Origin of the sequence: Pseudomonas sp. PSB11 (genome assembly GCF_014596605.1) — a bacterium.
Classification (GTDB): Bacteria; Pseudomonadota; Gammaproteobacteria; order Pseudomonadales; family Pseudomonadaceae; genus Aquipseudomonas; species Aquipseudomonas umsongensis.
This window is the reverse complement of sequence record NZ_NOIO01000026.1, coordinates 56,746-97,657: the sequence shown is the minus strand read 5'-3', so window position 1 is coordinate 97,657 and position 40,912 is coordinate 56,746. Positions and strand designations below refer to the sequence as shown.

Below are 40,912 nucleotides of genomic sequence, written 5' to 3'. Positions count from 1 at the left end.
AGCGTTGGAACCACCTGATCCCATCCCGAACTCAGAAGTGAAACGATGCATCGCCGATGGTAGTGTGGGGTTTCCCCATGTGAGAGTAGGTCATCGTCAAGATTAAATTCCAAAACCCCTATCTGCGCATGCAGGTAGGGGTTTTGTTTTTGTCCGCTGGAAAATCTGTCTGTTCGGGTTTCTATGCAACGGCTCGGGGCGTGGCTATCATGCGGGCCTCATTGTGAGGCGAGACTTGCATGCTGACGTTGTTAAAGCTTCTTAAGGATGGCCGATTCCATTCGGGTCAGGCATTGGGCGCTGCCTTGGGCATCAGTCGCAGTGCTGTGTGGAAGCAGCTTCAGCATCTTGAGGCTGAGCTGGGGTTGTCCATACACAAGGTTCGGGGGCGCGGCTATCAATTGGCCGCACCGTTGACGTTGCTTGACCCTGCGGAGATAGGGCGATTGTCTCCCACGTCTAATTGGCCGGTCCTGGTCTTCGACTCTATTGACTCCACCAATGCTGAAGCCCTGCGCGCCATCGAGCGACACCAGGCTGCACCTTTTCTGGTGCTTGCCGAGCGGCAAACTGCCGGGCGCGGGCGGCGAGGGCGCAAGTGGGTCAGTCCATTCGCGGAGAATGTCTATTACAGCCTGGTGTTGCGGGTTGAGGGCGGTATGCGCCAGCTGGAGGGCTTGAGCCTTGTAGTGGGGCTCGCCGTCATGCAGGCCTTGCGTGAGCTTGGGGTTCCCGGGGTGGGGTTGAAATGGCCCAATGATGTCCTGGTAGGGCAGAAGAAAATTGCCGGAATACTGCTTGAGCTGGTCGGGGATCCTGCCGACGTCTGTCACGTGGTGCTGGGTGTCGGAATTAATGTAAACATGCAGATGACCGACGAAGTCGACCAGCAATGGACGTCCATGCGCCTGGAGTCGGGCAAGGCGTTTGATCGCAATCGCCTGGTCGCGGCGCTGGGTGAAATGCTTCACAAATACCTGGCTCGCCACCAGGCCGATGGATTTTCGGCGATCCAGGCTGAGTGGGAGCAGCATCACCTGTGGCAGGGGCGTGCGGTGTCGTTGATCGCGGGTGCAAACCAAATAGATGGCGAAGTGCTGGGCATCGATAGTCAGGGTGCGCTGCGCTTGAAGGTGGGTGGTGTGGAGAAAGTCTTCAGTGGCGGTGAGCTGAGCCTGAGGTTGCGTCATGATTCTTGAGCTCGACTGCGGAAATAGTTTCATCAAGTGGCGTGTGCTCAAGGCGGACGCCCGTCAGGTGGTGGGGGAGGGAGTAGTCGATTCCGACCTGGCATTGCTCGAGGGTGTGAAGGGGGTTGAGGGCCTTGCGTTGAAGTTCTGTCGGCTGGTGAGTGTCAGGACTGCCGAAGAGACCGGGGAATTGATCGCCCGGCTGAAGGCTGCCTTCCATATTTCGGTGGTCTGTGCCGCTCCAGTCGAGGAAATGGCCGGTGTTCGTAATGGCTATGAAGAATTTGAGCGGCTCGGTCTTGATCGCTGGTTGGCGCTGCTCGGAGGGTTTCATCTGGCTTCTGGCGCGTGCCTGGTGCTTGATTTCGGTACTGCGGTGACCGCGGACTTCGTTGCCGGGGATGGTGAGCATCTGGGTGGGTTCATATGCCCTGGGATGCCGTTGATGCGAAACCAACTGCGCACCCATACCCGCAAGATTCGTTACGGAGATCTTGCGGCTGAGCGCGCTTTGGAACGTCTTGTTCCGGGGCGCACAACGGTCGAAGCGGTTGAGCGTGGGTGCCTGTTGATGCTTCGCGGATTTGTGCTGACGCAGCTGGAGATGGCGCGGGGTTATTGGGGGGAGAACTTTACGGTGTTCCTCACCGGTGGTGATGCGTCGTTGGTGTCCGAGATAGTGCCTGAGGCCCGGGTGGTCCCCGATCTGGTGTTCGTTGGCTTGGCGATGGCATGCCCTTTGTCTTGAGGTCTTTATGCGTTGGTTGTTTCTGCTGCTGCTCGTTCTCAATGTGTTTTATTACATCTGGCATCAACAGGAGGCGCCTCTGCGTGCCAAGGACGTAACGCCTTTGAGTCTGTATCGCGGCTCTCAGCAGGACATTCGTCTCTTGAGCGAGGCGACGGATACGGCCAAGGATAAAGGGAAGGTGGCGCAGGCAGAGGCTGAATGCCTTTATCTGGGTGGATTTGTAAGTCAGGACGTCGAGAAGGGGCTCGAGCGCAGGTTGACGGGCATGGGCGTGAAATATCAATCGCTGCCTGCTAGTCCGGCTGAACCCCCGGCGTACTGGGTTCGAGTGGCTCCTGAAAGCAAGCGTTGGCTGGATGACTTGCAGCTGATAAACCTTTCTAGAGAATTCAATGAGTTAAAACATAAAATAATGCCTTGTGGGGGGGTTGCACCCACCGAATAGTTTGCATAGAATGGCGCCCGCTCCACAGCGAAGACCTAAAGCGGTCAACGAAGTGAAGCGAGGTCAACGCAGATAAGCTCAGGATTTTAATGAGAAAAATGCTTGACAGAAGGCTGGCATGATGTAGAATGCCGGCTCGCTTAGGAGGGGTTCCCGAGCGGCCAAAGGGATCAGACTGTAAATCTGACGTCTACGACTTCGAAGGTTCGAATCCTTCCCCCTCCACCATTTTTAGCGAGAGCTGCAAGCCTCGCGGGTATAGTTTAGTGGTAGAACCTCAGCCTTCCAAGCTGATGATGCGGGTTCGATTCCCGCTACCCGCTCCAAGTTTGCAGGTTTTGCACAGTGTTACGCTCTTGTAGCTCAGTTGGTAGAGCACACCCTTGGTAAGGGTGAGGTCAGCGGTTCAAATCCGCTCAAGAGCTCCATACAAAAGGCAGATATGCAAATATCTGCCTTTGTTTTAGGCGGCTAAGGCTGCGCCCTGTTGTGGCTCTGAGGGTTCTTTCTCTTGTGGGTAGGGGTGTTTCGGTCGGGTCGCCTAGCAAGTGGTTGTAAAGTCTTTTTCAGGTCTGCATAATGGTCGGCCTGATTTTGTTTTAGGTCAGTAGCTCAATTGGCAGAGCGACGGTCTCCAAAACCGTAGGTTGGGGGTTCGATTCCCTCCTGACCTGCCAGATTCACTCGGTGTGTCTGGCTTTCTTTTCACAGGATCTTCATAGATGACTCCTAAAGCTGAAGCTCAAGGCTCTCGTTTCGACCTCCTCAAGTGGCTTGTAGTAGTCGCTTTGGTGGTTGTTGGCGTTGTTGGCAATCAGTATTACTCTGCTTCGCCGATCCTGTACCGCGTACTCGCTTTGCTTGTTATTGCTGCCGTAGCTGCCTTTGTAGGCCTGCAGACAGTCAAGGGCAAGTCTTTCTTTGTACTGGTTAAGGAAGCACGCACCGAAATTCGTAAAGTCGTATGGCCAACTCGCCAAGAAACCACGCAGACCACGTTGATCGTTGTGGCTGTTGTCCTGGTTATGGCGTTGCTGTTGTGGGGGCTCGATTCCCTGCTCGGCTGGCTTGTTTCCTTGATTGTCGGCTAAGGGTGTCCCGTGGCTAAGCGTTGGTACGTTGTGCATGCTTACTCCGGTTACGAGAAGCATGTAATGCGCTCGCTGATCGAGCGCGTAAAGCTGGCTGGCATGGAAGATGGCTTCGGCGAAATTCTGGTTCCCACTGAAGAAGTGGTTGAAATGCGTAATGGCCAGAAGCGCAAGAGTGAGCGCAAGTTCTTCCCTGGTTATGTGCTGGTCCAGATGGATATGAACGAGGGTACTTGGCACTTGGTCAAGGATACTCCTCGTGTGATGGGCTTTATCGGCGGTACTGCTGATAAGCCGGCACCGATTACCGATAAAGAGGCAGAAGCGATTCTGCGTCGCGTCGCCGACGGTAGCGACAAGCCTAAGCCGAAGACGTTGTTCGAGCCGGGCGAGTCGGTACGTGTCAACGACGGTCCGTTTGCCGATTTCACCGGCACGGTCGAAGAGGTCAACTACGAAAAGAGCCGGATCCAGGTCGCGGTGCTCATTTTCGGACGCTCTACCCCGGTAGAGTTGGAGTTCAGTCAGGTCGAAAAGGTCTAGCTGAGCAAGCATCCCAACCCCGCAGCCTTAGGCTGTGGGGTTTTGTCGTCACTGGGATAAACGCGCAAGTAACCGGGGAGCCTTTCGAGGCGTTTGAACCCGTAATTGGAGTGCCTCATGGCCAAGAAGATTACCGCTTACATCAAGCTGCAAGTGAAGGCCGCTCAGGCTAACCCAAGCCCACCTGTTGGTCCTGCTCTGGGTCAGCACGGCGTGAACATCATGGAATTCTGCAAGGCTTTCAACGCCCGTACTCAGGGTCTTGAGCCAGGTCTGCCGACTCCAGTGATCATCACTGTCTACAGCGACCGTAGCTTCACGTTCGAAACCAAATCCACCCCTGCTTCGGTTCTGCTGAAGAAGGCGGCCGGTCTGACCAGCGGTTCCGCTCGTCCGAACACCGTTAAGGTTGGCACTGTAACCCGTGCTCAGCTGGAAGAAATCGCGAAAACCAAAAACGCGGATCTGACTGCAGCTGATATGGAAGCAGCCGTGCGTACTATCGCCGGTTCTGCTCGTAGCATGGGCCTTAACGTGGAGGGTGTGTAATGGCTAAGCTGACCAAGCGTCAAAAGGCTATCGCCGGCAAAATCGAAGCAGGCAAGGCCTACAACTTTGTAGACGCCGCTGCTCTGCTGGCTGAGCTGTCGACTGTCAAGTTCAGCGAGTCGTTCGACGTTGCTGTAAACCTGGGCGTTGACCCACGTAAATCCGACCAGGTCGTTCGTAGCGCTACTGTGCTGCCGCACGGCACTGGCAAGACCGTTCGCGTTGCCGTGTTCACCCAGGGTCCTGCTGCTGAAGCCGCTCTGGCTGCCGGCGCTGACCGTGTAGGCATGGACGACCTGGCTGCCGAAATGAAAGGCGGCGACCTGAACTACGACGTAGTGATCGCATCCCCGGATGCCATGCGCGTTGTAGGTCAGCTGGGTCAGATCCTCGGTCCACGTGGCCTGATGCCTAACCCTAAAGTTGGCACCGTAACCCCAGACGTAGCTACCGCGGTTAAAAACGCCAAGGCTGGTCAGGTTCGTTATCGCACCGACAAAAACGGCATCATCCACACTTCCGTTGGCAAGATCGGCTTCGACGCCGTCAAGCTGAAGGAAAACGTTGAAGCCCTGATCGCTGACCTGAAGCGTATCAAGCCAGCTTCCTCGAAAGGCATCTACGTCAAGCGCGTTACCCTGAGCACCACTATGGGCCCAGGTCTGGTCATCGACCAAAGCTCGCTCGACGCGTAAGACACAGATTGGCGCAAGTGATTGCGCCAATTGAAAAATTGGGGTCCCTGCCTGGCGGGGGCTATCCAAGACCGTAGGCGACGCAAGTCTTAAACCACAAGCCTACGCAGATGGTGCTCCCGGTTCCTTACCGAATCAGACACCAAAACGACATTCGGTTTCGATCGAATGAAACGGTAACAAGCAGGAGTTAAACCCGTGGCAATTAAACTCGAAGACAAGAAGGCCATCGTCGCTGAAGTCAACGAGGCTGCCAAAGTCGCTCTGTCCGCTGTCGTGGCTGATGCCCGTGGCGTAACAGTAGGCGCGATGACCGGACTCCGTAAAGAGGCTCGTGAAGCTGGCGTTTACGTACGTGTCGTACGTAACACCCTGCTCAAGCGCGCCGTTGCTGACACTGAATTCAGTGTTCTCAACGACACGTTCACTGGCCCTACCCTGATTGCCTTCTCCAAGGAACATCCAGGCGCTGCTGCCCGGATCTTCAAAGAGTTCGCAAAGGGTCAGGACAAGTTCGAGATCAAGGCAGCTGCGTTCGAGGGCAAGTTCCTCGCAGCTAACCAAATCGACGTACTGGCAACTCTGCCGACCCGTGACGAAGCAATTTCTCAGCTGATGAGCGTGATTCAAGGCGCTACCAGCAAATTGGCTCGTACCCTGGCGGCAATTCGCGACCAGAAAGAAGCTGCTGCAGCCTAAGGCTCGTCAACTTCTCGCGTTTTTTGTTTTTTTCGATGGTCGCGTAGGCCGTCCCCAATATCAGGAATTAGATTCATGTCTATCTCTCAGAACGATATCCTTGAAGCAGTTGGCAACATGTCCGTAATGGAAGTTGTTGAGCTGATCAAAGCTTTCGAAGAAAAATTCGGCGTTACCGCTGCTGCTGCATCGGCAGGTCCTGCCGCTGCTGCCGCCGTTGTTGAAGAGCAAACTGAATTCAACGTCATGCTGACCGAAGCTGGCGAGAAGAAAGTTAACGTGATCAAGGCAGTACGTGAACTGACCGGTCTGGGCCTGAAAGAAGCCAAGGCTGTAGTTGACGGCGCTCCTGCCATGGTTCTGGAAGCTGTTGCCAAAGACGCAGCTGACAAAGCCAAAGCAACTCTGGAAGAAGCAGGCGCTAAAGTCGAGCTGAAGTAAGCTCCGACCTTGCGTCTCCAGCCCGAGCGTTAAGCGACAGGCTGATGGCTGGTGGCTCTTGCCACCGGCCTTTTTCCGTTATTGGCAGCCGACTGGGTCGGTGCCGGTAACGAGCTGTAACCACCCGATGCGGTGGCGCAAACCATGGGGTTTGCACGATTTTCTGGTCGTTCCCGTCGGGAGGGGCCAAACAAGCAGGTGACCAAGCTGGGGAACGCTGATGGCTTACTCATATACTGAGAAAAAACGTATCCGCAAGGACTTTAGCAAGTTGCCGGACGTCATGGATGTGCCTTACCTCCTGGCCATCCAGCTGGATTCGTATCGTGAATTCTTGCAAGCGGGAGCGACTAAAGATCAGTTCCGCGACGTGGGCCTGCATGCGGCCTTCAAATCCGTTTTCCCGATCATCAGCTACTCCGGCAATGCTGCGCTGGAGTACGTCGGTTATCGCTTGGGCGAACCGGCATTTGATGTCAAAGAATGCGTATTGCGCGGTGTAACTTACGCCGTACCTTTGCGGGTAAAAGTGCGCCTGATCATTTTCGACAAAGAATCGTCGAACAAAGCGATCAAGGACATCAAAGAGCAAGAAGTCTACATGGGTGAAATCCCCCTGATGACTGAGAACGGTACCTTCGTAATCAACGGTACCGAGCGTGTAATCGTTTCCCAGCTGCACCGTTCCCCTGGCGTGTTCTTCGACCACGACCGTGGCAAGACGCACAGCTCCGGTAAACTGCTGTACTCCGCGCGCATCATTCCTTACCGCGGTTCGTGGCTGGACTTCGAGTTCGACCCGAAAGACTGCGTATTCGTGCGTATCGACCGTCGTCGCAAGCTGCCTGCATCGGTACTGCTGCGCGCGCTGGGCTATACCACTGAAGAAGTGCTGGACGCGTTCTACACCACCAACGTATTCCACGTGAAGGGCGAGACCCTGAGCCTGGAACTGGTGCCTCAGCGCCTGCGCGGTGAAATCGCTGTCCTCGATATCCAGGACGACAAAGGCAAGGTTATTGTCGAGCAGGGTCGTCGTATTACCGCTCGCCACATCAACCAGCTGGAAAAAGCCGGGATCAAAGAGCTGGATGTGCCGCTGGACTACGTCCTGGGTCGCACAACCGCCAAGGTCATCGTGCACCCGGCCACCGGCGAAATCCTGGCAGAGTGCAACACCGAGCTGAACACCGAGATCCTGGCGAAAATCGCCAAGGCCGGCGTTGTTCGCATCGAAACTCTGTACACCAACGATATCGACTGCGGTCCGTTCGTCTCCGACACACTGAAGATCGACTCCACCAGCAACCAACTGGAAGCGCTGGTCGAGATCTATCGCATGATGCGTCCTGGCGAGCCGCCAACAAAAGACGCTGCAGAGACCCTGTTCAACAACCTGTTCTTCAGCCCTGAGCGCTATGACCTGTCTGCGGTCGGCCGGATGAAGTTCAACCGTCGTATCGGTCGTACCGAGATCGAAGGTTCGGGCGTGCTGTGCAAGGAAGACATCGTCGCGGTACTGAAGACCCTGGTCGACATCCGTAACGGTAAAGGCATCGTCGATGACATCGACCACCTGGGTAACCGTCGTGTTCGCTGCGTAGGCGAAATGGCCGAGAACCAGTTCCGCGTTGGCCTGGTACGTGTTGAGCGTGCGGTCAAAGAGCGCCTGTCGATGGCTGAAAGCGAAGGCCTGATGCCGCAAGACCTGATCAACGCCAAGCCAGTGGCTGCAGCGGTGAAAGAGTTCTTCGGTTCCAGCCAGCTGTCCCAGTTCATGGACCAGAACAACCCGCTGTCCGAGATCACCCACAAGCGTCGTGTCTCTGCACTCGGCCCTGGTGGTCTGACGCGTGAGCGTGCCGGCTTTGAAGTTCGTGACGTACACCCGACGCACTACGGTCGTGTTTGCCCAATCGAAACGCCGGAAGGTCCGAACATCGGTCTGATCAACTCCCTGGCGGCCTATGCGCGCACCAACCAGTACGGCTTCCTCGAGAGCCCGTACCGCGTGGTGAAAGACGCCCTGGTCACCGACGAGATCGTGTTCCTGTCCGCCATCGAAGAAGCTGATCACGTGATCGCCCAGGCTTCGGCCACGATGAACGACAAGAAAGTCCTGATCGACGAGCTGGTAGCTGTTCGTCACTTGAACGAATTCACCGTCAAGGCGCCGGAAGACGTCACCTTGATGGACGTATCGCCGAAACAGGTAGTTTCGGTTGCAGCGTCGCTGATTCCGTTCCTCGAGCACGACGACGCCAACCGTGCGTTGATGGGTTCGAACATGCAGCGTCAAGCTGTACCAACCCTGCGTGCTGACAAGCCGCTGGTAGGTACCGGCATGGAGCGTAACGTAGCCCGTGACTCCGGCGTTTGCGTCGTGGCTCGTCGTGGCGGCGTGATCGACTCCGTCGACGCCAGCCGTATCGTGGTTCGTGTTGCCGATGACGAAGTTGAAACCGGTGAAGCCGGTGTCGACATCTACAACCTGACCAAGTACACCCGCTCCAACCAGAACACCTGCATCAACCAGCGTCCGCTGGTGCGTAAGGGTGATCGGGTTCAGCGTAGCGACATCATGGCCGACGGTCCGTCCACCGACATGGGTGAACTGGCACTGGGTCAGAACATGCGCATCGCCTTCATGGCATGGAATGGCTTCAACTTCGAAGACTCCATCTGCCTGTCGGAACGCGTTGTTCAAGAAGACCGTTTCACCACGATCCACATTCAGGAACTGACCTGTGTGGCCCGTGACACCAAGCTTGGCCCAGAGGAAATCACTGCGGACATCCCGAACGTGGGTGAAGCCGCACTGAACAAGCTGGACGAAGCCGGTATCGTTTACGTAGGTGCTGAAGTTGGCGCAGGCGACATCCTGGTGGGTAAGGTCACTCCGAAAGGCGAGACCCAACTGACTCCGGAAGAAAAACTGCTGCGTGCGATCTTCGGTGAAAAAGCCAGCGACGTTAAAGACACCTCCCTGCGTGTACCTACCGGTACCAAAGGTACTGTCATCGACGTACAGGTCTTCACCCGCGACGGCGTTGAGCGTGATGCGCGTGCCCTGTCGATCGAGAAGTCCCAGCTGGACGAGATCCGCAAGGACCTCAACGAAGAGTTCCGTATCGTTGAAGGTGCTACTTTCGAACGTCTGCGCTCCGCTCTGGTCGGCCACAAAGCCGAAGGCGGCGCCGGTCTGAAGAAAGGCCAGGACATCACCGACGAAGTGCTCGACGGTCTTGAGCACGGCCAGTGGTTCAAACTGCGCATGGCTGAAGATGCTCTGAACGAGCAGCTCGAAAAGGCTCAGGCCTACATCGTTGATCGTCGCCGTCTGCTGGACGACAAGTTCGAAGACAAGAAGCGCAAACTGCAGCAGGGCGATGACCTGGCTCCAGGCGTGCTGAAAATCGTCAAGGTTTACCTGGCAATCCGTCGTCGCATCCAGCCGGGCGACAAGATGGCCGGTCGTCACGGTAACAAGGGTGTGGTCTCCGTGATCATGCCGGTTGAAGACATGCCGCACGATGCCAATGGCACCCCGGTCGACGTTGTCCTCAACCCGTTGGGCGTACCTTCGCGTATGAACGTTGGTCAGATCCTTGAAACCCACCTGGGCCTCGCGGCCAAAGGTCTGGGCGAGAAGATCAACCGCATGGTTGAAGAGCAGCGCAAAGTTGCCGAGCTGCGTAAGTTCCTGCACGAGATCTACAACGAGATCGGCGGTCGTCAGGAAAGCCTCGATGACTTCTCGGACCAGGAAATCCTGGACCTGGCTCAAAACCTGCGTGGCGGCGTTCCAATGGCCACTCCAGTGTTCGACGGCGCCAAGGAAAGCGAAATCAAGGCCATGCTGAAACTGGCAGACCTGCCAGAAAGCGGCCAGATGCAGCTGACCGACGGCCGTACCGGCAACAAGTTCGAGCGCCCGGTTACCGTTGGCTACATGTACATGCTGAAGCTGAACCACTTGGTAGACGACAAGATGCACGCGCGTTCTACCGGTTCGTACAGCCTGGTTACCCAGCAGCCGCTGGGTGGTAAGGCGCAGTTCGGTGGTCAGCGTTTCGGGGAGATGGAGGTCTGGGCACTGGAAGCATACGGTGCCGCTTACACTCTGCAAGAAATGCTCACAGTGAAGTCGGACGATGTGAACGGCCGTACCAAGATGTACAAGAACATCGTGGATGGCGATCACCGTATGGAGCCGGGCATGCCCGAGTCCTTCAACGTGTTGATCAAGGAAATTCGTTCCCTCGGCATCGATATCGATCTGGAAACCGAATAACACGTGACGCGAATCGAGAGCGGGGCAGCACTGCCCGCTCTCTGCTCCGCCAGGAGGAAAGGCCTTGAAAGACCTACTGAATTTGCTGAAAAACCAGGGTCAAGTCGAAGAGTTCGACGCCATCCGTATCGGATTGGCGTCGCCTGAGATGATCCGTTCGTGGTCGTTCGGCGAAGTTAAAAAGCCGGAAACCATTAACTACCGTACGTTCAAACCTGAGCGTGACGGCCTGTTCTGCGCCAAGATCTTTGGCCCGGTAAAGGATTACGAGTGCCTGTGCGGTAAGTACAAGCGCTTGAAGCACCGTGGTGTGATCTGCGAGAAGTGCGGCGTTGAAGTCGCGCTGGCTAAAGTTCGTCGTGAGCGCATGGCGCACATCGAACTGGCCTCGCCGGTTGCCCACATCTGGTTCCTGAAATCGCTGCCGTCCCGTATCGGTTTGCTGATGGACATGACCCTGCGTGATATCGAACGCGTTCTCTACTTCGAGAGCTATGTCGTTATCGATCCAGGCATGACCACCCTTGAAAAAGGCCAGCTGCTGAACGATGAGCAGTACTTCGAAGCGCTGGAAGAGTTCGGCGACGATTTCGATGCCCGCATGGGTGCCGAAGCTGTCCGCGAACTGCTGCACGCTATCGACCTGGAGCACGAGATTGGCCGTCTGCGTGAAGAAATTCCGCAAACCAACTCCGAAACCAAGATCAAGAAGCTGTCCAAGCGTCTGAAGTTGATGGAGGCCTTCCAGGGTTCCGGCAACCTTCCAGAATGGATGGTGCTGACCGTTCTGCCGGTTCTGCCGCCAGATCTGCGTCCACTGGTCCCGCTGGATGGCGGTCGCTTCGCGACTTCCGACCTCAACGATCTGTATCGTCGAGTGATCAACCGTAACAACCGCTTGAAGCGCCTGCTGGACCTGTCCGCTCCGGACATCATCGTGCGCAACGAAAAGCGTATGTTGCAGGAAGCCGTCGACGCACTGCTCGACAACGGTCGTCGTGGCCGCGCTATCACCGGTTCCAACAAGCGTCCTCTGAAATCCCTGGCTGACATGATCAAGGGTAAGCAAGGTCGTTTCCGTCAGAACTTGCTCGGTAAGCGTGTTGACTACTCCGGCCGTTCGGTAATTACCGTAGGTCCGACCCTGCGTCTGCACCAGTGCGGTCTGCCGAAGAAGATGGCTCTCGAGCTGTTCAAGCCGTTCATTTTCGGCAAGCTGGAAATGCGTGGTCTCGCTACCACCATCAAAGCCGCCAAGAAGATGGTCGAGCGCGAATTGCCAGAAGTTTGGGACGTTCTCGCTGAAGTGATTCGCGAACACCCGGTTCTTCTCAACCGTGCACCGACCCTTCACCGTCTGGGTATCCAGGCGTTTGAACCGGTACTGATCGAAGGTAAGGCTATCCAGCTGCACCCTCTGGTCTGCGCCGCGTACAACGCCGACTTCGACGGCGACCAAATGGCCGTGCACGTACCGCTGACACTGGAAGCCCAGTTGGAAGCGCGTGCGTTGATGATGTCGACCAACAACATTCTGTCGCCAGCCAACGGTGAGCCAATCATCGTTCCGTCGCAGGACGTTGTATTGGGTCTGTACTACATGACGCGTGAAGCGATCAACGCCAAGGGCGAAGGTCGCGTGTTCGCGGATCTGCAGGAAGTTGACCGTGTGTTCCGTGCCGGCGAAGCCGCACTGCACGCCAAGGTCAAAGTGCGGATCAATGAAACCGTCAACGACCGTGATGGCGGCAGCGTGACCAACACCCGTATCGTCGACACCACTGTCGGCCGTGCGCTGTTGTTCCAGGTTGTGCCAAAAGGGCTGTCGTACGACGTCGTCAACCTGCCGATGAAGAAAAAGGCGATCTCCAAGCTGATCAACCAGTGCTACCGCGTGGTTGGTCTGAAAGAGACCGTGATCTTCGCTGACCAGTTGATGTACACCGGTTTTGCCTATTCGACCATTTCCGGCGTTTCCATCGGTGTTAACGACTTCGTTATCCCGGATGAGAAAGCCCGCATCATCGGTGCAGCCACCGACGAAGTGAAAGAGATCGAAAGTCAGTACGCCTCCGGCCTGGTAACCCAGGGCGAGAAGTACAACAAAGTGATCGACCTTTGGTCCAAGGCGAACGACGAAGTTTCCAAGGCGATGATGGCCAACCTCTCGAAAGAGAAAGTCATCGACCGTCATGGCGTCGAAGTCGACCAGGAGTCTTTCAACTCGATGTACATGATGGCCGACTCGGGTGCGCGGGGTTCCGCAGCACAGATTCGTCAGCTGGCCGGTATGCGTGGTCTGATGGCCAAGCCGGACGGTTCCATCATTGAAACGCCGATTACCGCGAACTTCCGTGAAGGTTTGAGCGTACTCCAGTACTTCATCTCCACTCACGGTGCTCGTAAGGGTCTGGCGGATACCGCGTTGAAAACGGCGAACTCGGGTTACCTGACTCGTCGTCTGGTAGACGTGGCGCAAGACCTGGTTGTAACCGAGATCGATTGCGGCACCGAACACGGCCTGCTGATGACTCCGCACATTGAAGGCGGTGACGTTGTAGAGCCGTTGGGTGAGCGCGTATTGGGTCGTGTTATCGCCCGTGACGTATTCAAGCCGGGTACCGAGGACGTCATCGTTCCTGCGGGCACCCTGGTCGACGAGAAGTGGGTCGAGTTCATCGAGCTCAACAGCATCGACGAAGTGATCGTTCGTTCGCCGATCAGCTGCGAAACCCGTTTCGGTATCTGCGCCAAGTGCTACGGTCGCGACCTGGCTCGTGGTCACCAGGTGAACATCGGTGAAGCGGTCGGCGTTATCGCTGCCCAGTCCATCGGTGAGCCGGGTACCCAGCTGACGATGCGTACGTTCCACATCGGTGGTGCGGCAAGCCGGACCTCCGCAGCCGACAGCGTTCAGGTGAAGAACGGCGGTACCGTCCGTCTGCACAACCTGAAACACGTTGAGCGAGTGGACGGTCATCTGGTTGCCGTGTCCCGTTCCGGTGAGCTGGCTATCGCTGATGATTTCGGTCGTGAGCGCGAGCGTTACAAGCTGCCGTACGGTGCGGTAATTTCGGTTAAGGAAGGTGACAAGGTCGACGCTGGTGCCATCGTGGCCAAGTGGGATCCGCACACTCACCCGATCGTTACCGAAATGAAAGGTACCGTGACCTACGTGGGCATGGAAGAAGGCATCACGATCAAGCGTCAGACTGACGAATTGACCGGTATGACCAACATTGAAGTACTCGACGCCAAAGACCGTCCAGCTGCCGGTAAAGATATCCGTCCTGCTGTGAAGATGGTTGATGACAACGGCAAGGATCTGTTGCTGCCAGGCACTGACGTTATCGCTCAGTACTTCCTGCCAGCCAACGCCCTGGTCGGTGTGGCGGACGGCGCGAAGATCGCGATCGGTGATGTTATCGCTCGTATCCCGCAAGAAACTTCGAAGACCCGTGACATCACCGGTGGTCTGCCGCGTGTTGCCGACTTGTTCGAAGCTCGTCGTCCGAAAGAGGCCTCGATTCTGGCTGAAGTCAGCGGCACCATCGCGTTCGGTAAAGAAACCAAGGGCAAGCGCCGTCTGGTTATTACCCCGAACGACGGTAGCGATCCGTACGAAGAGCTGATTCCGAAGTGGCGTCACCTGAACGTGTTCGAAGGCGAACAGGTAAACCGCGGCGAAGTTATCTCCGACGGCCCAAGCGATCCACACGACATCCTGCGTCTGCTGGGTGTGAGTGCGCTGGCCAAGTACATCGTCAACGAGATCCAGGACGTTTACCGTCTACAAGGCGTGAAGATCAACGACAAGCACATCGAGACCATCCTGCGTCAGATGCTGCGTAAAGTTGAGATCGCTGAATCTGGCGATTCCAGTTTCATCAAGGGCGACCAGATGGAATTGACTCACGTTCTGGTAGAGAACGAGCGTTTGAGCGGCGAAGACAAATTTGTCTCCAAGTTCACTCGCGTTCTGCTGGGTATCACCAAGGCGTCGTTGTCCACCGAATCGTTCATCTCGGCGGCTTCCTTCCAGGAAACCACCCGTGTACTGACCGAGGCGGCGGTTACCGGCAAGCGCGACTACCTGCGCGGCCTGAAAGAAAACGTGGTTGTGGGTCGTCTGATCCCGGCGGGTACCGGCCTGGCCTATCACAGCGAGCGTAAGCGCCGCCGTGATGCAGACAAGCCGTTGCGCGTAAGCGCCAGTGAAGTGGAAGCTGCACTGACCGAAGCGCTGAACTCGAGCGGTAACTGAGTTCTGCGGTAAATGAGCTGAGGCCCTGGTCACTCCGTTCATCGAATCGAGACAATTTGTCGAGGTTTGATGGGCGGGGAGGTCGGGGCCTTGCCTTGACTGGGGACAAGATCCTCTTTAGACTCTTGTACCCCTAAATTTGGCGGGAATTCGTTCCTGCCATTTTGCTTTTCTTGCAAGACAATAGCGTCGCAAGACAACAGTGGAGCTAGTAGATGGCAACTATCAACCAGCTGGTACGTCAGCCGCGTAAGCGTATCGTCGAGAAATCCGACGTGCCTGCGCTGCAGAACTGCCCGCAACGCCGTGGCGTGTGCACCCGTGTGTACACCACCACGCCGAAAAAACCTAACTCGGCACTGCGTAAAGTATGCCGTGTGCGCCTGACCAACGGTTTCGAGGTTTCCTCGTACATCGGCGGTGAAGGCCACAACCTGCAAGAGCACAGCGTGGTACTGATCCGCGGCGGTCGTGTAAAAGACTTGCCAGGTGTTCGTTACCACACCGTTCGCGGTTCGTTGGATACTTCCGGCGTTAAAGGTCGTAACCAGGGTCGTTCGAAGTACGGTACCAAGCGTCCGAAGTAATGGTCGCTTGCTGCAAAAAACTGATTTCTATTTTTCTGAGTCGATAAGAGTAAGGTCGGAGGCGTCCCGTAGTAATGGGCACCGATTCCGAGCGAACCTGAAGACCGTTTGAGGGCTTATCCATGCCAAGAAGACGCGTAGCAGCCAAGCGCGAAGTGCTTGACGATCCAAAATACGGAAGCCAAATCCTGGCCAAGTTCATGAACCACGTGATGGAAAGCGGCAAGAAAGCCGTTGCCGAGCGTATCGTTTATGGCGCGCTGGAAAAGGTTAAAGAGCGCAAGAACAGCGACCCCCTGGAAATCTTCGAGAAAGCTCTCGACGCCATCGCTCCGCTGGTCGAAGTAAAGTCGCGCCGTGTAGGCGGTGCTACTTACCAGGTTCCGGTTGAAGTTCGCCCGTCCCGTCGTAACGCTCTGGCAATGCGCTGGTTGGTAGACTTCGCCCGTAAGCGCGGCGAGAAGTCTATGGCTCTGCGTTTGGCTGGCGAACTGTTGGACGCTGCCGAAGGTAAAGGTGCTGCAGTTAAGAAGCGTGAAGACGTGCACCGTATGGCTGAAGCTAACAAAGCTTTCTCGCACTACCGCTTCTAATTTTAGCGTCACTCAATTTGCGAGGGCTTTATGGCTCGTACTACACCGATTAATCGCTACCGTAACATTGGTATCGTTGCTCACGTGGATGCTGGTAAAACCACCACCACCGAGCGCGTCCTTTTTTACACTGGCAAAAGCCACAAGATGGGCGAGGTGCATGACGGCGCCGCGACCACCGACTGGATGGTTCAGGAGCAGGAGCGTGGTATTACCATTACTTCTGCTGCTATTACCGCCTTCTGGCAGGGTTCTGCTAAGCAGCACAAAGACCAATACCGCTTCAACGTCATCGACACCCCGGGCCACGTAGACTTCACCATTGAAGTTGAGCGTTCCCTGCGTGTACTTGACGGCGCGGTCGTTGTGTTCTGCGGCACTTCCGGCGTTGAGCCTCAGTCCGAAACCGTATGGCGTCAAGCCAACAAATACGGTGTTCCACGTATCGTTTACGTGAACAAGATGGACCGTGCTGGTGCGAACTTCCTGCGCGTGATCGCTCAGATCAAGCAGCGTCTGGGTCACACTCCGGTGCCGATCCAGTTGGCTATCGGTTCCGAAGACAACTTCCAGGGTCAGATCGATCTGATGACCATGGAAGCGGTTTACTGGAACGATGCTGACAAGGGCATGACTCCACGTCGCGAAGCTATCCCTGCTGAACTGCAGGAATTGGCTGAAGAGTGGCGCAGCAACATGGTTGAGGCTGCGGCCGAAGCCAGCGAAGAGCTGATGAACAAGTACCTCGAGGGCGAAGAGCTCACCATCGAGGAAATCAAGGCGGCTCTGCGTCAGCGTACCATCGCTGGTGAGATCGTCCTGGCTGTTTGTGGTTCTTCCTTCAAGAACAAGGGTGTTCCCCTGGTTCTCGACGCCGTTATCGACTACCTGCCGGCTCCAACCGACATTCCTGCCATCAAGGGTACTGACCCGGATGACGAGGAAAAGCAAATGGAGCGTCATGCAGACGACAACGAGCCGTTCTCGGCTCTGGCGTTCAAGATCGCTACCGACCCATTCGTGGGTACCTTGACCTTCGTCCGCGTTTACTCGGGCGTGTTGGCCTCCGGCGACGGCGTGATCAACTCGGTTAAAGGCAAGAAAGAGCGCGTGGGTCGTATGGTGCAAATGCACGCAAACGCCCGTGAAGAGATCAAGGAAGTGCGCGCTGGCGACATCGCGGCCCTGATCGGCATGAAGGACGTCACCACTGGTGAAACCCTCTGCAACGCTGACAAGCCAATCATCCTGGTTCGCATGGACTTCCCGGAGCCGGTTATTTCGGTTGCCGTAGAGCCTAAGACCAAGGATGACCAGGAAAAAATGGGTATCGCTCTGGGCAAACTTGCTCAGGAAGACCCGTCTTTCCGCGTCAAAACTGATGAAGAGACTGGTCAAACGATCATCTCCGGCATGGGCGAGCTGCACCTGGACATCCTGGTTGACCGGATGCGCCGTGAGTTCAACGTCGAAGCCAACATCGGTAAGCCTCAAGTTTCGTACCGTGAGCGCATCACGAAGAGCTGCGAAATCGAAGGCAAGTTCGTTCGCCAGTCCGGCGGTCGTGGCCAGTTCGGTCACTGCTGGATTCGTTTTGCACCTGCTGACGAAGGTCAGGAAGGTCTGCAATTCCTGAACGAAGTAGTGGGTGGTGTGGTTCCTAAGGAATACATCCCGGCTATCCAGAAGGGTATCGAAGAGCAGATGAAGAACGGTGTTGTTGCCGGCTATCCGCTGATCGGCCTGAAGGCTACCGTGTTTGATGGTTCTTACCACGACGTCGACTCGAACGAGATGGCGTTTAAGGTGGCTGCTTCCATGGCGACCAAGCAACTGGCCCAGAAGGGCGGTGGTGAGTTGCTCGAGCCGATCATGGCGGTAGAGGTTGTTACGCCTGAAGACTATATGGGTGACGTGATGGGCGACCTGAACCGTCGTCGCGGCATGATTCTGGGTATGGAAGATACGGTTTCCGGTAAGGTTATCCGTGCTGAAGTTCCGTTGGGCGAGATGTTCGGTTATGCGACCGACGTTCGTTCGATGTCCCAGGGTCGCGCAAGCTACTCTATGGAATTCAAAAAATACAATACGGCTCCGTCGCACATCGTCGAAACCGTTACCAAAAAACAAGGCTGATTCAGTCCTTTAGGCAAGGAGTTAATTGTCGTGGCTAAAGAAAAATTTGATCGTTCCCTACCGCACGTAAACGTTGGCACCATCGGCCACGTTGACCACGGTAAAACCACTCTGACCGCTGCTCTGACTCGCGTCTGCTCCGAAGTTTTCGGTTCGGCCGTAGTTGAATTCGACAAGATCGACAGCGCACCAGAAGAAAAAGCTCGCGGTATTACCATTAACACCGCGCACGTCGAGTACAACTCGAACATTCGTCACTACGCTCACGTTGACTGCCCAGGTCACGCTGACTACGTGAAGAACATGATCACCGGTGCTGCCCAGATGGACGGCGCGATCCTGGTTTGCTCGGCCGCTGATGGTCCGATGCCACAAACCCGTGAGCACATCCTGCTGTCCCGTCAGGTAGGCGTTCCGTACATCGTGGTTTTCCTGAACAAGGCTGACCTGGTAGACGACGCTGAGCTGCTGGAACTGGTTGAGATGGAAGTTCGCGACCTGCTGTCCACCTATGACTTCCCAGGCGACGACACTCCGATCATCATCGGTTCTGCTCGTATGGCGCTGGAAGGCAAAGACGACAACGAAATGGGCACCACTGCCGTTCGTAAGCTGGTTGAAACTCTGGACACCTACATCCCAGAGCCAGAGCGTGCTATCGACAAGCCATTCCTGATGCCAATCGAAGACGTATTCTCGATCTCGGGTCGTGGTACTGTTGTGACTGGTCGTATCGAGCGCGGTATCGTTCGCGTTCAAGATGCACTGGAAATCGTTGGTCTGCGTGACACCACCACCACCACCTGCACCGGTGTTGAGATGTTCCGCAAGCTGCTCGACGAAGGTCGTGCTGGCGAGAACTGCGGCGTTCTGCTGCGTGGTACCAAGCGTGACGACGTTGAGCGTGGCCAGGTTCTGGTTAAGCCAGGTTCGGTTAAGCCACACACCAAGTTCACCGCAGAAGTTTACGTTCTGAGCAAGGAAGAAGGCGGCCGTCACACTCCGTTCTTCAAAGGCTACCGTCCACAGTTCTACTTCCGTACTACTGACGTGACCGGTAACTGCGAGCTGCCAGAAGGCGTTGAAATGGTAATGCCAGGTGACAACATTCAGATGACTGTTACCCTGATCAAAACCATCGCAATGGAAGACGGTCTGCGCTTCGCTATCCGTGAAGGCGGCCGTACCGTTGGTGCTGGCGTTGTAGCTAAAATCATCGAGTAATCTCTTCACTGAGAAAGCTTTGATGTTTTGAAAAGGCCCCCGCTCAGCGGGGGCCTTTTTTATTGGGTTGACACCTATCTGGGGCGTCTATAGAATTGCGCCTCCTTTTAACAGGCGTATTGCGCCTGGTGGGAATAGCAGCCGGAGTCTGAAATCCAATGCAAAATCAGCAAATCCGTATCAGGTTGAAGGCTTTTGACCATCGCCTGATCGACCAATCCACCCAGGAAATCGTGGAAACCGCGAAACGTACTGGTGCTCAAGTGCGTGGTCCAATTCCACTGCCTACCCGTAAAGAGCGGTTCACCGTTCTGGTCTCCCCGCACGTCAACAAAGACGCGCGTGACCAGTACGAGATCCGTACTCATAAGCGCGTACTGGACATCGTCCAGCCAACGGATAAAACCGTTGATGCACTTATGAAGCTTGATCTTGCGGCCGGTGTGGAAGTGCAGATCAGCCTCGGCTAAGACTCGGTCTTAGTCGTGTAACGCTCTGAAATGGGCGGCCATAGCGGGTGAAAGCCCCGTACACTCATGAGGTTTACAACATGACTATTGGTGTAGTCGGTCGTAAATGCGGTATGACCCGTATTTTCACCGAAGAAGGTGTCTCCATTCCGGTCACGGTCATTGAGATCGAACCGAATCGCGTCACCCAGTTCAAAACTGAAGAGACCGATGGCTATCGTGCAGTGCAAGTCACTGTCGGCGAGCGTCGTGCTTCGCGTGTAACAGCAGCTCAGGCTGGCCACTTCGCTAAAGCGAACGTTGCCGCTGGTCGTACCGTAATGGAATTCCGCCTTGAAGAAGGCGAGTACCAGGCCGGCGATCTGATCAACGCTGAAATCTTCGCCGCTGGTCAACTGGTTGATGTAACCGGTCAGTCCAAGGGTAAAGGCTTCCAGGGTACGATCAAGCGTTGGAATTTCCGCGGGCAAGATAACACCCACGGTAACTCCGTATCCCACCGCGTTCCAGGCTCTATCGGCCAGTGCCAGACTCCTGGTCGTGTATTCAAGGGCAAAAAAATGTCCGGTCATATGGGCGCTGAGCGCGTGACCGTGCAGTCCCTCGAAGTAGTGCGCGTGGACGCTGAACGCAATCTGTTGTTGGTCAAGGGCGCTGTTCCTGGCGCTACTGGCGGCAACTTGGTTGTACGTCCAGCAGCCAAGGCTCGCGGTTAAGGGGAAGCTGACATGCAATTAAATGTAAATGACGCTCAAGCGATCGAAGTTTCCGAACTGACATTTGGCGGCGAATTCAACGAGACGCTGGTTCACCAAGCAGTCGTGGCCTACATGGCTGGCGGCCGTCAGGGTAGCAAGCAGCAGAAGACCCGTTCCGACGTTCGTGGTGGCGGTAAGCGCCCATGGCGTCAGAAAGGTACTGGCCGTGCTCGTGCCGGTACTATCCGTAGCCCAATCTGGCGTGGCGGCGGTACCACTTTTGCAGCTCGTCCTCAGGATCACTCGCAGAAGCTGAACAAGAAGATGTATCGCGCAGCAATGCGTTCCATCCTTGCTGAGCTGGTGCGTACTGATCGTCTGGTCGTGGTTCAGGATTTCGCCGTTGAAACGCCGAAAACCAAAGACCTGCTGGGCAAGCTGAACAACATGAGCCTGACCGACGTTCTGATCGTGTCGGACGCTGTTGATCAGAACCTGTACCTGGCTGCTCGTAACCTGCCACACGTAGATGTACGTGATGTGCAAGGTTCCGATCCAGTTAGTCTGATCGCATACGACAAGGTGTTGATCACCGTGTCGGCCGTGAAGAAATTCGAGGAGCTGCTGGGATGAACCAGGAACGCGTATTTAAAGTTCTGCTTGGCCCGCACGTTTCCGAGAAGGCTACGGTTCTGGCAGACAAGAAAGGCCAGTTCGTTTTCAAGGTTGCTACTGATGCAACCAAGCTGGAAATCAAGAAGGCCGTCGAAAGCCTGTTCAGCGTGAAAGTAGAGCGTGTTACTACCCTGAATGTTCTGGGTAAGAGCAAGCGCACTGCTCGCGGTCTGGGCAAGCGTAATGACTGGAAGAAGGCAGTTATCTCCCTTCAGCCAGGCCAAGATCTCGATTTCAGCAGCAGTGCTGAGTAAGGAAGGGGTGCATCATGGCAATCGTTAAATGCAAACCGACTTCCCCTGGCCGCCGTTTTGTGGTCAAGGTGGTCAACCAGGAGCTGCATAAAGGCGCTCCTCACGCACCGCTGCTCGAGAAGAAGTCGAAGTCTGGTGGTCGTAACAACAATGGCCGTATTACCACTCGTCACATCGGTGGTGGTCATAAGCAGCATTATCGTCTGGTCGATTTCCGTCGCAACGACAAAGATGGCATCGCTGCCACTGTCGAGCGTATCGAATACGATCCAAACCGTACTGCTCACATCGCTCTGCTGCTGTACGCAGATGGCGAGCGTCGCTACATCATCGCCCCTAAAGGCGTGAGCGCTGGCGACCAGCTGATCGCAGGTGCTCTGGCACCGATCAAGCCGGGCAACGCTCTGCAACTGCGTAACATTCCAGTTGGTAGCACCGTACACGGCATCGAATTGAAGCCAGGTAAAGGCGCTCAGATCGCTCGTTCCGCTGGTGCTTCGGCTCAGCTGATCGCTCGTGAAGGCGTGTACGTTACCCTGCGTCTGCGTTCCGGTGAAATGCGTAAAGTCCTGGCTGAATGCCGTGCGACCCTGGGCGAAGTCTCGAACTCCGAGCACAGCCTGCGTTCGCTGGGTAAAGCTGGTGCCAAACGCTGGCGTGGCGTTCGCCCAACCGTTCGTGGTGTTGCCATGAACCCGGTTGACCACCCACATGGTGGTGGTGAAGGTCGTACCTCTGGTGGTCGTCATCCGGTATCGCCATGGGGCTTCCCGACTAAGGGCGCGAAGACTCGTGGTAATAAGCGTACCGACAAAATGATCGTCCGTCGTCGCAAGTAAATAGAGGGATACGACAGTGCCACGTTCTCTGAAAAAAGGTCCTTTTATCGATCTTCACCTACTGAAGAAGATCGAAGTGGCGGCGGAAAAGAACGATCGCAAACCGGTGAAAACCTGGTCGCGTCGTTCGATGATCCTGCCACAAATGGTCGGTTTGACCATCGCAGTACACAACGGTCGTCAGCACGTCCCAGTTCTCGTGAACGAAGACATGGTCGGCCACAAACTGGGCGAGTTCGCCGGTACCCGCACTTATCGCGGGCACGTGGCAGACAAGAAAGCCAAGCGTTAAGGGGTTAGGAAATGGAAGTAGCCGCTAAGTTGTCGGGCGCTCGAATCTCCGCCCAGAAAGCCCGCTTGGTCGCCGACCAGATCCGCGGGAAGAAGGTGGGCGAAGCGCTCAACCTGTTGGCTTTCAGCAGTAAGAAAGCCGCCGAGATCATGAAGAAAGTGCTGGAGTCGGCCGTAGCCAACGCCGAGCATAACGAAGGCGCAGACGTTGATGACCTGAAGGTCAGCACCGTTTTCGTCAACGAAGGGCGTTCGCTGAAGCGCATCATGCCACGTGCCAAAGGCCGTGCTGATCGCATCGTCAAGCGGTCTTGCCATATCACTGTCAAGGTTGCTGACAAGTAACGGAGTCGAAGAGATGGGTCAGAAAGTACATCCCATTGGCATTCGCCTGGGAATCGTCAAGGAGCACACCTCCGTCTGGTACGCAGACGGTCGGACTTATGCGGACTATTTGCTCGCAGATCTGAAGGTGCGTGAGTATCTCCAAGACAAACTAAAAAGCGCGTCCGTAAGCCGTATCGATATCCATCGTCCGGCTCAAACTGCACGCATCACCATCCACACCGCTCGTCCAGGTATCGTTATCGGGAAGAAAGGTGAAGATGTTGAGAAACTGCGTCAGGACCTGACCAAGCAAATGGGTGTGCCTGTGCACATCAATATCGAAGAGATCCGCAAGCCGGAGCTCGACGGTATGCTGGTTGCGCAGAGCGTAGCTCAGCAGCTGGAGCGTCGCGTAATGTTCCGTCGCGCTATGAAGCGCGCTGTACAGAACGCCATGCGCATTGGTGCCAAAGGCATCAAAATCCAAGTGAGCGGTCGTCTCGGCGGTGCTGAAATCGCACGTACTGAATGGTATCGCGAAGGTCGTGTGCCATTGCACACCCTGCGTGCCGACATCGACTATGCCAACTACGAAGCTCACACCACCTACGGTGTGATCGGTGTAAAGGTTTGGATCTTCAAAGGCGAAGTAATTGGTGGTCGCCAAGAAGAACTGAAACCACAAGCACCAGCGCCTCGTAAAAAAGCTGCTAAGTAAGGGGTACGCCAAATGTTGCAACCAAAGCGTACGAAGTTCCGCAAGCAAATGACTGGTCACAACCGTGGCCTGGCATTGCGCGGTAGCAAAGTCAGCTTCGGCGAGTTCGCGCTGAAGTCTGTAGCTCGTGGTCGTCTCACCGCTCGTCAGATCGAGTCAGCGCGTCGTGCTCTGACCCGTCACGTAAAACGTGGTGGCAAGATCTGGATCCGTGTATTCCCGGACAAGCCGATCTCCAAAAAACCTCTCGAGGTTCGGATGGGTAAAGGTAAGGGTAACGTGGAATACTGGGTTGCCCAGATTCAGCCAGGCAAAGTCCTGTATGAAATCGAGGGTGTTTCTGAAGAGCTGGCGCGTGAGGCTTTCGCCCTGGCTGCTGCAAAGCTGCCGCTCGCCACCTCCTTTGTTAAACGGACGGTGATGTGATGAAAGCGAATGAACTTCGTGAAAAATCCGCACAGCAGCTGAACGAGCAACTGCTCGGCTTGCTGCGCGACCAGTTCAATCTGCGTATGCAGAAAGCAACTGGCCAGTTGGGGCAGTCTCATCTGCTCTCGCAAGTTAAGCGTGACATCGCTCGCGTGAAGACTGTGCTCAACCAGCAGGCAGGTAAGTAATCATGGCTGAAGCCGAAAAAACTGTCCGTACGCTGACTGGCCGTGTTGTCAGCGACAAGATGGACAAAACCATCACCGTTCTGATCGAGCGTCGCGTTAAGCACCCGATCTACGGTAAATACGTTAAGCGTTCGACTAAGCTGCACGCGCACGACGAAACCAATCAGTGCCACATCGGCGACAAAGTCACTATTCGTGAAACTCGTCCTTTGGCCAAGACCAAGTCTTGGGCGCTGGTTGATGTTCTCGAACGCGCTGTGGAAGTCTAAGGACTAGGGGTCGGAGAAATTATATGATTCAGACTCAATCCATGCTCGATGTGGCCGATAACAGCGGCGCTCGCCGCGTTATGTGCATCAAGGTGCTGGGTGGCTCCCATCGTCGTTACGCTGGTATCGGTGACATCATCAAAGTTACCGTGAAGGAAGCAATTCCTCGCGGTAAAGTGAAAAAAGGCCAAGTGATGACTGCTGTTGTAGTCCGCACTCGTCACGGCGTACGTCGTGCTGATGGCTCCATTATCCGCTTTGATGGCAACGCTGCTGTTCTTCTGAACAACAAGCAAGAGCCGATCGGCACCCGTATCTTTGGGCCAGTGACCCGTGAACTTCGTACTGAGAAGTTCATGAAGATCGTCTCGCTCGCCCCAGAAGTGCTGTAAGGAGATCCGACATGCAAAAGATTCGTCGTGACGACGAGATCATCGTGATCGCCGGCAAAGACAAAGGTAAGCGCGGTAAGGTGCTGAAGGTTCTTGCTGACAACCGTCTGGTTGTTGGTGGTCTGAACCTGGTCAAGCGTCATACCAAGCCTAACCCGATGTCGGGCGTACAAGGCGGTATCGTCGAGAAAGAAGCGCCACTGCACGCTTCTAACGTCGCCATCTTCAACGGCGAAACCAACAAGGCTGACCGCGTTGGTTTCAAAGTAGAAGACGGTAAGAAAATTCGTGTCTTCAAGTCGACCCAAAAAGCGGTTGATGCTTGAACACTGCTAGGTAGAAGACCATGGCACGACTAAAAGAGATTTACCGGAAGGAAATCGCTCCGAAACTTAAGGAAGAACTTAAGCTTTCGAACGTGATGGAAGTTCCGCGCGTTACCAAAATCACCCTGAACATGGGTCTGGGCGAAGCGATCGGCGACAAAAAAGTCATCGAGCACGCTGTAGCTGACCTGGAAAAGATCACCGGCCAGAAAGTCGTTGTGACCTACGCTCGCAAATCCATCGCTGGCTTTAAAGTCCGTGAAGGTTGGCCGATCGGCGTCAAAGTGACCCTGCGCCGTGAGCGTATGTACGAGTTCCTGGATCGTCTGCTGTCGATCTCCCTGCCTCGGGTTCGCGACTTCCGCGGCCTGAATGCCAAGTCCTTCGATGGTCGTGGCAACTACAGCATGGGCGTGAAAGAGCAGATCATCTTCCCGGAAATCGACTACGACAAGATCGATGCTCTCCGCGGTCTGGACATCACCCTGACCACCACTGCCAAGAACGATGATGAAGGCCGCGCTCTGCTGCGTGCGTTCAAATTCCCGTTCCGCAACTGATTGGAGTAGGACCATGGCCAAGATGAGCATGAAAAACCGCGAGCTGAAGCGTCAGCTCACGGTTGCCAAGTACGCCAAGAAGCGTGCAGCACTGAAAGCTATCATCGTTGATCTGAACGCAAGTCCAGAAGCGCGTTGGGAAGCTACAGTTGCCCTGCAGAAGCAGCCACGTGACGCAAGCGCTTCGCGCATGCGTAACCGCTGCCGCCTGACCGGTCGTCCACACGGCGTTTACCGCAAGTTCGGCCTCGGCCGTAACAAACTGCGTGAAGCGGCAATGCGTGGTGACGTACCAGGTCTGGTTAAAGCCAGCTGGTAAGTACTGTCAAAGTCTCGGTGCAAGGGTTCGCAAGAACCTGACCACCGGTGGCCTTGAATCTGGATCAAGCCCCTTTTGGGGCTTGATTCATTTCTGGGGTGTGTCTAGAATACCCGGCTCGCCTGAGCCCGTGTTTTTTATACCCGGAGATTCTCGGCGACACGTAGTAGCCGCAAGGCTAATTTTTCTGTATTAGGAGCGTCTAGCCCATGAGTATGCAGGACCCGTTAGCGGACATGCTAACTCGAATCCGTAATGCCCAGATGGCTGAAAAGTCCGTCGTAAGCATGCCATCTTCCACGTTGAAGGTAGCTGTTGCCAAAGTCCTGAAGGACGAAGGTTACATCGCGGGTTATCAGATCAGCAGCGAAACAAAACCACTGCTGTCTATCGAGCTGAAATACTTCGAAGGCCGTCCGGTTATCGAAGAAGTGAAGCGCGTTAGCCGTCCAGGCCTGCGTCAGTACAAGTCCGTCGATGATCTGCCAAAAGTTCGTGGCGGTCTCGGTGTGTCTATCGTCTCCACCAACAAGGGTGTGATGACTGATCGTGCTGCGCGCGCTGCCGGTGTCGGCGGCGAAGTTCTTTGCACTGTGTTCTAAGGGGGGATAAGCATGTCTCGCGTCGCTAAGAACCCCGTTAAGCTGCCAGCCGGCGTCGAAGTAAAATTCGCAGGCCAACAGCTTTCGGTGAAGGGTGCCAAGGGCACTCTCGAACTGAACATCCATTCGTCCGTTGAGATCGTTGAAGAAGCTGGTGAGCTGCGTTTCGCTGCTCGCAATGGCGATCAACAAACTCGCGCAATGGCTGGTACCACTCGTGCGTTGGTAAACAACATGGTCCAAGGCGTAAGCCAAGGCTTCGAGCGCAAGCTCCAGCTGGTCGGTGTTGGTTACAAAGCGCAAGCAAAAGGCACAGTGCTGAACCTGGCTCTTGGCTTCTCGCACCCAGTGGATTATGAACTGCCGGAAGGCATCACCGCTGAGACTCCTAGCCAGACCGATATCCTGATCAAGGGCATCGATAAGCAGCTGGTAGGTCAAGTGGCCGCCGAGATCCGCGACTTCCGTCCACCAGAGCCGTACAAAGGCAAAGGTGTGCGCTACGCGGACGAAGTCGTCCGTCGTAAAGAAGCCAAGAAGAAGTAGGGCATAGCAAATGACCGACAAAAAAGTTACTCGACTGCGTCGCGCTCGCAAAGCACGCCTGAAAATGCACGAACTCGAAGTCGTGCGTCTCTGCGTGTTCCGCTCGTCGCAGCACATCTACGCCCAGGTCATTTCGGCCGACGGCAACAAAGTCCTGGCAAGCGCCTCGACTTTGGATAAAGAACTGCGTGATGGCGCCACTGGCAACATCGACGCGGCCACTAAGGTTGGCCAGCTGGTCGCTACGCGTGCTAAGGCCGCTGGCGTCTCGCAGGTGGCTTTCGACCGCTCTGGCTTCAAGTACCACGGCCGCGTTAAAGCGCTGGCTGATGCTGCTCGTGAAGCTGGGCTGGAGTTCTAAGTTATGTCAAATAACGACCAAAAGCGCGACGAAGGCTACATCGAGAAGCTGGTTCAAGTTAACCGCGTAGCCAAAACCGTTAAAGGCGGCCGTATCTTCACTTTCACCGCGTTGACCGTGGTAGGTGATGGTAAAGGGCGTGTTGGCTTCGGCCGTGGCAAGTCGCGTGAAGTGCCTGCTGCGATCCAGAAGGCAATGGAAGCTGCTCGCCGCAACATGATCCAGGTTGATCTGAACGGCACCACCCTGCAGTACGCAATGAAGTCCGCCCACGGCGCTTCGAAGGTGTACATGCAGCCTGCTTCTGAAGGTACCGGTATCATCGCTGGCGGCGCAATGCGTGCCGTTCTCGAAGTTGCTGGCGTTCAGAACGTTCTGGCCAAGTGCTATGGCTCGACTAACCCGGTAAACGTGGTTCACGCCACTTTCAAGGGTTTGAAAGCAATGCAGTCTCCTGAATCCATTGCCGCCAAGCGTGGCAAAAGCGTCAAGGAGATCTTCTGATCATGGCTACCGTTAAAGTTACGCTGATCAAAAGCATGACCGGCCGCATCCCTAACCACAAACTGTGCGTTAAGGGTCTGGGTCTGCGTCGCATCGGTCACACTGTAGAAGTCCAGGATACTCCCGAGAATCGCGGGATGATCAACAAGGCTTACTACATGCTGCGTGTCGAGGGTTAATCGATGAAACTCAATGATCTGAGTCCAGCGCCGGGTTCCCGTCGCGAAAAGCATCGTCCGGGCCGTGGTATCGGTAGTGGTTTGGGTAAGACTGGTGGCCGTGGTCACAAAGGTCAGACTTCCCGCTCCGGTGGCACCATTGCTCCAGGCTTTGAAGGCGGTCAACAGCCGCTGCATCGTCGCCTGCCGAAGTTCGGTTTCGTTTCCCTGAAAGCCATGGACCGCGCAGAAGTGCGTCTGTCCGAGCTGGCTAAAGTGGAAGGCGACATCGTCACCGTGCAGTCCCTGAAAGATGCCAACGTGATCAACGTCAACGTACAGCGTGTGAAAATCATGCTGTCCGGTGAAGTGACTCGCGCTGTCACTATCGGCAAGGGAATCGGCGCCACCAAAGGTGCGCGTGCGGCTATCGAAGCAGCTGGCGGCAAGTTCGAGGAATAAATGGCTAAGCAAGGTGCTCTCTCTGCGCTCGGCAAAGGCGGTATGTCTGAACTCTGGGCTCGTCTGCGTTTTCTGTTCCTGGCGATTATCGTCTACCGAATAGGCGCACACATCCCGGTTCCAGGTATCAACCCGGACCGACTCGCGGACCTGTTTCGACAGAATGAGGGGACCATTCTTAGCTTGTTCAACATGTTTTCCGGCGGCGCGCTGGAGCGGATGAGCATTTTTGCACTGGGGATCATGCCGTACATCTCGGCATCGATCATCATGCAACTGATGACCGCCGTCAGCCCGCAGCTGGAACAGTTGAAGAAGGAAGGTGAAGCTGGCCGTCGCAAGATCAGCCAGTACACCCGCTACGGCACTGTCGTCCTCGCTCTCGTCCAGGCCATTGGCATGTCCATTGGTCTGGCGGGGCAGGGCGTTGCGTTCACTGGTGACTTTGGCTTCCATTTCGTCGCGGTATCCACTTTTGTGGCTGGTGCGATGTTCATGATGTGGCTGGGTGAGCAGATTACTGAGCGTGGTGTTGGCAACGGTATCTCGATGTTGATTTTTTCGGGTATCGTCGCCGGTCTTCCGAGAGCGATCGGGCAGTCTTTCGAGTCTGCGCGTCAGGGTGATATCAACATCTTCGCCTTGGTTGCCATCGGTTTGCTGGCAGTAGCGATTATCGGTTTCGTGGTGTTCATTGAGCGTGGTCAGCGTCGTATTGCTGTTCACTACGCCAAGCGTCAGCAAGGCCGTAAGGTTTTCGCTGCGCAGACCAGCCACTTGCCGCTGAAGGTGAACATGGCCGGTGTTATCCCGGCTATTTTCGCGAGCAGCATTTTGCTGTTCCCGGCTTCGTTGGGTGCCTGGTTCGGTCAGTCTGAAGGTATGGGCTGGTTGCAGGACATCTCGCAGTCGATCGCTCCTGGTCAGCCGTTGAATATTCTGCTGTTTAGTGCAGGGATTATTTTCTTCTGCTTCTTCTATACGGCGTTGATGTTCAATCCGAAAGACGTAGCGGAAAACCTGAAGAAGTCCGGTGCCTTTATTCCGGGCATCCGTCCAGGTGAGCAGTCTGCGCGCTACATTGATGGCGTTCTGACTCGCTTGACCATGTTCGGTGCTCTTTACATGACGGCCGTGTGCCTGTTGCCCCAGTTCCTGGTGGTTGCAGCCAACGTTCCGTTCTACCTTGGCGGGACCTCGTTGCTGATCGTCGTCGTGGTTGTGATGGACTTCATGTCCCAAGTACAATCGCACCTCGTTTCGCACCAGTACGAATCCCTGATGAAGAAAGCCAACCTGAAGGGTTACGGCAGCGGCATGCTGCGCTGACCCATAAGGTTCGAGGAGTTGGTGATGAAAGTTCGTGCATCGGTGAAAAAGCTGTGCCGTAACTGCAAGATTATTCGCCGCGAAGGTGTTGTTCGAGTAATTTGCAGCGCGGAACCGCGTCACAAACAGCGCCAAGGCTGAGTGTGATTGTGCTTCAAGCCCGGCAGCTAGTGCGCTGCCGGGTTGATTATTTGTTATTACAGCGATATTATCTCGCGCCCTATTTCTTGGCTTCCGGGGCGTAGGTAGCTGTCAATTGGAGTCCCACTGAATGGCCCGTATTGCAGGCGTTAACATTCCAGATAACAAGCATACTGTTATCTCGCTGACCTACATCTATGGTGTTGGTCGCACTACTGCACAGAAAATTTGTGCAGAGACTGGGGTAAACCCAGCCGCAAAGATCAAGGATCTGAGCGACGAGCAGATTGAACAGCTGCGTGGCGAAGTGGCGAAGTTCACCACTGAAGGTGACCTGCGTCGCGAAATCAACATGAAAATCAAGCGCTTGATGGACCTCGGTTGCTATCGCGGTCTGCGTCATCGTCGTGGTCTTCCAGTACGCGGTCAGCGTACCAAGACCAACGCGCGTACCCGTAAAGGTCCGCGTAAGCCGATCCGCAAGTAATCGCCCCAGCGAATCGACAGGAAAATTATCATGGCAAAACCTGCTGCTCGTCCTCGTAAAAAAGTTAAAAAGACAGTGGTTGATGGCATCGCCCACATCCATGCTTCTTTTAACAACACCATCGTGACCATTACCGACCGTCAAGGTAACGCTCTTTCCTGGGCTACCTCCGGTGGTTCGGGTTTCCGCGGTTCCCGCAAGTCCACCCCGTTTGCTGCTCAAGTAGCTGCTGAACGTGCTGGTCAAGCTGCGCTGGAATACGGCCTGAAAAACCTCGACGTAAACGTCAAAGGTCCAGGTCCAGGTCGTGAATCCGCAGTCCGCGCTTTGAACGGCTGTGGCTACAAGATCGCCAGCATCACCGACGTGACGCCTATCCCGCACAACGGGTGCCGTCCGCCGAAGAAGCGCCGCGTGTAATCCAGGAGATTGTAAAGAATGGCTCGTTACATTGGTCCAAAATGCAAACTCGCTCGTCGCGAAGGCACCGATCTCTTCCTGAAGAGCGGCGTGCGCGCGATCGAATCGAAGTGCAACATTGAAGCAGCACCTGGTATCCACGGCCAACGCCGCGGTCGCCAGTCCGATTACGGCACCCAACTGCGTGAAAAGCAGAAGGTCCGTCGTATCTACGGCGTTCTCGAGCGTCAATTCAGCGGCTACTACAAAGAAGCTGCTGGCAAGAAAGGTGCAACCGGTGAAAACCTGCTGCAACTGCTCGAATGCCGTCTGGACAACGTTGTATACCGTATGGGCTTTGGTTCGACTCGTGCCGAATCCCGTCAGCTGGTATCGCACAAGTCGATCAGCGTAAACGGTCAGACCGTTAACGTTCCGTCCTACCAGGTTCGTGCTGGTGACGTGGTTGCTGTTCGCGAGAAAGCAAAAAACCAACTTCGCATTGTCCAAGCTCTCGATCTGTGTGCCCAACGTGGCCGCGTAGAATGGGTAGAAGTAGACACTGAGAAGAAGTCGGGCGTTTTCAAGAACGTTCCAGCTCGCAGTGATCTGTCCGCCGACATCAACGAAAGCCTGATTGTCGAGCTCTACTCCAAGTAAGGGCTAGAAAATAGGTGCATCCATGCAGATTTCGGTAAATGAGTTCCTGACACCCCGCCACATTGATGTGCAGGTTGTCAGTCCAACCCGCGCCAAGATCACGCTCGAGCCTCTCGAGCGTGGCTTTGGCCACACCCTGGGCAACGCGCTGCGCCGCATCCTGTTGTCCTCAATGCCCGGCTGTGCAGTAGTCGAGGCCGAGATTGACGGTGTGCTCCACGAGTACAGCGCCATCGAAGGTGTACAGGAAGACGTAATTGAAATCCTGTTGAACCTTAAAGGTCTGGCTATCAAGCTGCACGGCCGTGACGAAGTTACGCTGACCTTGTCGAAGAAGGGTTCGGGGGTGGTTACCGCTGCCGATATTCAGCTGGATCATGATGTCGAGATCGTTAATCCCGATCACGTAATCGCTAACCTGGCGTCTAACGGCGCCCTGAACATGAAGCTCGTAGTAGCTCGTGGTCGTGGTTATGAACCGGCAGACTCGCGTCAGAGCGATGAAGACGAAAGCCGCAGCATCGGTCGCTTGCAGCTTGACTCTTCGTTCAGCCCGGTTCGCCGCATCGCATACGTGGTGGAAAACGCCCGTGTCGAACAGCGTACTAACCTGGACAAGCTGGTTATTGATCTGGAAACCAACGGTACCCTGGATCCTGAAGAGGCTATCCGTCGTGCTGCAACCATCCTGCAACAGCAGTTGGCTGCGTTCGTCGACCTCAAGGGTGACAGTGAGCCAGTGGTTGTCGAGCAGGAAGACGAGATCGATCCGATCCTGCTTCGCCCGGTTGACGATCTGGAACTGACTGTACGTTCGGCTAACTGCCTTAAGGCGGAAAACATCTACTACATCGGCGACCTGATTCAGCGTACCGAAGTAGAGCTGTTGAAGACTCCGAACCTGGGCAAGAAATCCTTGACTGAAATCAAGGACGTTCTGGCCTCCCGCGGTCTGTCCCTCGGCATGCGCCTCGACAACTGGCCGCCTGCAAGTCTTAAGAAGGACGACAAGGCGACTGCCTGATCGTCGTAATCACCGAACGTAGTGTTTGGTAAGGAATGAACCATGCGTCATCGTAAAAGTGGTCGTCACCTGAGCCGCACCAGCTCGCACCGCAAGGCCATGTTCCAAAACATGGCGGTGTCGCTGTTCGAGCACGAGCTGATCAAAACTACTCTGCCAAAAGCTAAAGAACTGCGCCGCGTTGCCGAGCCGCTGATCACTTTGGCCAAGACAGATAGCGTTGCTAACCGCCGTTTGGCTTTCGACCGTACTCGTTCGAAAGCTATCGTTGGTAAGCTCTTCAACGACCTGGGCAAGCGTTACGCTACCCGTGAGGGTGGCTACCTGCGCATCCTCAAGTGCGGTTTCCGCGCTGGCGACAACGCGCCTATGGCGTACGTCGAGTTGGTTGATCGTGCTACTGCTGGCGAAGCTGTATCCGCCGAGTAAGACGTCAGTCTGAAACAAAAAACCGGGCCTAGTGCCCGGTTTTTTGTGCCTGAAAGTAAAGCGCGCTGCGTACAAGCTTTTAACCGCTTCAAGTGGTCATCATGGGTCGGGGATGATCATTAGTAATTTTCTATCGATGTCTGCAGGTTAATGAATTTGTAGGCGTCACATTGATGATCAATACTCCCTCTCAGCCGATTAGCCGGCAGTTCAAGACTGACAGAGAAAGGAAGATCACATGAGCCAAAACAACACGCTTACAACTGCCAGTGGCGCTCCTGTCGCCGACAACCAGAATTCCCGCTCCGCCGGCCCTCGCGGCCCATTGCTGCTCGACGACTTCCACCTGCTCGAAAAGCTCGCCCACTTCAACCGTGAAAATATCCCGGAGCGTCGTGTCCACGCGAAGGGATCAGGTGCTTACGGTACATTTACCGTCACCCGCGATATCACCCAATACTCCAGCGCCAAGCTATTTGAGGCTGTCGGTAAGCAAACGCCAACCTTCCTGCGATTCTCCACTGTCGGTGGTGAACGCGGTTCGGCGGACACCGAACGTGATCCTCGTGGCTTCGCGCTGAAGTTCTATACCGAAGAAGGCAACTGGGACATTGTTGGCAACAACACGCCGGTATTCTTCATTCGCGACCCACTCAAGTTCCCGGACTTTATCCACACTCAAAAGCGACTGCCACAAAGCAACCTCAAAAGTGCACAGGCGATGTGGGACTTCTGGTCGCACTCTCCGGAGGCGTTGCACCAGGTCACCATTCTGTTCTCCGACCGAGGCATTCCCGACGGCTATCGTCACATGCACGGCTTCGGCAGCCACACTTACAGCCTGATCAACGCCACGGGTGAGCGTCATTGGGTGAAGTGGCACTACAAGACCCAGCAAGGCATCAAGAATCTTGCGCCAGCAGAGGCGGCGCGGCTGGCAGGTATCGATCCGGATTACGCCCAGCGCGACTTGTTCGAAGCGATCGAGCGAGGCGATTTCCCGAAATGGCGCGTGTGCATTCAGATCATGACCGAGGCCCAGGCTTGCGCGCACTATGAGAATCCGTTCGACGTGACTAAAACCTGGTCTCAGAAGGAGTTCCCGTTGATCGAAGTCGGTGAGTTGGAGCTCAATCGAAATCCATTGAATTACTTCGCCGAGGTCGAGCAAGCCGCGTTTGGCCCAAGCAACATGGTGCCCGGTGTAGGTCTGTCGCCAGATCGCATGCTGCAAGGTCGGGTATTCGCTTACGCTGATGCGCACCGCTACCGTATCGGCACCAATCACCAGCAGTTGCCAGTGAATGCGCCGCGCAGTCCGGTGAACACCTATCAGCGCGATGGCGCGATGGCGTTTGGCAGCAATGGTGGTGCGGCGCCAAACTACGAGCCCAATAGCTATATCGAGTCGCCAAAGCAGGCGCCCCGTTATGCTGAACCTGCATTGGCATTAAGCGGCGCAGCTGATCGTCACGATCATCGCAAAGACACCGACTATTACAGTCACGCCGGTGCACTGTACCGATTGATGAATGACGAACAGAAAGCGTTGCTGGTCCACAACATTGCGGGAGCAATGGCGGGTGTCTCAAGCGACGTCGTCGACCGTCAACTGCAGCATTTCTTCAAGGCCGATCCGGCGTATGGAGAAGCAATTGCAACGCTGCTCAATGTACAGCTTAACGAAGTCTAAATGAGAAGCAGAACCGCCCTTATTAGGGCGGTTTTTGCGTTATTTAAGCTGCTTTTCTCAGAATATCTTCGCTTTTATTGCGTGCGGTGAGTGACGTTGTGGTCATGTTGGTTCAAACTACAGACTTTCAAGCAGGGAGATGTAGGGCGATGCAAGGCCACCCAGACGTTATCGATTACCTCAACACGTTGCTGACCGGCGAACTGGCCGCGCGTGATCAATATTTCGTCCACTCGCGGATGTATGAGGACTGGGGTTTCACCAAGCTCTACGAACGAATCAACCACGAGATGGAAGAAGAAGCAGGGCACGCTGATGCACTGATGCGCCGGATTCTGATGCTCGAAGGCACGCCGCGCATGCGCCCGGACGATCTGGATGTCGGCACCACGGTTACAGAAATGCTCGAAGCGGACTTGCGCCTGGAATACAAGGTTCGGGCCGCGCTGTGCAAGGGCATCAAGCTCTGCGAGCAGCACAAGGACTATGTCAGCCGTGAAATGCTGCGGGTCCAACTGCATGACACCGAAGAAGATCACACTTACTGGCTTGAAAAGCAGCTCGGCCTGATCAAGTTGATCGGTCTTGAGAATTACCTGCAATCGCACACCTGATTGCGGCGAATACAAAAAAGCCCCTGTCACCGATGAAGTGACAGGGGCTTTTTCGTCGGGGCGCAGTTAAGCCCTGTCACGCTCCAGCAGGGGCTTGAGGTAATAACCGGTATGGGATTGTTTCATCTCTGAAACCTCTTCCGGCGTGCCAACGGCAATGATCTGCCCGCCCTTGGATCCGCCCTCCGGGCCCAGGTCCACCAGCCAGTCGGCGGTCTTGATGACGTCTAGGTTGTGCTCGATCACCACCACCGTATTGCCGTGGTCGCGCAGACGGTGCAACACATCCAGCAGTTGCTGGATGTCCGCAAAGTGCAGCCCGGTAGTTGGCTCGTCGAGGATGTACAGGGTCTTGCCAGTGTCACGCTTGGACAGTTCGCGCGACAGTTTGACCCGCTGGGCCTCACCACCGGACAGTGTGGTCGCCGATTGTCCCAGCTTGATGTACGACAAGCCGACGTCCATCAGAGTTTGCAGTTTGCGCGCCAAAGCCGGCACCGCATCGAAGAACTCCCGGGCCTCCTCGATGGTCATCTCGAGGGTTTCATGAATGCTCTTGCCCTTGTATTTAATCTCAAGGGTTTCGCGGTTGTAGCGCTTGCTCTTGCACACATCGCAGGGCACATAGATGTCCGGCAGGAAGTGCATTTCCACCTTGATCAGGCCATCACCCTGACAAGCCTCGCAGCGTCCGCCCTTCACGTTGAAGGAGAAGCGCCCGGGGCCATAACCGCGTGATCGCGACTCCGGTACGCCGGCAAAAAGCTCACGAATCGGTGTGAACAGGCCGGTGTAGGTGGCCGGGTTGGAGCGTGGCGTACGACCGATGGGACTCTGGTCGATGTCGACGACCTTATCCAGATGCTCCAGCCCCTTGATGCTGTCGTGAGCAGCCGCTTCCAGGGTGGTTGCACCGTTGAGCGCCGTGGCACTCAACGGAAAGAGCGTGTTGTTGATCAGTGTCGACTTGCCTGAGCCGGACACGCCGGTCACGCAGGTCAGCAGGCCGATGGGAATATCCAGGTCGACGTTGCGCAGGTTGTTGCCACGGGCGCCCTTGAGCGTCAGCGACAGCTTCTTGTTGCGCGGCGTACGCTTGGCCGGCACCGCGATCTTCACGCGGCCCGACAGGTACTTGCCGGTCAGGGAGTCGGGATGCGCCATCACCTCGGCCGGCGTACCCTCAGCGACGATGTGCCCGCCGTGAACCCCCGCACCAGGGCCGATATCCACCACATAGTCGGCCAGGCGAATCGCGTCTTCATCGTGCTCTACCACGATCACCGTATTGCCGATGTCCCGCAGGTGTTTCAGCGTGCCGAGCAACCGGTCGTTATCACGCTGGTGCAGACCGATCGAGGGTTCGTCGAGGATGTACAGGACACCGACCAGCCCGGCGCCGATCTGGCTGGCCAGGCGGATACGCTGGGCCTCACCACCGGACAAGGTGTCTGCGCTGCGATCCAGCGACAGATAATCGAGGCCGACGTTGACCAGGAACTGCAGGCGTTCGCGAATTTCCTTGAGGATCTTGTCGGCGATCTCGCCACGGCGGCCAGTCAGCTTCATCCCTTCGAAATAGTCGCAGGCATCACCGATTGGCAGGTTGGTCACCGCTGGCAGGGTTTTCTCGCCGACCCATACATGCCGCGCTTCGCGACGCAGACGGGTGCCGCGGCAATCAGGGCAGGACTGGGTGCTGAGGAACTTGGCCAGTTCCTCGCGTACCGAGGCCGACTCGGTTTCACGGTAGCGACGTTCCAGGTTTGGCACGATGCCTTCGAACGGGTGCGAGCGCTTGACGATATCGCCCCGGTCATTCAGGTATTTGAAATCGACGTTTTGCGAACCGCTGCCGTGCAGGATGCTCTTCTGCTGCTCGGCGGGCAGTTCGTTGAACGGCACTTCCAGACTGAACTTGTAGTGGGAGGCCAGCGAGCCAAGCATCTGGAAGTAATAGACGTTGCGCCGGTCCCAACCGCGAATCGCGCCTTCGGCCAGGGTCAACTCACCATTAACCAGGCGCTTGATGTCGAAGAACTGCTTGACCCCCAGGCCGTCACAGGTCGGGCAGGCACCGGCCGGGTTGTTGAAGGAAAACAGCTTGGGCTCGAGTTCACTGATGGCATGCCCGCAAATCGGGCAGGCGAAGCGCGCGGAGAAGATCATCTCTTCACCCGGCTCGTCGTCCATCGGCGCCACCAGGGCGATGCCGTCTGCCAGTTTCAGCGCGGTCTCGAAGGATTCGGCCAGGCGCTGTTGCAGATCGGCGCGGACCTTGAAGCGGTCGACGACGACATCAATGGTGTGTTTTTTCTGTTTATCGAGCTTCGGTGCTTCGTCCAGCTCATACAACTTGCCGTTGATCCGGGCACGGACGAAACCTTGTGCGCGCAGTTCCTCGAAGACTGAAAGGTGCTCACCTTTGCGCTCGCGAATGACCGGGGCCAACAGCATGAGCTTGCGGCCCTCAGGTTCGGCAAGGACCAGGTCGACCATCTGGCTGACGGTCTGCGCTTCCAGGGGAATGTCGTGGTCCGGGCAGCGTGGAATGCCGACGCGCGCATAGAGCAGGCGCAGGTAGTCGTAGATTTCGGTGATGGTGCCCACGGTCGAACGCGGGTTGTGCGAGGTCGACTTCTGTTCGATGGAAATCGCCGGCGACAGGCCTTCGATGGTGTCGACGTCAGGCTTTTCCATCATCGACAGGAACTGCCGGGCATAGGCCGACAGCGACTCGACATAGCGGCGCTGACCTTCGGCGTACAACGTGTCGAAAGCCAGGGACGACTTGCCCGAGCCGGACAGGCCGGTGATGACGATCAGCTTGTCCCGTGGCAGGGTCAGGTCGATGTTCTTCAGGTTGTGGGTTCGAGCCCCACGAATCAGGATCTTGTCCAAGGTGGCCTCGCTCGGCGGGCGTCGAAAACGTAGGAGTATACGGCCAAATACTGGATGGATGCACACTATCGAATATTGCAATGGCTGCCTTACATGAAAGCTCTGTCATCTACACGCGGCAAAGCGTCGCGATATACCCAGCCAATCGATGGGACTGGTAGAATCGCCGCCGGTTCACATGAGGTTTTTCCATGCACGATCCCCACAGCGAGCGCATGAGTGGTAGCGAGACCCGCGCGGCAAGCGGTCTGGCCCTGGTGTTCGCCTTCCGTATGCTCGGCATGTTCATGGTGTTGCCGGTATTGGCGACCTATGGCATGGACCTGGCAGGAGCGACCCCGGCCCTCATCGGGCTGGCGATTGGCGCTTATGGCCTGACCCAGGCGATTTTCCAGATTCCCTTCGGTTTCATTTCCGACCGCATCGGCCGCCGCCCGGTGATTTACCTGGGGCTGATCGTCTTCGCGCTTGGCAGCGTCCTGGCGGCCAACGCCGACTCGATCTGGGGGGTGATCGCCGGTCGCATCCTGCAAGGTGCCGGGGCGATTTCCGCCGCGGTGATGGCTTTGCTATCAGACCTGACCCGCGAACAACACCGGACAAAGGCCATGGCGATGATCGGCATGACGATCGGCTTGTCGTTTGCTGTCGCCATGGTAGTAGGACCGTTGCTGACCCGTGCTTTCGGGCTGTCCGGACTGTTCCTTGCCACAGGTGGCATGGCGCTGGTTGGCATCGTGATCGTGATGTTCATGGTGCCGCGCTCCACGGGCCCGTTGCAGCACCGTGAATCCGGTGTCGCGCGCCAGGCGCTGATACCGACGCTCAAGCACCCGGACCTGCTGCGCCTGGATCTTGGTATCTTCGTGTTGCACGCAATGCTGATGTCGAGTTTCGTCGCCTTGCCCCTGGCGCTCGTCGAAAAAGCCGGGCTGCCAAAGGAGCAGCATTGGTGGGTGTACCTGACCGCGCTGCTGATTTCCTTCTTCGCCATGATCCCGTTCATCATCTACGGCGAGAAGAGACGCAAAATGAAACGTGTTTTACTCGGCGCCGTCGTGACGCTGATGCTCACTGAGCTATTCTTCTGGCAGTTCGGCGACAGCTTGCGGGCTCTGGTGATTGGTACCGTGGTGTTTTTCACCGCCTTCAATCTGCTGGAAGCTTCGTTGCCGTCGCTGATCAGCAAGGTTTCACCGGCGGGCGGCAAGGGCACTGCGATGGGGGTCTACTCCACCAGTCAGTTCCTTGGCTCGGCACTGGGCGGCATACTCGGCGGCTGGTTGTTCCAGCATGGCGGTCTGTCGGTTGTGTTCCTTGGATGCGCTGGTCTGGCTGCCCTCTGGCTGGCCTTTGCTGTTACCATGCGTGAACCTCCCTACGTGACAAGCCTGCGCTTGCCATTGTCGCCCGAGGCGATCCGCGAAGCGGGGCTGGTTGAGCGCCTGAAGGCTGTCGTAGGGGTAACAGATGCAGTGATAGTCGCAGACGAAGCGGCGATTTACATCAAATTGGACACCGAACTATTGGATCGCACCACCCTTGAAAGCCTGGTGAACAACCCGGCCGGGGCAGCGTGCGTAGCCTAGGAGAACGTAATGGCCCGTGGGGTTAACAAAGTCATATTGGTCGGCACTTGCGGCCAGGATCCTGAAGTTCGTTACCTGCCGAATGGCAACGCCGTGACCAACCTGAGTCTGGCAACCAGCGAACAGTGGACCGATAAGCAAACCGGTCAGAAAGTCGAAAAAACCGAATGGCACCGCGTGTCGATGTTTGGCAAGGTCGCGGAAATTGCCGGCGAATACCTGCGTAAAGGCTCGCAGGTCTACATCGAAGGCAAGCTGCAGACCCGCGAGTGGGAAAAAGACGGTATCAAGCGTTACACCACTGAAATCGTGGTCGACATGCAAGGCACCATGCAACTGCTGGGCGGTCGCCCTCAACAGGGTGACCAACAAGGCCAGGGCGGCGGTAACTACCAGCAATCCGCTCCGCGCCAGCAGGCTCCGCGTCCACAGCAGTCGGCACCGCAACAGTCGCGTCCGGCTCCTCAGCAGGCCGCGCCGCAGCCAGCTCCGGACTTCGACAGCTTTGATGACGATATTCCGTTCTAAGCAATAGCTTAGATCGAATCAAAGCCCGGCACTCCCTTCAGGATGCCGGGCTTTTTGTTACCCGCAGTTTTCGATTCCTCTGTAGGAGCTGCCGCAGGCTGCGATCTTGTTTTAAAAGATCAAAAGATCGCAGCCTGCGGCAGCGCCTACAGAAAGCCGCATTGCGCGGCAAGGCGGTTTTTTTTGGTTAACGGTTGGCGGCGAGGAATTCGTCGGTGGACACCACCT

49 protein-coding genes, 4 tRNA genes and 1 rRNA gene (1 of these 54 cut by a window edge) are annotated in these 40,912 nt (G+C 56.0%); 52 read left to right on the top strand and 2 right to left on the bottom strand.

What is annotated here, in order from left to right; translation table 11 throughout:
- From rrf to bfr, 50 genes are all read left to right on the top strand, one after another.
- Positions 1 to 102 (top strand): 5S ribosomal RNA (rrf, locus tag CGA21_RS24265); the annotation flags it as partial.
- A gap of 137 nt (positions 103 to 239) precedes the next feature.
- Positions 240 to 1,199 carry a bifunctional biotin--[acetyl-CoA-carboxylase] ligase/biotin operon repressor BirA gene (birA, locus tag CGA21_RS24260; protein ID WP_110755011.1) on the top strand — a complete coding sequence of 320 codons (960 nt, stop codon included), beginning with the start codon at positions 240 to 242 and terminating at the stop codon, positions 1,197 to 1,199.
- Complete coding sequence (locus tag CGA21_RS24255) at positions 1,189 to 1,938, top strand: pantothenate kinase (RefSeq protein ID WP_110755010.1); 750 nt, start codon at positions 1,189 to 1,191, stop codon at positions 1,936 to 1,938. The genes birA and CGA21_RS24255 overlap by 11 nt, the downstream gene beginning before the upstream one ends.
- Before the next feature lie 7 nt (positions 1,939 to 1,945).
- Positions 1,946 to 2,386 carry a hypothetical protein gene (locus CGA21_RS24250; RefSeq protein ID WP_110755009.1) on the top strand — a complete coding sequence of 147 codons (441 nt, stop codon included), beginning with the start codon at positions 1,946 to 1,948 and terminating at the stop codon, positions 2,384 to 2,386.
- 143 nt (positions 2,387 to 2,529) lie between these two features.
- Positions 2,530 to 2,614 (top strand) — tRNA-Tyr (locus tag CGA21_RS24245).
- Between the two features lie 24 nt (positions 2,615 to 2,638).
- Positions 2,639 to 2,712 (top strand) — tRNA-Gly (locus tag CGA21_RS24240).
- Between the two features lie 26 nt (positions 2,713 to 2,738).
- Positions 2,739 to 2,814, top strand: a tRNA-Thr gene (locus CGA21_RS24235).
- Between the two features lie 173 nt (positions 2,815 to 2,987).
- Positions 2,988 to 3,063 (top strand) — tRNA-Trp (locus CGA21_RS24230).
- Positions 3,064 to 3,108: 45 nt separating this feature from the next.
- Positions 3,109 to 3,477 (top strand): preprotein translocase subunit SecE, encoded by a 369-nt coding sequence (gene secE, locus CGA21_RS24225; protein ID WP_007896620.1) that lies wholly within the window; start codon positions 3,109 to 3,111, stop codon positions 3,475 to 3,477.
- Between the two features lie 9 nt (positions 3,478 to 3,486).
- The gene (gene nusG / locus CGA21_RS24220) at positions 3,487 to 4,020 is read left to right on the top strand and encodes a transcription termination/antitermination protein NusG (RefSeq protein ID WP_007933727.1); all 534 of its coding nucleotides are present in this window, start codon (positions 3,487 to 3,489) and stop codon (positions 4,018 to 4,020) included.
- Between the two features lie 117 nt (positions 4,021 to 4,137).
- A complete protein-coding gene (gene rplK, locus CGA21_RS24215; RefSeq protein WP_007933726.1) occupies positions 4,138 to 4,569 on the top strand; it encodes a 50S ribosomal protein L11 in 432 nt (143 codons plus the stop codon).
- Positions 4,569 to 5,264, top strand: coding sequence for a 50S ribosomal protein L1 (gene rplA, locus CGA21_RS24210; RefSeq protein ID WP_003186095.1), 696 nt, complete (start codon positions 4,569 to 4,571; stop codon positions 5,262 to 5,264). Before rplK ends, rplA begins: the two co-directional genes overlap by 1 nt.
- A gap of 198 nt (positions 5,265 to 5,462) precedes the next feature.
- Entirely contained in the window at positions 5,463 to 5,963 is a 501-nt protein-coding gene (gene rplJ / locus CGA21_RS24205; RefSeq protein ID WP_110755008.1) for a 50S ribosomal protein L10, read from the top strand.
- Positions 5,964 to 6,038: 75 nt separating this feature from the next.
- Entirely contained in the window at positions 6,039 to 6,404 is a 366-nt protein-coding gene (gene rplL / locus CGA21_RS24200; RefSeq protein WP_034148078.1) for a 50S ribosomal protein L7/L12, read from the top strand.
- A gap of 220 nt (positions 6,405 to 6,624) precedes the next feature.
- A complete protein-coding gene (gene rpoB / locus CGA21_RS24195; protein WP_008018199.1) occupies positions 6,625 to 10,698 on the top strand; it encodes a DNA-directed RNA polymerase subunit beta in 4,074 nt (1,357 codons plus the stop codon).
- Positions 10,699 to 10,762: 64 nt separating this feature from the next.
- On the top strand, positions 10,763 to 14,962 hold the full coding sequence (gene rpoC / locus CGA21_RS24190; RefSeq protein WP_008065703.1) for a DNA-directed RNA polymerase subunit beta': 4,200 nt from the start codon (positions 10,763 to 10,765) through the stop codon (positions 14,960 to 14,962).
- 215 nt (positions 14,963 to 15,177) lie between these two features.
- Positions 15,178 to 15,549: a 30S ribosomal protein S12 gene (gene rpsL, locus CGA21_RS24185; RefSeq protein ID WP_003186084.1), complete on the top strand. Its 372-nt coding sequence runs from the start codon at positions 15,178 to 15,180 to the stop codon at positions 15,547 to 15,549.
- Positions 15,550 to 15,671: 122 nt separating this feature from the next.
- Positions 15,672 to 16,142 (top strand): 30S ribosomal protein S7, encoded by a 471-nt coding sequence (rpsG, locus tag CGA21_RS24180; protein ID WP_002555493.1) that lies wholly within the window; start codon positions 15,672 to 15,674, stop codon positions 16,140 to 16,142.
- A gap of 30 nt (positions 16,143 to 16,172) precedes the next feature.
- Positions 16,173 to 18,278 (top strand): elongation factor G, encoded by a 2,106-nt coding sequence (gene fusA / locus CGA21_RS24175; protein ID WP_008065706.1) that lies wholly within the window; start codon positions 16,173 to 16,175, stop codon positions 18,276 to 18,278.
- Between the two features lie 30 nt (positions 18,279 to 18,308).
- On the top strand, positions 18,309 to 19,502 hold the full coding sequence (tuf, locus tag CGA21_RS24170) for an elongation factor Tu (protein WP_008065716.1): 1,194 nt from the start codon (positions 18,309 to 18,311) through the stop codon (positions 19,500 to 19,502).
- Positions 19,503 to 19,660: 158 nt separating this feature from the next.
- Positions 19,661 to 19,972 (top strand): 30S ribosomal protein S10, encoded by a 312-nt coding sequence (gene rpsJ / locus CGA21_RS24165; RefSeq protein WP_003186070.1) that lies wholly within the window; start codon positions 19,661 to 19,663, stop codon positions 19,970 to 19,972.
- 80 nt (positions 19,973 to 20,052) lie between these two features.
- The gene (gene rplC / locus CGA21_RS24160) at positions 20,053 to 20,688 is read left to right on the top strand and encodes a 50S ribosomal protein L3 (protein WP_003186059.1); all 636 of its coding nucleotides are present in this window, start codon (positions 20,053 to 20,055) and stop codon (positions 20,686 to 20,688) included.
- A 12-nt stretch (positions 20,689 to 20,700) separates the two neighbouring features.
- Entirely contained in the window at positions 20,701 to 21,303 is a 603-nt protein-coding gene (rplD, locus tag CGA21_RS24155) for a 50S ribosomal protein L4 (RefSeq protein WP_003228735.1), read from the top strand.
- Entirely contained in the window at positions 21,300 to 21,599 is a 300-nt protein-coding gene (rplW, locus tag CGA21_RS24150) for a 50S ribosomal protein L23 (protein ID WP_002555488.1), read from the top strand. The genes rplD and rplW overlap by 4 nt, the downstream gene beginning before the upstream one ends.
- A 14-nt stretch (positions 21,600 to 21,613) precedes the next feature.
- The gene (gene rplB / locus CGA21_RS24145) at positions 21,614 to 22,438 is read left to right on the top strand and encodes a 50S ribosomal protein L2 (protein ID WP_003186055.1); all 825 of its coding nucleotides are present in this window, start codon (positions 21,614 to 21,616) and stop codon (positions 22,436 to 22,438) included.
- 16 nt (positions 22,439 to 22,454) lie between these two features.
- Positions 22,455 to 22,730 (top strand): 30S ribosomal protein S19, encoded by a 276-nt coding sequence (gene rpsS / locus CGA21_RS24140; RefSeq protein WP_002555486.1) that lies wholly within the window; start codon positions 22,455 to 22,457, stop codon positions 22,728 to 22,730.
- Positions 22,731 to 22,741: 11 nt separating this feature from the next.
- Positions 22,742 to 23,074: a 50S ribosomal protein L22 gene (gene rplV, locus CGA21_RS24135; RefSeq protein WP_003103908.1), complete on the top strand. Its 333-nt coding sequence runs from the start codon at positions 22,742 to 22,744 to the stop codon at positions 23,072 to 23,074.
- A gap of 13 nt (positions 23,075 to 23,087) precedes the next feature.
- On the top strand, positions 23,088 to 23,774 hold the full coding sequence (gene rpsC / locus CGA21_RS24130) for a 30S ribosomal protein S3 (protein ID WP_008065719.1): 687 nt from the start codon (positions 23,088 to 23,090) through the stop codon (positions 23,772 to 23,774).
- 12 nt (positions 23,775 to 23,786) lie between these two features.
- Positions 23,787 to 24,200 carry a 50S ribosomal protein L16 gene (gene rplP / locus CGA21_RS24125; RefSeq protein WP_003228729.1) on the top strand — a complete coding sequence of 138 codons (414 nt, stop codon included), beginning with the start codon at positions 23,787 to 23,789 and terminating at the stop codon, positions 24,198 to 24,200.
- On the top strand, positions 24,200 to 24,391 hold the full coding sequence (gene rpmC / locus CGA21_RS24120; protein WP_002555481.1) for a 50S ribosomal protein L29: 192 nt from the start codon (positions 24,200 to 24,202) through the stop codon (positions 24,389 to 24,391). The genes rplP and rpmC overlap by 1 nt, the downstream gene beginning before the upstream one ends.
- 2 nt (positions 24,392 to 24,393) lie before the next feature.
- Positions 24,394 to 24,660 (top strand): 30S ribosomal protein S17, encoded by a 267-nt coding sequence (gene rpsQ / locus CGA21_RS24115; RefSeq protein ID WP_003176419.1) that lies wholly within the window; start codon positions 24,394 to 24,396, stop codon positions 24,658 to 24,660.
- A gap of 23 nt (positions 24,661 to 24,683) precedes the next feature.
- A complete protein-coding gene (gene rplN / locus CGA21_RS24110; protein WP_002555479.1) occupies positions 24,684 to 25,052 on the top strand; it encodes a 50S ribosomal protein L14 in 369 nt (122 codons plus the stop codon).
- 11 nt (positions 25,053 to 25,063) lie between these two features.
- On the top strand, positions 25,064 to 25,378 hold the full coding sequence (gene rplX / locus CGA21_RS24105) for a 50S ribosomal protein L24 (RefSeq protein WP_003186046.1): 315 nt from the start codon (positions 25,064 to 25,066) through the stop codon (positions 25,376 to 25,378).
- A gap of 20 nt (positions 25,379 to 25,398) precedes the next feature.
- Positions 25,399 to 25,938, top strand: coding sequence for a 50S ribosomal protein L5 (gene rplE, locus CGA21_RS24100; protein WP_003210069.1), 540 nt, complete (start codon positions 25,399 to 25,401; stop codon positions 25,936 to 25,938).
- Positions 25,939 to 25,951: 13 nt separating this feature from the next.
- Positions 25,952 to 26,257 (top strand): 30S ribosomal protein S14, encoded by a 306-nt coding sequence (gene rpsN, locus CGA21_RS24095; protein ID WP_003176414.1) that lies wholly within the window; start codon positions 25,952 to 25,954, stop codon positions 26,255 to 26,257.
- Positions 26,258 to 26,466: 209 nt separating this feature from the next.
- A complete protein-coding gene (gene rpsH / locus CGA21_RS24090; RefSeq protein ID WP_008065722.1) occupies positions 26,467 to 26,859 on the top strand; it encodes a 30S ribosomal protein S8 in 393 nt (130 codons plus the stop codon).
- A 12-nt stretch (positions 26,860 to 26,871) separates the two neighbouring features.
- The gene (gene rplF / locus CGA21_RS24085) at positions 26,872 to 27,405 is read left to right on the top strand and encodes a 50S ribosomal protein L6 (RefSeq protein WP_003176412.1); all 534 of its coding nucleotides are present in this window, start codon (positions 26,872 to 26,874) and stop codon (positions 27,403 to 27,405) included.
- 10 nt (positions 27,406 to 27,415) lie between these two features.
- Entirely contained in the window at positions 27,416 to 27,766 is a 351-nt protein-coding gene (rplR, locus tag CGA21_RS24080; protein ID WP_003186037.1) for a 50S ribosomal protein L18, read from the top strand.
- Between the two features lie 3 nt (positions 27,767 to 27,769).
- Entirely contained in the window at positions 27,770 to 28,270 is a 501-nt protein-coding gene (rpsE, locus tag CGA21_RS24075) for a 30S ribosomal protein S5 (RefSeq protein ID WP_003186035.1), read from the top strand.
- A 2-nt stretch (positions 28,271 to 28,272) separates the two neighbouring features.
- A complete protein-coding gene (gene rpmD, locus CGA21_RS24070; RefSeq protein ID WP_003176408.1) occupies positions 28,273 to 28,449 on the top strand; it encodes a 50S ribosomal protein L30 in 177 nt (58 codons plus the stop codon).
- A gap of 3 nt (positions 28,450 to 28,452) precedes the next feature.
- Entirely contained in the window at positions 28,453 to 28,890 is a 438-nt protein-coding gene (rplO, locus tag CGA21_RS24065; protein ID WP_003228720.1) for a 50S ribosomal protein L15, read from the top strand.
- Entirely contained in the window at positions 28,891 to 30,219 is a 1,329-nt protein-coding gene (gene secY, locus CGA21_RS24060) for a preprotein translocase subunit SecY (RefSeq protein WP_003228718.1), read from the top strand.
- Between the two features lie 24 nt (positions 30,220 to 30,243).
- On the top strand, positions 30,244 to 30,360 hold the full coding sequence (rpmJ, locus tag CGA21_RS24055; RefSeq protein ID WP_002555468.1) for a 50S ribosomal protein L36: 117 nt from the start codon (positions 30,244 to 30,246) through the stop codon (positions 30,358 to 30,360).
- Between the two features lie 130 nt (positions 30,361 to 30,490).
- Positions 30,491 to 30,847, top strand: a complete 357-nt coding sequence (gene rpsM / locus CGA21_RS24050; protein ID WP_009045849.1) for a 30S ribosomal protein S13 — start codon at positions 30,491 to 30,493, stop codon at positions 30,845 to 30,847.
- 30 nt (positions 30,848 to 30,877) lie between these two features.
- Positions 30,878 to 31,267, top strand: a complete 390-nt coding sequence (gene rpsK, locus CGA21_RS24045; protein WP_002555466.1) for a 30S ribosomal protein S11 — start codon at positions 30,878 to 30,880, stop codon at positions 31,265 to 31,267.
- 18 nt (positions 31,268 to 31,285) lie between these two features.
- Positions 31,286 to 31,906, top strand: a complete 621-nt coding sequence (gene rpsD, locus CGA21_RS24040) for a 30S ribosomal protein S4 (protein WP_003176404.1) — start codon at positions 31,286 to 31,288, stop codon at positions 31,904 to 31,906.
- Positions 31,907 to 31,928: 22 nt separating this feature from the next.
- A complete protein-coding gene (locus CGA21_RS24035) occupies positions 31,929 to 32,930 on the top strand; it encodes a DNA-directed RNA polymerase subunit alpha (protein WP_007970428.1) in 1,002 nt (333 codons plus the stop codon).
- 42 nt (positions 32,931 to 32,972) lie between these two features.
- Positions 32,973 to 33,359 carry a 50S ribosomal protein L17 gene (rplQ, locus tag CGA21_RS24030; protein ID WP_007970429.1) on the top strand — a complete coding sequence of 129 codons (387 nt, stop codon included), beginning with the start codon at positions 32,973 to 32,975 and terminating at the stop codon, positions 33,357 to 33,359.
- A gap of 238 nt (positions 33,360 to 33,597) precedes the next feature.
- A complete protein-coding gene (locus tag CGA21_RS24025; RefSeq protein ID WP_110755007.1) occupies positions 33,598 to 35,052 on the top strand; it encodes a catalase in 1,455 nt (484 codons plus the stop codon).
- 149 nt (positions 35,053 to 35,201) lie between these two features.
- Positions 35,202 to 35,666 carry a bacterioferritin gene (gene bfr / locus CGA21_RS24020; RefSeq protein WP_008053867.1) on the top strand — a complete coding sequence of 155 codons (465 nt, stop codon included), beginning with the start codon at positions 35,202 to 35,204 and terminating at the stop codon, positions 35,664 to 35,666.
- A 66-nt stretch (positions 35,667 to 35,732) separates the two neighbouring features.
- Here bfr and uvrA read toward each other — a convergent pair whose 3' ends face one another.
- Positions 35,733 to 38,567: an excinuclease ABC subunit UvrA gene (uvrA, locus tag CGA21_RS24015; protein WP_110755006.1), complete on the bottom strand. Its 2,835-nt coding sequence runs from the start codon at positions 38,565 to 38,567 to the stop codon at positions 35,733 to 35,735.
- Positions 38,568 to 38,758: 191 nt separating this feature from the next.
- Here uvrA and CGA21_RS24010 point away from each other — a divergent pair, with 191 nt between their 5' ends.
- The gene (locus CGA21_RS24010; RefSeq protein WP_008065728.1) at positions 38,759 to 40,156 is read left to right on the top strand and encodes an MFS transporter; all 1,398 of its coding nucleotides are present in this window, start codon (positions 38,759 to 38,761) and stop codon (positions 40,154 to 40,156) included.
- Between the two features lie 9 nt (positions 40,157 to 40,165).
- Complete coding sequence (locus tag CGA21_RS24005; protein ID WP_008065729.1) at positions 40,166 to 40,684, top strand: single-stranded DNA-binding protein; 519 nt, start codon at positions 40,166 to 40,168, stop codon at positions 40,682 to 40,684.
- A 187-nt stretch (positions 40,685 to 40,871) separates the two neighbouring features.
- On the opposite strand, the gene CGA21_RS24000 is transcribed toward CGA21_RS24005, so the two are convergent.
- On the bottom strand, positions 40,872 to 40,912 hold the final stretch of the coding sequence (locus CGA21_RS24000; RefSeq protein ID WP_110755005.1) for a cysteine hydrolase family protein. 514 nt of this gene lie beyond the right edge of the window; 41 of the gene's 555 nt are visible here — the last part of the coding sequence; its start codon lies off the right edge, out of view — the gene reads right to left on this strand; the stop codon is at positions 40,872 to 40,874.

What these genes read in the sequence shown, in the direction of transcription:
- birA (WP_110755011.1), top strand. Translation starts at nt 240, where the DNA reads ATGCTGACGTTGTTAAAGCTTCTTAAGGATGGCCGATTCCATTCGGGT.
- CGA21_RS24255 (WP_110755010.1), top strand. Translation starts at nt 1,189, where the DNA reads ATGATTCTTGAGCTCGACTGCGGAAATAGTTTCATCAAGTGGCGTGTG.
- CGA21_RS24250 (WP_110755009.1), top strand. Translation starts at nt 1,946, where the DNA reads ATGCGTTGGTTGTTTCTGCTGCTGCTCGTTCTCAATGTGTTTTATTAC.
- secE (WP_007896620.1), top strand. Translation starts at nt 3,109, where the DNA reads ATGACTCCTAAAGCTGAAGCTCAAGGCTCTCGTTTCGACCTCCTCAAG.
- rplK (WP_007933726.1), top strand. Translation starts at nt 4,138, where the DNA reads ATGGCCAAGAAGATTACCGCTTACATCAAGCTGCAAGTGAAGGCCGCT.
- rplA (WP_003186095.1), top strand. Translation starts at nt 4,569, where the DNA reads ATGGCTAAGCTGACCAAGCGTCAAAAGGCTATCGCCGGCAAAATCGAA.
- rplL (WP_034148078.1), top strand. Translation starts at nt 6,039, where the DNA reads ATGTCTATCTCTCAGAACGATATCCTTGAAGCAGTTGGCAACATGTCC.
- rpoB (WP_008018199.1), top strand. Translation starts at nt 6,625, where the DNA reads ATGGCTTACTCATATACTGAGAAAAAACGTATCCGCAAGGACTTTAGC.
- rpsL (WP_003186084.1), top strand. Translation starts at nt 15,178, where the DNA reads ATGGCAACTATCAACCAGCTGGTACGTCAGCCGCGTAAGCGTATCGTC.
- rpsG (WP_002555493.1), top strand. Translation starts at nt 15,672, where the DNA reads ATGCCAAGAAGACGCGTAGCAGCCAAGCGCGAAGTGCTTGACGATCCA.
- fusA (WP_008065706.1), top strand. Translation starts at nt 16,173, where the DNA reads ATGGCTCGTACTACACCGATTAATCGCTACCGTAACATTGGTATCGTT.
- rpsJ (WP_003186070.1), top strand. Translation starts at nt 19,661, where the DNA reads ATGCAAAATCAGCAAATCCGTATCAGGTTGAAGGCTTTTGACCATCGC.
- rplC (WP_003186059.1), top strand. Translation starts at nt 20,053, where the DNA reads ATGACTATTGGTGTAGTCGGTCGTAAATGCGGTATGACCCGTATTTTC.
- rplD (WP_003228735.1), top strand. Translation starts at nt 20,701, where the DNA reads ATGCAATTAAATGTAAATGACGCTCAAGCGATCGAAGTTTCCGAACTG.
- rplW (WP_002555488.1), top strand. Translation starts at nt 21,300, where the DNA reads ATGAACCAGGAACGCGTATTTAAAGTTCTGCTTGGCCCGCACGTTTCC.
- rplB (WP_003186055.1), top strand. Translation starts at nt 21,614, where the DNA reads ATGGCAATCGTTAAATGCAAACCGACTTCCCCTGGCCGCCGTTTTGTG.
- rplV (WP_003103908.1), top strand. Translation starts at nt 22,742, where the DNA reads ATGGAAGTAGCCGCTAAGTTGTCGGGCGCTCGAATCTCCGCCCAGAAA.
- rpsC (WP_008065719.1), top strand. Translation starts at nt 23,088, where the DNA reads ATGGGTCAGAAAGTACATCCCATTGGCATTCGCCTGGGAATCGTCAAG.
- rplP (WP_003228729.1), top strand. Translation starts at nt 23,787, where the DNA reads ATGTTGCAACCAAAGCGTACGAAGTTCCGCAAGCAAATGACTGGTCAC.
- rpmC (WP_002555481.1), top strand. Translation starts at nt 24,200, where the DNA reads ATGAAAGCGAATGAACTTCGTGAAAAATCCGCACAGCAGCTGAACGAG.
- rpsQ (WP_003176419.1), top strand. Translation starts at nt 24,394, where the DNA reads ATGGCTGAAGCCGAAAAAACTGTCCGTACGCTGACTGGCCGTGTTGTC.
- rplN (WP_002555479.1), top strand. Translation starts at nt 24,684, where the DNA reads ATGATTCAGACTCAATCCATGCTCGATGTGGCCGATAACAGCGGCGCT.
- rplX (WP_003186046.1), top strand. Translation starts at nt 25,064, where the DNA reads ATGCAAAAGATTCGTCGTGACGACGAGATCATCGTGATCGCCGGCAAA.
- rplE (WP_003210069.1), top strand. Translation starts at nt 25,399, where the DNA reads ATGGCACGACTAAAAGAGATTTACCGGAAGGAAATCGCTCCGAAACTT.
- rpsN (WP_003176414.1), top strand. Translation starts at nt 25,952, where the DNA reads ATGGCCAAGATGAGCATGAAAAACCGCGAGCTGAAGCGTCAGCTCACG.
- rpsH (WP_008065722.1), top strand. Translation starts at nt 26,467, where the DNA reads ATGAGTATGCAGGACCCGTTAGCGGACATGCTAACTCGAATCCGTAAT.
- rplF (WP_003176412.1), top strand. Translation starts at nt 26,872, where the DNA reads ATGTCTCGCGTCGCTAAGAACCCCGTTAAGCTGCCAGCCGGCGTCGAA.
- rplR (WP_003186037.1), top strand. Translation starts at nt 27,416, where the DNA reads ATGACCGACAAAAAAGTTACTCGACTGCGTCGCGCTCGCAAAGCACGC.
- rpsE (WP_003186035.1), top strand. Translation starts at nt 27,770, where the DNA reads ATGTCAAATAACGACCAAAAGCGCGACGAAGGCTACATCGAGAAGCTG.
- rpmD (WP_003176408.1), top strand. Translation starts at nt 28,273, where the DNA reads ATGGCTACCGTTAAAGTTACGCTGATCAAAAGCATGACCGGCCGCATC.
- rplO (WP_003228720.1), top strand. Translation starts at nt 28,453, where the DNA reads ATGAAACTCAATGATCTGAGTCCAGCGCCGGGTTCCCGTCGCGAAAAG.
- secY (WP_003228718.1), top strand. Translation starts at nt 28,891, where the DNA reads ATGGCTAAGCAAGGTGCTCTCTCTGCGCTCGGCAAAGGCGGTATGTCT.
- rpmJ (WP_002555468.1), top strand. Translation starts at nt 30,244, where the DNA reads ATGAAAGTTCGTGCATCGGTGAAAAAGCTGTGCCGTAACTGCAAGATT.
- rpsM (WP_009045849.1), top strand. Translation starts at nt 30,491, where the DNA reads ATGGCCCGTATTGCAGGCGTTAACATTCCAGATAACAAGCATACTGTT.
- rpsK (WP_002555466.1), top strand. Translation starts at nt 30,878, where the DNA reads ATGGCAAAACCTGCTGCTCGTCCTCGTAAAAAAGTTAAAAAGACAGTG.
- rpsD (WP_003176404.1), top strand. Translation starts at nt 31,286, where the DNA reads ATGGCTCGTTACATTGGTCCAAAATGCAAACTCGCTCGTCGCGAAGGC.
- CGA21_RS24035 (WP_007970428.1), top strand. Translation starts at nt 31,929, where the DNA reads ATGCAGATTTCGGTAAATGAGTTCCTGACACCCCGCCACATTGATGTG.
- rplQ (WP_007970429.1), top strand. Translation starts at nt 32,973, where the DNA reads ATGCGTCATCGTAAAAGTGGTCGTCACCTGAGCCGCACCAGCTCGCAC.
- CGA21_RS24025 (WP_110755007.1), top strand. Translation starts at nt 33,598, where the DNA reads ATGAGCCAAAACAACACGCTTACAACTGCCAGTGGCGCTCCTGTCGCC.
- bfr (WP_008053867.1), top strand. Translation starts at nt 35,202, where the DNA reads ATGCAAGGCCACCCAGACGTTATCGATTACCTCAACACGTTGCTGACC.
- CGA21_RS24010 (WP_008065728.1), top strand. Translation starts at nt 38,759, where the DNA reads ATGCACGATCCCCACAGCGAGCGCATGAGTGGTAGCGAGACCCGCGCG.
- CGA21_RS24005 (WP_008065729.1), top strand. Translation starts at nt 40,166, where the DNA reads ATGGCCCGTGGGGTTAACAAAGTCATATTGGTCGGCACTTGCGGCCAG.